Annotated in this window: 55 protein-coding genes and 1 pseudogene (2 of these 56 only partly in view); 19 read left to right on the top strand and 37 right to left on the bottom strand. The window is 69.9% G+C overall.

Annotated elements, in window-relative coordinates; all coding sequences use genetic code 11:
* Nucleotides 1-26, bottom strand: the beginning of a protein-coding gene (locus ABZV40_RS21505) for a DUF4190 domain-containing protein (protein WP_355444091.1). Its footprint begins 712 nt before the window's first position; 26 of the gene's 738 nt are visible here — the first part of the coding sequence; its start codon is at nucleotides 24-26; its stop codon lies off the left edge, out of view.
* A gap of 184 nt (nucleotides 27-210) precedes the next feature.
* On the opposite strand from ABZV40_RS21505, the gene ABZV40_RS21500 reads away from it, so the two are divergent.
* The gene (locus ABZV40_RS21500; RefSeq protein ID WP_355444088.1) at nucleotides 211-1,011 is read left to right on the top strand and encodes a serine protease; all 801 of its coding nucleotides are present in this window, start codon (nucleotides 211-213) and stop codon (nucleotides 1,009-1,011) included.
* A 52-nt stretch (nucleotides 1,012-1,063) separates the two neighbouring features.
* Here the strand turns inward: ABZV40_RS21500 and ABZV40_RS21495 are convergent, their stop codons facing one another.
* From ABZV40_RS21495 to ABZV40_RS21460, 8 genes are all read right to left on the bottom strand, one after another.
* Nucleotides 1,064-1,864, bottom strand: coding sequence for an alpha/beta hydrolase (locus ABZV40_RS21495; protein ID WP_355444085.1), 801 nt, complete (start codon nucleotides 1,862-1,864; stop codon nucleotides 1,064-1,066).
* A gap of 113 nt (nucleotides 1,865-1,977) precedes the next feature.
* Entirely contained in the window at nucleotides 1,978-2,430 is a 453-nt protein-coding gene (locus tag ABZV40_RS21490) for a MarR family transcriptional regulator (RefSeq protein WP_355444082.1), read from the bottom strand.
* A gap of 103 nt (nucleotides 2,431-2,533) precedes the next feature.
* The gene (locus ABZV40_RS21485) at nucleotides 2,534-3,094 is read right to left on the bottom strand and encodes a nucleotidyltransferase family protein (protein WP_355444079.1); all 561 of its coding nucleotides are present in this window, start codon (nucleotides 3,092-3,094) and stop codon (nucleotides 2,534-2,536) included.
* Nucleotides 3,091-3,600, bottom strand: a complete 510-nt coding sequence (locus ABZV40_RS21480) for a regulatory protein RecX (protein ID WP_355444076.1) — start codon at nucleotides 3,598-3,600, stop codon at nucleotides 3,091-3,093. Before ABZV40_RS21480 ends, ABZV40_RS21485 begins: the two co-directional genes overlap by 4 nt.
* Nucleotides 3,601-3,613: 13 nt before the next feature.
* Nucleotides 3,614-4,660 (bottom strand): recombinase RecA, encoded by a 1,047-nt coding sequence (gene recA, locus ABZV40_RS21475; protein ID WP_355444073.1) that lies wholly within the window; start codon nucleotides 4,658-4,660, stop codon nucleotides 3,614-3,616.
* A gap of 146 nt (nucleotides 4,661-4,806) precedes the next feature.
* Nucleotides 4,807-5,001 (bottom strand): DUF3046 domain-containing protein, encoded by a 195-nt coding sequence (locus ABZV40_RS21470; protein WP_355444070.1) that lies wholly within the window; start codon nucleotides 4,999-5,001, stop codon nucleotides 4,807-4,809.
* Nucleotides 5,002-5,010: 9 nt separating this feature from the next.
* Nucleotides 5,011-6,261: an MFS transporter gene (locus ABZV40_RS21465; RefSeq protein ID WP_355444067.1), complete on the bottom strand. Its 1,251-nt coding sequence runs from the start codon at nucleotides 6,259-6,261 to the stop codon at nucleotides 5,011-5,013.
* 53 nt (nucleotides 6,262-6,314) lie between these two features.
* Nucleotides 6,315-8,159 (bottom strand): Hsp70 family protein, encoded by a 1,845-nt coding sequence (locus tag ABZV40_RS21460; RefSeq protein ID WP_355444064.1) that lies wholly within the window; start codon nucleotides 8,157-8,159, stop codon nucleotides 6,315-6,317.
* A gap of 111 nt (nucleotides 8,160-8,270) precedes the next feature.
* On the opposite strand from ABZV40_RS21460, the gene ABZV40_RS21455 reads away from it, so the two are divergent.
* Nucleotides 8,271-12,815, top strand: coding sequence for an ATP-dependent helicase (locus ABZV40_RS21455; RefSeq protein WP_355444061.1), 4,545 nt, complete (start codon nucleotides 8,271-8,273; stop codon nucleotides 12,813-12,815).
* Between the two features lie 183 nt (nucleotides 12,816-12,998).
* Here ABZV40_RS21455 and ABZV40_RS21450 read toward each other — a convergent pair.
* From ABZV40_RS21450 to ABZV40_RS21440, 3 genes and pseudogenes are all read right to left on the bottom strand, one after another.
* Nucleotides 12,999-13,190: pseudogene (locus ABZV40_RS21450) on the bottom strand (transposase); the annotation flags it as partial.
* Between the two features lie 195 nt (nucleotides 13,191-13,385).
* Nucleotides 13,386-14,375, bottom strand: a complete 990-nt coding sequence (locus ABZV40_RS21445; protein ID WP_355444058.1) for a 1-aminocyclopropane-1-carboxylate deaminase — start codon at nucleotides 14,373-14,375, stop codon at nucleotides 13,386-13,388.
* Nucleotides 14,372-15,004 carry a GntR family transcriptional regulator gene (locus ABZV40_RS21440; RefSeq protein WP_355444055.1) on the bottom strand — a complete coding sequence of 211 codons (633 nt, stop codon included), beginning with the start codon at nucleotides 15,002-15,004 and terminating at the stop codon, nucleotides 14,372-14,374. Before ABZV40_RS21440 ends, ABZV40_RS21445 begins: the two co-directional genes overlap by 4 nt.
* Before the next feature lie 151 nt (nucleotides 15,005-15,155).
* Here ABZV40_RS21440 and ABZV40_RS21435 point away from each other — a divergent pair, with 151 nt between their 5' ends.
* Entirely contained in the window at nucleotides 15,156-15,350 is a 195-nt protein-coding gene (locus tag ABZV40_RS21435; protein WP_355444052.1) for a hypothetical protein, read from the top strand.
* Nucleotides 15,351-15,362: 12 nt separating this feature from the next.
* Entirely contained in the window at nucleotides 15,363-16,070 is a 708-nt protein-coding gene (locus tag ABZV40_RS21430; protein ID WP_355444215.1) for an IS982 family transposase, read from the top strand.
* A gap of 18 nt (nucleotides 16,071-16,088) precedes the next feature.
* Here ABZV40_RS21430 and ABZV40_RS21425 read toward each other — a convergent pair whose 3' ends face one another.
* Nucleotides 16,089-16,652: a GNAT family N-acetyltransferase gene (locus ABZV40_RS21425; RefSeq protein ID WP_355444049.1), complete on the bottom strand. Its 564-nt coding sequence runs from the start codon at nucleotides 16,650-16,652 to the stop codon at nucleotides 16,089-16,091.
* Nucleotides 16,649-17,137 (bottom strand): YbaK/EbsC family protein, encoded by a 489-nt coding sequence (locus ABZV40_RS21420; protein ID WP_355444046.1) that lies wholly within the window; start codon nucleotides 17,135-17,137, stop codon nucleotides 16,649-16,651. Before ABZV40_RS21420 ends, ABZV40_RS21425 begins: the two co-directional genes overlap by 4 nt.
* A 203-nt stretch (nucleotides 17,138-17,340) precedes the next feature.
* Between ABZV40_RS21420 and ABZV40_RS21415 the strand changes: the two genes are divergently transcribed.
* Nucleotides 17,341-17,745, top strand: a complete 405-nt coding sequence (locus ABZV40_RS21415; RefSeq protein ID WP_355444043.1) for an SAV_6107 family HEPN domain-containing protein — start codon at nucleotides 17,341-17,343, stop codon at nucleotides 17,743-17,745.
* Entirely contained in the window at nucleotides 17,742-18,488 is a 747-nt protein-coding gene (locus ABZV40_RS21410; RefSeq protein WP_355444040.1) for a maleylpyruvate isomerase N-terminal domain-containing protein, read from the top strand. Before ABZV40_RS21415 ends, ABZV40_RS21410 begins: the two co-directional genes overlap by 4 nt.
* Here ABZV40_RS21410 and ABZV40_RS21405 read toward each other — a convergent pair.
* Nucleotides 18,465-20,030, bottom strand: coding sequence for an alkaline phosphatase D family protein (locus ABZV40_RS21405; RefSeq protein WP_355444037.1), 1,566 nt, complete (start codon nucleotides 20,028-20,030; stop codon nucleotides 18,465-18,467). The two genes, ABZV40_RS21410 and ABZV40_RS21405, sit on opposite strands and share 24 nt — an antisense overlap.
* Nucleotides 20,031-20,054: 24 nt before the next feature.
* On the opposite strand from ABZV40_RS21405, the gene ABZV40_RS21400 reads away from it, so the two are divergent.
* A complete protein-coding gene (locus ABZV40_RS21400; protein ID WP_355444034.1) occupies nucleotides 20,055-20,549 on the top strand; it encodes a VOC family protein in 495 nt (164 codons plus the stop codon).
* A gap of 52 nt (nucleotides 20,550-20,601) precedes the next feature.
* On the opposite strand, the gene ABZV40_RS21395 is transcribed toward ABZV40_RS21400, so the two are convergent.
* Complete coding sequence (locus ABZV40_RS21395; RefSeq protein WP_355444031.1) at nucleotides 20,602-22,254, bottom strand: DUF885 domain-containing protein; 1,653 nt, start codon at nucleotides 22,252-22,254, stop codon at nucleotides 20,602-20,604.
* A gap of 106 nt (nucleotides 22,255-22,360) precedes the next feature.
* On the opposite strand from ABZV40_RS21395, the gene ABZV40_RS21390 reads away from it, so the two are divergent.
* A complete protein-coding gene (locus tag ABZV40_RS21390) occupies nucleotides 22,361-23,014 on the top strand; it encodes a DUF3153 domain-containing protein (protein WP_355444028.1) in 654 nt (217 codons plus the stop codon).
* On the opposite strand, the gene metF is transcribed toward ABZV40_RS21390, so the two are convergent.
* Complete coding sequence (gene metF / locus ABZV40_RS21385; RefSeq protein ID WP_355444025.1) at nucleotides 23,011-23,892, bottom strand: methylenetetrahydrofolate reductase [NAD(P)H]; 882 nt, start codon at nucleotides 23,890-23,892, stop codon at nucleotides 23,011-23,013. The genes ABZV40_RS21390 and metF overlap by 4 nt on opposite strands.
* 155 nt (nucleotides 23,893-24,047) lie before the next feature.
* Between metF and ABZV40_RS21380 the strand changes: the two genes are divergently transcribed.
* From ABZV40_RS21380 to ABZV40_RS21370, 3 genes are all read left to right on the top strand, one after another.
* Nucleotides 24,048-25,064 carry a polyprenyl synthetase family protein gene (locus ABZV40_RS21380; protein ID WP_355444211.1) on the top strand — a complete coding sequence of 339 codons (1,017 nt, stop codon included), beginning with the start codon at nucleotides 24,048-24,050 and terminating at the stop codon, nucleotides 25,062-25,064.
* 104 nt (nucleotides 25,065-25,168) lie between these two features.
* Nucleotides 25,169-26,683 (top strand): polyprenol phosphomannose-dependent alpha 1,6 mannosyltransferase MptB, encoded by a 1,515-nt coding sequence (mptB, locus tag ABZV40_RS21375; RefSeq protein ID WP_355444022.1) that lies wholly within the window; start codon nucleotides 25,169-25,171, stop codon nucleotides 26,681-26,683.
* Entirely contained in the window at nucleotides 26,680-27,555 is an 876-nt protein-coding gene (locus ABZV40_RS21370) for a phytoene/squalene synthase family protein (protein ID WP_355444019.1), read from the top strand. Before mptB ends, ABZV40_RS21370 begins: the two co-directional genes overlap by 4 nt.
* Nucleotides 27,556-27,563: 8 nt before the next feature.
* Here the strand turns inward: ABZV40_RS21370 and ABZV40_RS21365 are convergent, their stop codons facing one another.
* Together ABZV40_RS21365 and ABZV40_RS21360 are read right to left on the bottom strand one after the other, a co-directional pair.
* A complete protein-coding gene (locus tag ABZV40_RS21365) occupies nucleotides 27,564-27,965 on the bottom strand; it encodes a hypothetical protein (protein WP_355444016.1) in 402 nt (133 codons plus the stop codon).
* 69 nt (nucleotides 27,966-28,034) lie between these two features.
* Nucleotides 28,035-28,400, bottom strand: coding sequence for an Rv2175c family DNA-binding protein (locus ABZV40_RS21360; RefSeq protein WP_355444013.1), 366 nt, complete (start codon nucleotides 28,398-28,400; stop codon nucleotides 28,035-28,037).
* Nucleotides 28,401-28,477: 77 nt separating this feature from the next.
* On the opposite strand from ABZV40_RS21360, the gene pknB reads away from it, so the two are divergent.
* Nucleotides 28,478-30,502, top strand: coding sequence for a Stk1 family PASTA domain-containing Ser/Thr kinase (gene pknB / locus ABZV40_RS21355; RefSeq protein WP_355444010.1), 2,025 nt, complete (start codon nucleotides 28,478-28,480; stop codon nucleotides 30,500-30,502).
* 81 nt (nucleotides 30,503-30,583) lie between these two features.
* Here the strand turns inward: pknB and ABZV40_RS21350 are convergent, their stop codons facing one another.
* On the bottom strand, nucleotides 30,584-31,972 hold the full coding sequence (locus ABZV40_RS21350) for a class II 3-deoxy-7-phosphoheptulonate synthase (protein WP_355444007.1): 1,389 nt from the start codon (nucleotides 31,970-31,972) through the stop codon (nucleotides 30,584-30,586).
* A 153-nt stretch (nucleotides 31,973-32,125) separates the two neighbouring features.
* Here ABZV40_RS21350 and ABZV40_RS21345 point away from each other — a divergent pair, with 153 nt between their 5' ends.
* Complete coding sequence (locus ABZV40_RS21345) at nucleotides 32,126-33,133, top strand: DUF2891 domain-containing protein (protein ID WP_355444004.1); 1,008 nt, start codon at nucleotides 32,126-32,128, stop codon at nucleotides 33,131-33,133.
* A 97-nt stretch (nucleotides 33,134-33,230) separates the two neighbouring features.
* On the opposite strand, the gene ABZV40_RS21340 is transcribed toward ABZV40_RS21345, so the two are convergent.
* The 3 genes from ABZV40_RS21340 to ABZV40_RS21330 form a co-directional block, all read right to left on the bottom strand.
* Entirely contained in the window at nucleotides 33,231-34,259 is a 1,029-nt protein-coding gene (locus tag ABZV40_RS21340; protein ID WP_355444001.1) for a 6-phosphofructokinase, read from the bottom strand.
* A gap of 76 nt (nucleotides 34,260-34,335) precedes the next feature.
* Nucleotides 34,336-34,848, bottom strand: a complete 513-nt coding sequence (locus ABZV40_RS21335) for a polyadenylate-specific 3'-exoribonuclease AS (RefSeq protein WP_355443998.1) — start codon at nucleotides 34,846-34,848, stop codon at nucleotides 34,336-34,338.
* A gap of 22 nt (nucleotides 34,849-34,870) precedes the next feature.
* Nucleotides 34,871-35,605 carry a lysophospholipid acyltransferase family protein gene (locus ABZV40_RS21330; protein ID WP_355444208.1) on the bottom strand — a complete coding sequence of 245 codons (735 nt, stop codon included), beginning with the start codon at nucleotides 35,603-35,605 and terminating at the stop codon, nucleotides 34,871-34,873.
* Between the two features lie 192 nt (nucleotides 35,606-35,797).
* On the opposite strand from ABZV40_RS21330, the gene ABZV40_RS21325 reads away from it, so the two are divergent.
* Nucleotides 35,798-36,253: a hypothetical protein gene (locus ABZV40_RS21325; protein ID WP_355443995.1), complete on the top strand. Its 456-nt coding sequence runs from the start codon at nucleotides 35,798-35,800 to the stop codon at nucleotides 36,251-36,253.
* 66 nt (nucleotides 36,254-36,319) lie between these two features.
* Nucleotides 36,320-36,451: a hypothetical protein gene (locus ABZV40_RS21320; RefSeq protein ID WP_355443991.1), complete on the top strand. Its 132-nt coding sequence runs from the start codon at nucleotides 36,320-36,322 to the stop codon at nucleotides 36,449-36,451.
* A gap of 107 nt (nucleotides 36,452-36,558) precedes the next feature.
* Here the strand turns inward: ABZV40_RS21320 and ABZV40_RS21315 are convergent, their stop codons facing one another.
* The 6 genes from ABZV40_RS21315 to ABZV40_RS21290 are packed head-to-tail and all read right to left on the bottom strand — an operon-like array spanning nucleotide 36,559 to nucleotide 40,793.
* A complete protein-coding gene (locus ABZV40_RS21315) occupies nucleotides 36,559-37,533 on the bottom strand; it encodes an ROK family glucokinase (protein ID WP_355443988.1) in 975 nt (324 codons plus the stop codon).
* Nucleotides 37,533-37,883, bottom strand: coding sequence for a hypothetical protein (locus ABZV40_RS21310; RefSeq protein WP_355443985.1), 351 nt, complete (start codon nucleotides 37,881-37,883; stop codon nucleotides 37,533-37,535). The genes ABZV40_RS21315 and ABZV40_RS21310 overlap by 1 nt, the downstream gene beginning before the upstream one ends.
* A gap of 25 nt (nucleotides 37,884-37,908) precedes the next feature.
* Entirely contained in the window at nucleotides 37,909-39,117 is a 1,209-nt protein-coding gene (locus tag ABZV40_RS21305) for an ArsA family ATPase (protein ID WP_355443982.1), read from the bottom strand.
* Nucleotides 39,114-39,554 (bottom strand): SRPBCC family protein, encoded by a 441-nt coding sequence (locus ABZV40_RS21300; RefSeq protein ID WP_355443979.1) that lies wholly within the window; start codon nucleotides 39,552-39,554, stop codon nucleotides 39,114-39,116. Before ABZV40_RS21300 ends, ABZV40_RS21305 begins: the two co-directional genes overlap by 4 nt.
* Nucleotides 39,555-39,577: 23 nt before the next feature.
* Entirely contained in the window at nucleotides 39,578-40,366 is a 789-nt protein-coding gene (locus ABZV40_RS21295; RefSeq protein ID WP_355443975.1) for a metallophosphoesterase, read from the bottom strand.
* Between the two features lie 46 nt (nucleotides 40,367-40,412).
* Entirely contained in the window at nucleotides 40,413-40,793 is a 381-nt protein-coding gene (locus ABZV40_RS21290) for a polyketide cyclase / dehydrase and lipid transport (protein ID WP_355443972.1), read from the bottom strand.
* 98 nt (nucleotides 40,794-40,891) lie between these two features.
* Between ABZV40_RS21290 and ABZV40_RS21285 the strand changes: the two genes are divergently transcribed.
* A complete protein-coding gene (locus ABZV40_RS21285; RefSeq protein WP_355443969.1) occupies nucleotides 40,892-42,688 on the top strand; it encodes a long-chain fatty acid--CoA ligase in 1,797 nt (598 codons plus the stop codon).
* Between the two features lie 245 nt (nucleotides 42,689-42,933).
* Nucleotides 42,934-45,792: a BTAD domain-containing putative transcriptional regulator gene (locus tag ABZV40_RS21280; protein WP_355443966.1), complete on the top strand. Its 2,859-nt coding sequence runs from the start codon at nucleotides 42,934-42,936 to the stop codon at nucleotides 45,790-45,792.
* A gap of 340 nt (nucleotides 45,793-46,132) precedes the next feature.
* Here ABZV40_RS21280 and ABZV40_RS21275 read toward each other — a convergent pair whose 3' ends face one another.
* The 4 genes from ABZV40_RS21275 to ABZV40_RS21260 are packed head-to-tail and all read right to left on the bottom strand — an operon-like array spanning nucleotide 46,133 to nucleotide 50,457.
* Nucleotides 46,133-47,242 carry a glycosyltransferase family 4 protein gene (locus tag ABZV40_RS21275; protein WP_355443963.1) on the bottom strand — a complete coding sequence of 370 codons (1,110 nt, stop codon included), beginning with the start codon at nucleotides 47,240-47,242 and terminating at the stop codon, nucleotides 46,133-46,135.
* A 10-nt stretch (nucleotides 47,243-47,252) separates the two neighbouring features.
* Nucleotides 47,253-48,020, bottom strand: coding sequence for a hypothetical protein (locus ABZV40_RS21270; protein WP_355443960.1), 768 nt, complete (start codon nucleotides 48,018-48,020; stop codon nucleotides 47,253-47,255).
* A gap of 10 nt (nucleotides 48,021-48,030) precedes the next feature.
* Entirely contained in the window at nucleotides 48,031-49,086 is a 1,056-nt protein-coding gene (locus ABZV40_RS21265) for an NlpC/P60 family protein (RefSeq protein ID WP_355443958.1), read from the bottom strand.
* A 27-nt stretch (nucleotides 49,087-49,113) separates the two neighbouring features.
* Complete coding sequence (locus ABZV40_RS21260; RefSeq protein WP_355444205.1) at nucleotides 49,114-50,457, bottom strand: NYN domain-containing protein; 1,344 nt, start codon at nucleotides 50,455-50,457, stop codon at nucleotides 49,114-49,116.
* Nucleotides 50,458-50,640: 183 nt separating this feature from the next.
* Here ABZV40_RS21260 and ABZV40_RS21255 point away from each other — a divergent pair, with 183 nt between their 5' ends.
* On the top strand, nucleotides 50,641-52,341 hold the full coding sequence (locus tag ABZV40_RS21255; RefSeq protein ID WP_355443955.1) for a DEDD exonuclease domain-containing protein: 1,701 nt from the start codon (nucleotides 50,641-50,643) through the stop codon (nucleotides 52,339-52,341).
* A gap of 4 nt (nucleotides 52,342-52,345) precedes the next feature.
* Here ABZV40_RS21255 and ABZV40_RS21250 read toward each other — a convergent pair whose 3' ends face one another.
* Complete coding sequence (locus ABZV40_RS21250) at nucleotides 52,346-53,059, bottom strand: aquaporin (RefSeq protein ID WP_355443952.1); 714 nt, start codon at nucleotides 53,057-53,059, stop codon at nucleotides 52,346-52,348.
* Nucleotides 53,060-53,189: 130 nt separating this feature from the next.
* Between ABZV40_RS21250 and ABZV40_RS21245 the strand changes: the two genes are divergently transcribed.
* Nucleotides 53,190-53,477 (top strand): Lrp/AsnC ligand binding domain-containing protein, encoded by a 288-nt coding sequence (locus ABZV40_RS21245; protein WP_045309335.1) that lies wholly within the window; start codon nucleotides 53,190-53,192, stop codon nucleotides 53,475-53,477.
* Between the two features lie 107 nt (nucleotides 53,478-53,584).
* Here ABZV40_RS21245 and ABZV40_RS21240 read toward each other — a convergent pair whose 3' ends face one another.
* The 3 genes in view from ABZV40_RS21240 to ABZV40_RS21230 are tightly spaced (each overlapping or abutting the next) and all read right to left on the bottom strand, a layout consistent with a single transcriptional unit that may run on beyond the window.
* Nucleotides 53,585-55,249: a cytochrome bc complex cytochrome b subunit gene (locus ABZV40_RS21240; RefSeq protein ID WP_355443948.1), complete on the bottom strand. Its 1,665-nt coding sequence runs from the start codon at nucleotides 55,247-55,249 to the stop codon at nucleotides 53,585-53,587.
* Nucleotides 55,246-56,370, bottom strand: a complete 1,125-nt coding sequence (locus ABZV40_RS21235; protein WP_355443945.1) for a ubiquinol-cytochrome c reductase iron-sulfur subunit — start codon at nucleotides 56,368-56,370, stop codon at nucleotides 55,246-55,248. Before ABZV40_RS21235 ends, ABZV40_RS21240 begins: the two co-directional genes overlap by 4 nt.
* Nucleotides 56,367-56,471: the final stretch of a c-type cytochrome gene (locus ABZV40_RS21230; protein WP_355443942.1), read on the bottom strand. The gene runs 708 nt beyond the window's last position; the window shows 105 of its 813 coding nt (coding positions 709-813); the start codon falls outside the window, past its right edge; the stop codon is at nucleotides 56,367-56,369. The genes ABZV40_RS21235 and ABZV40_RS21230 overlap by 4 nt, the downstream gene beginning before the upstream one ends.

The following is a 56,471-nucleotide window of genomic DNA, read 5'->3' as shown; positions in this document are numbered from 1 at the left end:
TAGGCAGATTGCGTCGGAAGGGTCATCAGGGCTCCTGGCGGTTGCGAGTGTGATCACCACGTCGACAGGCCCGCTTCGCTTGTTAGCGCACCACCGCATCGTCACTCGATCGAGTTACGGCCGGCTCGTCAGCAGACTTCCGAAGGTAGCGAGACGACTACGATCCGTACAGGCTTGGCGCTGGACGCCATCCCTGAAAGGACCCTGCACATGGCACGACGACTCGTCGGATCCCTGCTCGCGGCGATCGCCGCACTCGGTGTGACGACGGCACCCGCACAGGCCGCCGTCGACTTCGCCGGCACCGTGGGCCTCAGCAACTGCTCCGGCTCACTGGTCCGCCTGCCCAGCTCGACGGACGCGGACAAGGCACTCGTCCTCACGAACGGGCACTGCTTCGAGCTCATGAAGGCCGGCCAGACGGTGGTCAACCGGCCCGAGAGGCGCTGGGTGCAGCTGCTCACCGGTTCCGGCTCGAACCTCGTGAGGCTCAACACGACCAAGCTCGTCTACGCGACGATGACCGGCACCGACGCCGCGTTCTACCAGCTCGACCAGACGTACGGGCAGATCCAGCAGCAGTACGGCACCCGTGCGCTGGAGCTGTCGGCCACGCATCCCGTGGCCAAGACGGAGATCCGCGTCGTCTCCGGCTACTGGAAGAAGATCTACTCCTGCCAGGTCGACGGTTTCGTGTACCAGCTCAAGGAAGCCGACTGGACCTGGCGCGACTCGCTGCGCTACACCTCGTCGTGCAACACCATCGGCGGCACCTCGGGTTCGCCGATCGTCGACAACGCCAGCGGCAAGGTCGTCGGCATCAACAACACCGGCAACGAGAGCGGCGGCCGCTGCACGATGAACAACCCGTGCGAGGTCGACGCGGCCGGCAAGGTCACCGTCCGCAAGGGCATCAACTACGGCCAGCAGACGTTCGACTTCGTCTCCTGCTTCGGTCCCGGCACGACGCTGAACCTGTCGCTGCCGGGCTGCAAGGTCTCCAAGCCCTGAGAACACCGCGAAAGCCGGGGCGCCCCTGCCGCGCCCCGGCTTTCCGCTCCTGCTAACGCGCCGCGCGCACGATCAGTTCGGCCACGACGTCCGGCTGAGACACGGCCACCGAGTGCGAGGCGGTCGGGGCCTCGACGACGGCGCGGGCGTGAGCGCGCTCGGCCATCCACCTCTGGGCCGCGACCGGGATGTTCTTGTCCTTGCCCGCCACCACGAAGTACGACGGGATCTGACGCCACGCGGGCTCGCCGGCCTTCTCGGTCAGCGCGCTGTCGTTGACCGGCCGCTGGGTCGCCGCCGCGAGTGTCGCGTCCTTGCGGGGCACGTCTGCCGCGAACTGCTGCCAGTACTTGTCCTGCCGGATCACCAGGTCGTTGGTGCCGTCACCGAGGTCGATGGTCTGCAGCGTGTCGCCGAGAGTGCTGCCGGGGAACTTGTTCGACAGCTCCAGCGCGCTCTCGCCGTTCTCCGGCGCGAACGCCGCGATGTAGACGAGCGCCTTCACGTTCGGATTGCCCAGCGCGGCCGCAGACTCGACCATGCCGCCGTACGAGTGCCCGGCGAGCACGATCGGCCCGTCGATCGAGGCCAGCACCTTGCGCAGGTAGTTCGCGTCGTAGGTGAGCCCGCGCAACGGGTTCGCGACCGCGACGACCGGGAAACCCTTGCGCTGCAGGCGTTCCACGACATCGTTCCAACTGGACGCATCGGCGAACGCACCGTGCACCAGCACGATGGTCGGCTTCTTGGCACCGGACTTCTCGGCGCCGTCCGCGGCGTCGGCACCCGACGGAACAGCAGCAGCCAGCGCCAGCAGGGCCCCAAGAACGGCGAACACCTTACGAACTCGCATTGCTCTCTCACTCTCTCGTCAGACACCGCTGTGGAATTGCATCGTGCTCGATTAGATCGTGCACGATGTAAGTTAACCGACGAGATACCTCGCATGCGATGTAATTCAGCTCACTAGCGCTCGGCGCCGTGCTTGACCCGGCGCAACGCCTTGCGGAGAACAGCGATCTCGTCGTCGGTCATGCCCAGCGCCTCACTGAGCTTGCTGGTCATCTCGCTACCGATCCACTGCAGCTCACGGCCTTTGCCGGTGAGCTGGACGAGCACGGACCGCTCGTCGTCGGGATGCGTGACGCGCACCAGCAGCCCGCTCTTCTCCAGCCGCTTGATCAACGGCGAGAGGGTGCTGTACTCGAGGTCGAGCTCCTGGACGAGCTCCCGGATCGGCCGCGAGTCGCGCTCCCACAGCAGCAGCATCACCAGGAACTGCGGGTAGGTGATGCCGGCCTTGTCCAGGATCGGGCGGTAGAAGCCCGTGACCGCCCGCGACGTCGTGTACAGGTCGAAGCAAAGCAGGTCGGAGACCGTGGGGGTGACGTCGGACGGCGCGTCGGGAGTGGTGCTCACGCGGTTCAGGCTACTCGGGGCGAACCGGCCAAGCGGCGAAGTCGGTTACGTTGCGCTGATGGGCGGTTCGGGCCAGGGCAGCACGGTGAGCTCCGGCCAGTGTTCACGCCAGCGCTGAGCTTTGGTCTCGTAGACGCTGCGGGGAGCCAGCACCGGGTTTGGGGCGGACGACGAGGTTGAACACGTCGGAAAGCCCGTGCGGCGCGTAGACGCGCCACCTTCCGTCACCGCCGAGACGGATGCCGAGACAGCAGGTCGTGGCTGCGAACGAGTCGATGGCGGCTTCGGTGGACGTGTGAGGCGCGCAAGGAACCCCGAAGTGGTCCTCGTACCACAGGTGCACGCGTGCCTCGTTGCGGATCTCGACGTCCACCGGCAGGTCGTGGAAGACCCGTTCACCTGCCTGGATGACCTCGTCCTCGGCATCCCACCCGAGATCGGAGTCGTCGAAGTAGAACAGGTCGTAGTCCCTGATGCCGGCTGTCGGCGGTCGGCCGGTGACCACGTTCCACACGGTCTGGAACACGCACCCCGCGGTCAGGTACCACCCCGGAAGGTCCAGCTTCGCGGCGCGAGCCAGCACCTCCACGAGCACCTCGTTGCGGGAGAGCGCCGCGCGCAACGCGTCGACCTGGTCGCCGACCCGAGCAGCGTGCCGCCTCACGACCAGGTTTCGTCCAGGGCTGACGCCTCGTCGCCGGCCGCGCGGAGCTCGTCGCGGACCACGCGGTAGGCGAGGCCTTCCGCGTAACCCTTGCGGGCCAGGGCGCCCACGAGGCGGCGGATCTTGGTCGTCTCGTCCGCGCCGGACAGGGTGCGGAGGCGTTTGCGGACCAGTTCACGGGCCCGTTCCTCCTCCGCCTCGCCGTCCACCGCGGCCACGGCCTCGGCCACCACCTCGTCGGCCACGCCCTTGCGGCGCAGCTCCATGGCCAGGGCTCGGCGGCCCAGGCCGTTGTAGGTGTGCCGCGAGCGGACCCACATCTCGGCGAACTGGGCGTCGTCGATCAGGCCCGCGCGGTCGAACTTGCCCAGCACGACCTCGGCCGCGGCGGCGCTGATTCCCTTGCGCAGCAACGCGTCGTGGAGCTCCTGCCGGGATCGGGCGCGAGCGGTGAGCAGCGCGTAGCAGATGTCGCGCGCTTTGCGCTGCTCCTCAGCCTCATCCAATCTCGCTTACCTCTTAGAACTCGACCGGCGCGGCGGGGGCCGACTCCTCGGCGTCGAGGGTGGCGCCGATGCCGAGCTTGTCCTTGATGCGCTTCTCGATCTCGTTGGCGATGTCCGGGTTGTCGCGCAGGAACTTCCGCGCGTTCTCCTTGCCCTGGCCGAGCTGGTCGCCCTCGTAGGTGTACCAGGCACCGGACTTGCGCAGGATGCCCTGGTCGACGCCCATGTCGATGAGCGAGCCCTCGCGCGAGACGCCCTGGCCGTAGAGGATGTCGAACTCGGCCTGCTTGAACGGCGGCGCGACCTTGTTCTTCACGACCTTGACCCTGGTGCGGTTGCCGACGGGCTCGCCGCCGTCCTTCAGGGTCTCGATGCGGCGGACGTCCAGACGCACGGAGGCGTAGAACTTCAGCGCCTTACCACCGGTCGTGGTCTCCGGGGAGCCGAACATCACGCCGATCTTCTCGCGCAGCTGGTTGATGAAGATCGCGGTGGTGCCGGACGCGTTGAGCGCACCGGTGATCTTGCGCAGCGCCTGGCTCATCAGGCGGGCCTGCAGACCGACGTGGTTGTCGCCCATCTCGCCCTCGATCTCGGCGCGCGGCACGAGCGCGGCTACCGAGTCGATGACCAGGATGTCGAGCGCGCCGGAGCGGACCAGCATGTCCGCGATCTCGAGCGCCTGCTCACCGGTGTCGGGCTGGGACACCAGCAGCGCGTCGGTGTCGACGCCCAGCTTCTTCGCGTACTCGGGGTCGAGCGCGTGCTCCGCGTCGATGAACGCCGCGATGCCGCCCGCCTTCTGGGCGTTCGCGACGGCGTGCAGCGCCACGGTCGTCTTACCGGAGGACTCCGGGCCGTAGATCTCGACGACGCGGCCCTTGGGCAGACCACCGATGCCCAGCGCCACGTCCAGCGCGATCGCGCCGGTCGGGATGACTTCGATCGGGGCGCGGCCCTCCTCGCCGAGGCGCATCACGGAGCCCTTGCCGAACTGCTTGTCGATCTGCGCCAGGGCCAGCTCGAGCGCCTTGTCCCGGTCGGGTGCTGCGGGTGCCATCTTCGGTCCACCTTTTGTCGTCTGCCGTTGCTTCGTCATGTTGGACCTGACGCTACTGGCGGGGTCTGACAATTTTGCGAAGCCGGGGTCGGGGCCACTGTAGCCGAACACGTGTTCGAGCACACGCGACACTCCGAACGGCCAGCTCAGCGACGATTTTCGGGAACTTCGAACGCGTCGCAGACCGCGAGCCAGACCTCTTTGGCACCGATGCCCGCCTCCAGCGCCTGGTCGGCGGTGCGGCCGCCGAGCGACGACAGCACGTGGTCACGGGCGATCATCTCGGCCCTGACCCCGCCGAACTCCCCTGCCATGAGTTTGCGGAACATGGTGATGCGCACCGGGAAACCCTAACGAACGGGCCTGCGCAGCGATGCGAAGAGGCACACGACGAGCAACGGCAGCGCGGTGAAGCCGACGATGAGCCCGAGCGCCGCGTACGACCACGCCGTCACGACGATGCCGGACACGGCGCCGCCGACGGCGCCACCGACGTTCATCACCAGATCGGACAGCCCCTGCGCCGCGGGCCGGTCCTCGACACGCACGGACTCGGTGAGCAGTGCGGACCCCGACACCAGCCCCGCCGACCAGCCGAACCCGAGCAGCACCAGTCCCGCGGCGAGCTGCGGAGCGTCGTGCGACGGCGCCATTCCCGCGATCCCGGACGCCGCCACCACCAGCGACGCGCCGATCGCGAGCACCGGCACGCGTCCGAGCCGGTCGGCCATCCACCCGAACAACGGGCTCGCGGCGTACATCGCCGCCACGTGCAGGCTGATCACGACGCCGACCACGCGCAACGACGACCCGGCGTGGTTCATGTGCACCGGCGTCATCGACATCAGCCCGACCATCGCGGTGTGGCACAACATCACTCCAACGAGTGCAAGTCGCGCCATCGGCCCGAGCGATCCCCAGATCTTCAGACCGCCTGGCGCGCCACCGCCGGCGCAGTGCGGGGATTCAACCGGTCGAGTGCTTCTCACGACGACCAGCGGGTCCGGCCGCAGCCCGAACTGGATCACCAGCACCGCCACGCCGAGCACCGCGGCCGCCAGCAGGAACGGCCCCGCCCCCACCGGCAGGCCCAGCAGGGCCGCGAGACGTCCGGCGGGATCGGCGAGGTTGGGGCCGATGATCGCGCCGATCATCGCCGCCCACACCACGCGGGAGAGCTCGCGCGCACGACGTTGCGGATCCGCCAGATCTGTTGCGGCGTAACGAGCCGCATAGTTCGCGCTGGATGCCCCTCCGAACAGAAGGAGTCCTACCAACAACAACTGCCACAACCCGGCACTCACGGCGACGGCGGCGATCACCGCACCCAGCGCGCCCATGCCGTAGCCGAGGATCAACGCCGGTCGGCGCCCACGCCGTTGCGCCAGCCGGGCACCGGGCAGCGCCAGCAACGCGGCACCGGCGACAGCCGCGGTCTGCGCAAGCCCGCCCACGGCGTCGGACCCGGACAGCGACGCGGCGATCAACGTGCTGATCGCGAGGCCGATCGTCACCGCGGCCGCCCCCAGGACCTGGGTGCCGGTCAGCACGCGGACGACCTTGCGCTGCACACCTTCGACCTGCGGCGCGACGGTCACCATGATCGCGATCGTGGCACGCTCGGCCGCGCGCCGACAGGGCCATCAGGGGGCGCTTATTCCCCCGGTTGCACGGACTTCTCGAAGAAGTCGGCGATTTCGTCCGGCTTGAGCTCGTCGGCGTTCTCCTCGGCGTTCTTGGTGAGGATGCCGAACATGGGCCGTCCCTTGGCCGTGAACACCAGCACGCCGGTGCCGCTCGACGTGGCCGCGCGGTAGTTGCCCTCCAGGCCGTTGCCGGTCCAGTCGGCCTCGACGCGGTCGGTCTGGAACGACTTCACGATCGCCTCGGCGTTGTTCTCGGCGCCGGTGACGCTGTCGGTGAGGATGTACTGGACCGCGTAGCCGTCGCGGATCGTGCAGCTCACGACGGTGCCCTTGATCTCCTCCATGCCGGTGATCTGCGCGGAGTCGGCCTTCTCGCAGCCGCCGCCGTCCGGCACGTGGCCCGCGAGCTGGCGCAGGCACCTGGTGAAGCCCTGGCCGTCCCGGGCGGTGTCGTCCTTGCACTCGTCGGCGCTCGGCAGGTCCGGGCCGGAGAACGCGAACACCGCGCCGATCACCACGGCCAGCGCCACCACCGCGCCGCCGATGCCGAGGAGGACCTTCTTGTTGTCCTTCTTCGGGGGCTGCTGCGGGAAGTTCATCGGGTAGCTGCCGCTGACCGCCGGGTTCACCGGGTACGGCCCGGTCACCGGGTAGGTGCCGCTCGCCGAGTACGGCCCGCTCACGTTCGGGTTCGGGTACGGGCCGCTGACCACCGGGTTCGGGCCGCTGACGTTCGGGTTGACCGGGTGCGGGCCGCTGACGGCGGGGCTGACCGGCGCCGTCACGACCGTGGGCGGTTCGACGTACTTGGGCTTGTCGTCCTCGGGCTTCAGCGTGATCGTCGCCCGGTCCACGACCTGGGCACCGGACGCGACGATCGTCTCCGGGTGGTCGGGGTTGGTCGGCACGATGCCGACCTTCTCCGCGATGACCTGCGCGACCAGCGGCATCCGGCAGGAACCGCCGACGAGGTAGACGTGCTCGGGCGTGACACCCGCCTTGTGCACGGTGCTGACCAGGAGCTCGGCGCTGCGGATCAGGCTCGGCCGGACCAGCGCCTCCAGCTCGGCGCGCGTCACGACGACCTTCTCGAACGGCTCCGGCATCAGCACCTCGACCTGAGGCAGCTCGGAGAGGTCCTCCTTGGCCAGGCGCAGCTCCTCGCGCAGGCCGAGGCGGGCGCGGTGGTCGTCCACGGTGACCGGGCGCAGCAACCGCTGCCAGCCGGCCGGGTCCTTGTGGGAGACGGTGCGGCCGATGTGCTCCAGCAGCGCCTGGTCCACGTCGAGACCGCCGACGTCGCTGAGGCTGCCGTCGGCGAGGATGCGGTGCTGGGCGTCGAGCACGGAGACGTCGAACGTGTCGGCGCCGAAGTCGTAGACGGCGAGCGGGCGGCCACCGCCGAGCGAGGCCACCGCGATGGCCTCGGGCACCGGGACCAGCTCGCCGGTCATGCCCGCGAGCCTGGCCGACGACAGCAGCTTGTTGCGCCTGGTCGGGCCCCATTCGGCGGGGTGCGTCAGGCGGATCTCGCCGAGCTGCGCGCCGTCGAGCAACGGCGTCACGGCCTCCATCACGCGCGCGTAGATGGCCGCGAGCGCGTCGTTGACCGGCAGGGTCGTCTCGCCGAGCTTGATCGTCGCCTCGTCGATGTGGCGCTTCGGGTTGGGCTCGTAGCGCGACGGGTCCTGACGCGAGCGCCGCTCCGCTTCCCGGCCGACGTGCAGGGTGCCGTCCTCGTCGAGGTAGACGGACGAGGGCATGGTGGGCCCTCCGTCCAGATCCACCACACCGTGGTCGGACAGCACCGCAACCGTATTGGCGGTGCCCAGGTCGACGGACAGGACGCGCACCGTGCTCCCCTCGCAGGACGTACTGCGGGTGATCGTGCCACAGCGGGCTTCGCCAGGTGCTCGGACCTGCGCAATCAGAAATTGTCAGACCCGGTTGTCATGATGGTCGGCATGGACGTGACAAAGGCTTTCTCACCGGCGACCAGGCAGTGGTTCGCCGGGGCCTTCGCCGCGCCCACCCAGGCGCAGACGGGGGCGTGGGCAGCCGCGGCGGCGGGCGAGCACGCGCTGGTCATCGCCCCGACGGGCTCGGGCAAGACGCTGGCCGCGTTCCTGTGGGCGCTCGACCGGCTGGCTTCCTCCCCCGCCCCGGCGGAGCCGAAACGACGCTGCCGGGTTCTTTACGTCTCGCCGTTGAAAGCGCTCGCGGTGGACGTCGAGCGAAATCTGCGCGCGCCTTTGGCCGGTATTCGGCAGGCGGCGCACCGGCTGGGCCTCGCCGAGCCGTCGATCACCGTGGGCATGCGGACCGGCGACACGTCACCGGAGGAACGGCGGGCGTTCGGGCGCACTCCCCCGGACGTGCTGGTGACGACGCCGGAGTCGTTGTTCCTGCTGCTGACCTCGTCGGCGCGGGAGTCGTTGCGCGGCGTGGAGACGGTGATCGTCGACGAGGTGCACGCGGTGGCGGGCACCAAACGCGGCGCGCACCTGGCGTTGTCACTCGAAAGGCTGGACGCGCTGCTCGACCGGCCGGCGCAGCGGATCGGGCTGTCGGCGACGGTGCGGCCGGTCGAGGAGATCAGCACGTTCCTGGCCGGCGGGCGGCCGGTGTCGGTGGTGCAGCCGAAGACCCCCAAGACCATCCAGGTCGAGGTGGAGGTGCCGGTCGAGGACATGGCGCTGCTCGGCCAGCCGACGGGCGAGGTGTCCGGATCGGCTGCGGGAGCCGAGCAGCGCACCTCCATCTGGCCTTCGGTCGAGGCACGGGTGCTCGAACTGGTGCGGGCACATCGATCGACGATCGTGTTCGCGAACTCGCGGCGGCTCGCGGAACGGCTGACCGCGCGGCTGAACGAGCTCGCGGAGGAAGCGACCGAGCTGGAGTCGTTCCCGGCCGAGGCCATCGGTCAGTCGGGGCTCACGGTCCAGAAGACCGCTTCCGTGGCCCGTGCGCACCACGGGTCGATGTCACGCGAACAGCGCACGGCCGTGGAAGAGGACCTGAAGTCCGGACGGCTGCCGTGCGTGGTGGCGACGTCGTCGTTGGAGCTCGGCATCGACATGGGCTCGGTCGACCTGGTCGTGCAGGTGGAGGCGCCGCCGTCGGTCGCTTCCGGTCTGCAGCGCGTCGGCCGCGCCGGGCACCAGGTGGGCGCGGTGTCGCGGGGCGTGATGTTCCCGAAGTTCCGCGGCGACCTGGTGTCGTGCGCGGTAGTGGCGGAACGGATGCAGAACGGCGCGATCGAGGCCGTGAAGTTCCCGCGCAATCCCCTGGATGTCCTGGCGCAGCACATCGTCGCGATGGTGGCGATGGAGACGTGGACGGTCGAGGACCTGACGGCGCTGGTGCGGCGGGCGGCACCGTTCGCGGGGCTGCCGGACTCGGCGCTGCACGCGGTGCTCGACATGCTGTCGGGCCGGTACCCGTCCGAGGAGTTCGGTGAGCTGCGGCCGCGGATCACCTGGGACCGGGTGAACTCCGAGCTGCGCGGGCGGCCCGGCTCGCAACGGCTCGCGGTCACGTCCGGTGGCACGATCCCCGACCGCGGGCTGTTCGCGGTGATGACGCCGCCGTCGGAGAACGGTCCCGGCTCGCGTGTCGGCGAGCTGGACGAGGAGATGGTCTACGAGTCACGGGTCGGCGACACGTTCCTGCTGGGGACGTCGTCGTGGCGGGTCGAGGACATCACACACGATCGAGTGATCGTCGTGCCCGCTCCCGGCCAGCCGGCGCGGATGCCGTTCTGGAAGGGCGACGCGCCGGGCCGCCCGCTGGAGCTCGGCCGGGCGATGGGCAAGTTCCTCCGCGAAGTGTCCACGATGGACGATTCGGCCGCTCGCGAACGGGCTGCCTCCGCGGGGCTGGACGAGTGGGCGACGGACAACCTGCTGGCGTACCTGGGCGAGCAGCGGGAGGCGACGCGGCACGTCCCCAACGACAGGACCGTGCTGGTGGAACGGTTCCGCGACGAACTGGGCGACTGGCGGCTCGTCGTGCACTCCCCGTTCGGCGCCCAGGTGAACGCGCCGTGGGCGTTGGCGATCGCGGCACGGCTGCGCGAACGCCGTGGCGTCGAGGTGCAGGCGGCGCACTCCGACGACGGCATCGTGCTGCGGTTGCCGGACGCCCTGGACCACGAGGGCGTGGAGGTGACGGCGGGCGCCGAGGACGTGCTGCTCGACCCGGACGAGGTCGAGCAGATCGTGGTGGCCGAGGTGGGTGGTTCGGCGTTGTTCGCGGCCCGGTTCCGCGAGTGCGCGGCGCGGTCGCTGCTGCTCCCCCGCCGTGACCCGAAACGCCGCACGCCGTTGTGGCAGCAGCGGCAGCGCTCGGCCCAGCTGTTGTCGGTGGCGGCGAAGTACGAGCGGTTCCCGGTGGTCCTGGAGGCGATGCGCGAGTGCCTGCAGGACGTCTACGACGTGCCGGGCCTGCGCGAGCTGATGGCGGACGTCCGCGCGCGCCGGGTGCGTGTGGTCGAGGTGGAGACGCCGTCGCCGTCGCCGTTCGCGCGCAGCCTGCTCTTCGGTTACGTGGGCATGTTCCTCTACGAGCTGGACGCTCCTCTGGCGGAACGCCGCGCGGCGGCGTTGTCGCTCGACTCGACGCTGCTCGCGGAACTGCTCGGCTCCGAGGCGATCCGGGAGCTGCTGGACCCGGAGGTCGTGGCCGAGGTCGAACGCGGCCTGCAGCGGCTGAGCGAGGACCGCCGCCCGCGGCACGCCGAGGACACCGCGGACCTGTTGCGGTTCCTGGGAGATCTCTCCGACGCGGAGGCTGTCGAACGCGGTGTGCCCCGCGAGTGGCTGGACGAGCTGGTGGCTCAGCGCCGCGCGATCCGCGTCCGGATCGCCGGTGAGGAACGCACGATCGCGATCGAGGACGCGGGCCGGGTCCGGGACGCGCTGGGCGTCGCGCTCCCGGTCGGTGTTCCGGAGGCGTTCACCGAACCGGTGGCGGATCCGCTGGGCGACCTGCTGAGCCGCTACGCCCGCACCCACGGGCCGTTCGCCGCCGCGGAGCCCGCCACGCGGTTCGGTCTGGGAGTGGCCGTGGTGACGGGTGTCCTGGACCGGTTGGCTGGCACGGGCCGGCTGGTCCGCGGCGAGCTGCGACCCGGCGGCACCCACACCGAGTACTGCGACGCGGACGTGCTGCGCCGCCTGCGCCGTGCCTCGCTGGCACGGCTGCGGTCCGAGGTGGAACCGGTCGAACCCGCGGCGCTGGGCCGGTTCCTGCCGTCGTGGCACGGACTGGGCCGTCGGCTGCGTTCGGCACCGACGGTCGACGACGTGTTCTCCGTGGTGGAACAGCTCGCCGGAGCACCACTTCCGGCCAGCGCGCTGGAGTCCCTGCTGCTGCCGTCCCGGCTGCCCGGCTACTACCCGGCGTTGCTGGACGAGCTGACGGCGTCCGGCGAGGTGACGTGGACGGGGTGTGGCGCACTGGCCGGTGGCGACGGCTGGATCGCCGTGGCACCAACGGATGTGGCGGATCTGCTGCTGCCCGACCTGGTGCCGGAGTCGATTCCCGAGTCGCCGCTGCACACGGCGGTCCTGGAGGCGCTGTCCGGTGGCGCCCTGTTCTTCCGTCAGGTCGTCGACCACATCTCGCTGTCCGTGCAATGCACGGACGCGGAAGTCGTCGGCGCGCTGTGGGATCTGGTGTGGGCGGGCTTGATCACCAACGACACGCTGTCTCCCCTGCGCGCCTTGGTGTCCGGTGGCGGTGCGGCTCACAAGCCTCGCCGCAGCGCTCCACGCGGACGCTACGCCCGGCTGCGCGCGGCCCGTCCGGACCTGCCTTCCCGCACGGGTCCGCCGACCGCGGCGGGCCGGTGGTCGCTGGCGGTGAAACCGGCGGAAGATCCGACCCGCCGGGCGCACGCCCGAGCCGAGGCCTTTCTGGAACGCCACGGCGTGCTGACCCGCGGCGCCCTCGACACCGAACGCGTGACAGGCGGGTTCAGCGGCGTCTACAAGGTGCTGCGCGCGATGGAGGAATCCGGCCAGGTGATCCGCGGCTACGTCGTCGAGGGGCTGGGTGCCGCCCAGTTCGCGGCGCGGGGTGCGGTGGACCGCCTGCGGGCGTTGTCGCGCCCGCCCGGCCAACCAGCGCAGGCCGACCAGTCGGCGGTCGTCCTCGCCGCGGCCGACCCGGCCCAGCCCTACGGTGCCGCGCTGCCGTGGCCGGATCCGTTGGGAGAAGGCAAACATCGCCCGGCGCGCAAGGCCGGAGCGCTGGCGGTGCTGGTCGACGGCAGTCCGGCGCTGTACGTCGAGCGGGGCGGCAAGTCCCTGCTGTCGTTCACCGACGACGACCCGACGCTGCGCGTCGCCGCGAACGCGTTGAGCCGGGCGGTCCGCGACGGCTGGCTGGGACAGTTGGCCGTGCAGCGAGCCGACGGCGAGGTCGCGCTGACCTCGCACCTCGCTTCCGTCCTGCAGGAGGCGGGCTTCCGTGCCACACCGAAAGGCCTTCGACTACGCGCCTGACCCAGCCTCCTCATTCCTCTCTGCGCACCGGCGCTCGGTGTCGCCGGTGCGCACTCGCCGGGGTCCTCGACCGCGTTCCGGTCCGCACGCCCGCGCTCCGCATATATGCGGGAGGAGCGAACCCGGCGAATCAGGACAAGAGTCACCCGATCGAGTGACGCTCGGCAAGACGAGGGCGAGGGATCAGTTCAGAACGAGTTTGCGCAGGCAGACGATCGAGCAGGTGAGGCTGAACACGACCTGACGGACGTCGGCTCGCCGTTCGGTGCGGAAGTTTAGTCGTCGGAAACCTTTGCGCCGGGCGAAGGTTCGTTCGACTGGCCAGCGGACCGTGCCGAGGCCGGAGCCGTGGTCGACGCCGCGGCGGGCGATGACGGATGCGATGTGCCCGCCGGTGAGCAGGACGCCGGTGGCGTCGGTGATCAGGTGGTGCTCGGAGCCGGGTCCGCATGGCGGAGCCGGGTCCGCATGGCGGAGCCGGGTCCGCATGGCGGAAACACCTCAGGCACACCGTGATCTTGGAAGGCCTTGTCCGCAGCAAAGCCGACATGCCGACCCATCTGGGTCTGATCACTGAGCAGGGAAGAGCGAGCTGTAGGCGTTAAGCGCGGGCTGGCCGCCGAGATGCGCGTAGAGCACCGTCGAGTCGCGGTCGATCTCACCTGAGGACACCAGGTGGATGAGACCTGCCAGCGACTTCCCCTCGTAGACGGGGTCGGTGATCATGCCTTCGAGACCGGCGCCGAGCCGCATGGCCTCCACAGTGGACTCATCGGCGATGCCGTAGGTGCCGGCGTGGAAGCGGTCGTCGAGGAGGACGTCCCCGTCGGAGATCGTGACCTCGCGGAGCTTGGCGGTGTTGTGCGCGATGCGGGTGATCTGGTCGAGCGTCTCAGCGGGCTTGGCCGAGGCGTCGATGCCCAGCACGCGGCGGTTGGGGTCGCCGGCGAAACCGGCGACCATGCCCGCCTGGGTGCTGCCGGTGACGGAGCAGACGATGACGGTGTCGAAGAAGACGCCGAGCTGTGCTTCCTGCTGGCGGACCTCGTCCGCCCAGTTCGCGAAGCCCAGGCCGCCCAGCGGGTGGTCGGAGGCTCCGGCCGGGATCGGGTAGGGCTTGCCGCCGGACGCGCGGACCTCCTCGATCGCCTGTTCCCAGGCGGGTTTGACGCCGATGCCGAACTCGGCGTCCACCAGGCGGATGTCGGCTCCCATCATGCGGCTGAGCAGGATGTTGCCCACCCGGTCACTGCCGACGTCGGTCCAGTCGACCCAGCTTTCCTGCACCAGCACGGCTTTCAGGCCCGCACGCGCCGCGGCCGCCGCCACCTGTCGCGTGTGGTTGGACTGGATGCCGCCGATCGACACCAGCGTGTCGCAGCCCGTGGCGAGCGCGTCGGCGACGAGGTACTCGAGCTTGCGCGTCTTGTTGCCGCCGTAGGCGAGGCCGGAGTTGCAGTCCTCGCGCTTCGCCCACACCGCGGCACCACCGAGGTGTGCGGTCAGGCGGTCCAGGCGGTGGACCGGCGACGGACCGAAGAGGAGCGGGAATCTGTTCACAGTTCCTCCTTGAGGGTGCCCCAGTTCTCGTCGACCAGGCGGGAGGCGAGCGCGTGGTCGCCCTGCTCGCAGGCTTCGATGATCTGCTGGTGCTGGGTGACGGAATGGCGGGCGCCCGGCGAGGAGAAGCGGCTGTGCTCGGCCCGGCGTACCAGCGGCGTGTAGCGGTCGATGGTCGCGGTGATCGCGAAGTTGTCGCAGCGGTGGACGGCCACCGCGTGGAACTCGTCGTCGGCGGCCAGGGCGGCGGCAGCATTGTTGGCGTCGAGTGCCTTCTTGAACGCCTTGTTCGCGGCGCGCATCGCGGCGATGTCCTCGGCCGGCATCGTCCTCTGCACCGCGATGCCCACGGCGAGGGAGTGCATCGACTGCACGACGACGAGAGCGTCGAGCACCGGCTCCGGTTCCAGCGCGGTCACGCGCGTGTACGCGTGCGGCTTGGTCTCGACGAGACCCTCGTCGGTCAGCGTGGCGAGCGCCTCGCGCACCGGAGTGCGGGAGAGGCCGAGCTTCTCCGCCAGCTCGACGTCCTTGATGGCCGTGCCCGGTTCCAGGTCGCCCCGCACGATCGCCGACCTGATCTCGGCGGCGGCCCGCTCCTTCAGTGACCCATATCCAATATATTGCATATCAGTGAGCGTAGGGCGGCGACCCGGTGATCGCAACAAAGAGGCCCCCGAGCGGTTGCTCGGGGGCTGAAGTGGATGCGGGCGGGCTAGATGAGTAAGCCCAAGGGGTAGGCACCTGGAGACATGAGGCGAGGGTGTCGATGTACGGGTTGTGACGACCGACATAGACATCCTCGCGACCGCACTCTACGTCAGAACCGACGATCTGCTCAGAGCACAACCCTGGTTGGCACCGTGGCGGCCGAAGGTCGGCATCGTGCCCAGCCTGACTGATGCCGAGCTGGTCACCCTGGCCGTGATGCAGGCACTGCTGGGCCACACCTCCGAGGCCCGCTGGCTGCGCTAAGCCCACGCTCATCTGGGACACCTGTTTCGGTACCTGCCTCAGCAATCGGGCTACAACAAGCGGCTGCGCCACGCCGCTGAACTGATCAAGAACGTCATCCGGGTCCTCGCCACGGACACCACGCTGTGGACCGACGACCTGTGGGTGATCGACTCGCCCCCAGTGGAATGCGGCCGCTCACGGGAGACCACGAAGCGCTCGGATCTGGCCGGCTGGGCGCAGTACGGGTACTGCGCCTCGCACTCCCGCTACTTCTGGGGACTGCGGCTGCACCTGGTCTGCACCCTGGGCGGCCTGCCGGTCGCCTTCGCCCTGACCGGCGCCAAGGCCGACGAACGCCAGACCCTGCTCGAGATCTTCACCGCCGACCCCACGCCGGTACACAACCGCCCAGGTCAGACCCTGATCGCCGACAAGAACTACTACGGCAAGGCCTTCGAACGCGACCTGATCGAAGCAGGGGTCGAGCTACTGCGCCCTACCCGCAAGAACGAGCCCGAGCGGCCTGGCGCGCGACTGTTCAAGCCGCTGCGCCAGACCATCGAGTCGATCAACCAGACCTTCAAAGCACAGCTCGACCTCGAACGGCACGGCGGACGCACCCCTGCCGGAGCGATAGTCCGTGTCCTGCAACGTGTTCTGGCATTGACCGCCGCGATCTGGCACAACGACAAGACAGAGCAGCCGGTCATGCGGTCGTTAACCGCCTACGATCACTGACCCCTTGGACTTACTCATCTAGACGATCGGCAGGGTGCGACCGAGCACCGCGAACGGGCGCGGGTCGCCGGTGAACTGGTAGTGCCGCAACACGTCCTGGAAGCCGACGCGCCGGTAGAGCTTCCACGCCTTGCTCGGCCCTTCCGGCGTGGACAGCAGCACGCGGGACGACCGCACACCCTCCATGAGGTGACGCAACAGGTCCTCGCCGAGGCCACGGCCCTGGGCGCGCGGCAGCACGTGGAGCTCGGTCAGCTCGAAGTAGTCGGTGAGCCAGTCGTCGACGACGGAAGGCGAAGCGACGGTCATCAGGCCGCGCCGCACCTGCTCGTGCCACCACTGCCCGGCGGCACCGCGGTAGCCGTAGCCGATGCCGACGAGCTCGTCCCGCTCTCCCAGCGCCACGACACAACGCCAGTCCTCGCGCATCATGTGCGCGAGCCACATCGGGGCGCGTTGCTCGACCGTGCCGGGCGGGTAGTTCATCGCGGTCACGTACAGCGCGAGCGCTTCACCGAGCCGGACGTTCAGCTCGGACGCGGACATCTCGACGATGCGCTCCAGGCGCGGCGACGCCGTCATGCCGACACCACCGCCACACGGCCGCCCGTCAGCGCCACCAGGTCCGCGAAGGTCGTGGGGTACACCGCGTGCGGATGACCGGCGGCTGCCCAGATCTCCTCGTAACCGGACAACGCCTCGTCCACCAGGGTCTCGATCGGCGCGGGATGCCCGACCGGCGACACACCGCCGATCACCTGCCCCGTGTGCTCACGCACGAACTCCGGGTCGGCGCGCTTCACCGCGTCCGCGCCGACGAGTGCGGCCACCAGCGACGTGTCCGCCCGGTGCGCCCCCGAGGTCAGCACCAGCAGCGGGGTCGCCACGCCGTCACGCACCGCGGCGAACAACAGGCTGTTCGCGATCGCTCCGACCTGCACGCCCACCGCCTCGGCCGCGGCCGCCGCAGTCCTCACGGCGTCCGGCAGCACGACGATGCGTTCGGCGGTGGCGACCGGCAGAGCTTCCGCGACCTTGCGGATTCCGGGGTGTTCGAGCGCGCTCACATCACCATCAGACCACGACTGGCCACTACGTGGTGGGGCGGGTTGAGGAATCCATCGACCGGGAGCTACGCTGACAGTGACTCGAACATGTGTTCGAGTCTCACCATGCCTCGGAGGTGGGGTGGGGGAAGCACCCCACCTCCGAGAGCCGCCGGCTTCCCCTCGGCGGAGACGTCGTTCACCGACGCCACGAGGAGGCCGAGATGACTGCCATCGACTTCCCCATCCCGTTACCGCCCGCTTCTGCGCTCGCGCTGCTGCAGCAGGCTCGCGACTCGCTCGCCGAGTCCGAACGCACGCCCGAGCCGTCGGAGCGGTTCGCCACCGCCTACCTCGCCGCGCTGCGTGCTGCCGCCGCGGTGCTCGCGTTGCGCGGACGGCCCCATCGCGGACGTTCGAAGCCGACCAGCGCGTGGGTGCTGCTCGCCTCGATCGCGCCGGAAATGCGTGAGTGGGCCACGTTCTTCGCGTCGTGGTCGTCCACGCGGGCCGCTGTGCTCGCGGGCATCACACGGCATGTCAACGCGCGCACAGCTGACGACCTGGTGCGTCAGACCGACCAGTTCGTGACGCTCGTGGACCGCGTCATGAGCGAGGCCAAGCAGTGAACGCACTGGAAGTGCTGCGGCGTGAGGCGGAACTGCTCGCCATGTCCGCGATCGGCCAGCCACCGCACAAGGGCGTGCCCGCTTGTCCCGGGCTGAATCTCGGCGAGACCGTCCGGCACGTGGGCAGCGGTTACCGCAGGGCACTGGAGTGGATCAGGCTCGGCCGCGAGCCGGAAACCGGGGAATGGCAGGACTTCCCTTCGGACGGGGAAGACCCGCTGGAGTTCATGAGGACGGGCGCGGAGGCCGTGCTCGCCGAGCTGGAGGCGCATGAGGAGGACGAACCGTGCGCGACGTGGTGGCCGGCACAGCAGAACTACGGGTTCTGGCGGCGGCGGCTCGCGCACGAGACCACGTTGCACCGCATGGACGTCCAGGGCGCCGCGGGAATGGAGGTCGGCGCGGTCACCGACGAGGTCGCGGTCGACGGCGTCGACGAGGTGCTGACGTTGTGGCTGGGGCACAAGCTGGACGTGCTCGGGGTGCGCGGTTCGCGGGAGAGCCTGGTCGCCATCCAGGTCGAGGACGACGTGTGGCTCACCCGTTGCGGTCCGCGCGGCGCGTCGGCGTGGCGCGTGGTGAACCCGGAGGACGCGCACGCCGCCGACGCGCAGGTGTCGGCGAGCCCGATGACGATGTACCGCTGGCTGTGGGGAAGGCTGCCCGACCGGATGGTCACGGCCTTCGGCGACGACGACGCGATCGCGCAGCTGTGGGCGCTACTGCGGCTCGCGACCAAGTAGGACGTTCGCGGTTTCCGCGCCCGTTGCCGACAACAGCCGGTAACGGGCGCGGCGGCCGTCGAACTCCAGCAGCGCCACGGAGTTGCCGAAGTGCGGCCCGCTGGTCTTGCGCCACCGCATCAGGTCCTTCGGCACGCCGGCCAGCGTTGCGAGACCGCGGAACACCCATGACGCGGCGCGGGACCACGACAGCCGGAAGGCGGGCTCGAACACCTTCGGCGGCTCGTTGTGCACCGGCGAGCACACGAGCTGCGTCACCGTCGCCTTGGTGGGCGTGGGGAACTCGGCTTCGGCGACGTAGCTGTGGTGGACGTCGCCGGAGAGGACGCACACCGTTGCGGCACCGTTGTTCGCGGCCTTCTCGATCATGCGGGTGAGCCGGTCGAACGACTCGCGGAACGCCGGCCAGTGTTCGAGGTCGGCCGCCTGCCGGATCTTCTCGGCGGCCCTGCCCTGCCAGCCGGGTTTGCGCGCGCCGATCTCGTTGAGGGACTGGAAGTGGCTGAGCGCGTGCGGCATCAGCCACGGCAGCGACGAGCCGATCAGCAGGTGGTCGTAGTCGCCCTGTGCGTTGCGTTCGAGCCAGTCGAACTCCTCGTCGCTGACCATCTGCCGCTTGCCGTCACCGAGGATGCGGCCGCAACGCGTGTCGACCATGAGCAGTCGGGAGCGGCCGAAGTCGCGGCGGAAGCTCCACCACGTGGACTTGCGGCCCCGCGTCTCCCGGTCCGCCTCCTCGGCGAACTCCTCCAGCAGCGGCAGGACGTCCGTGCCCTGCGCCTTCACCTTGGCGTACAAGGGATCCCTCGCGAGCTCCTCCGGACCGAGGTTGCCGAGGTGCTGGTACACCCAGTAGGACGCGATGGCGCCGCGGATCCTGTTGCGCCACCACGGTTTCGCGGCCATCTCCTGCCGCCACACCGCGGAGGTGTTCCAGTCGTCGCGCACGTCGTGGTCGTCGAAGATCATCGACGACGGCACGACCGACAGCAGCCAGCGGATCTCCGGGTCGCCCCAGGTCTCGTGGTAGAGGTGGGCGTACTCGGCGAAGTGCACGACCTCGCCGTCGGGCTCCTCCGTGCCGTGACGGCGTTCGCGCAGCCACTGCTTGGTGGCGTCGGTCGGTTCGTCGGCGTAGACCTGGTCTCCCAACAGGATCAGCGCCTGCGGCCACTCCTGCTCCGGCATGCTCATGAGCCGTTGCGCGAAGGCGTCGAGGGCATCGGGCCCGACCGGCCGGCTCGGTGCGGCGCGGCACGAGCCGAACGCGATCCTGGTGACCTCACCGGTGCGAATCACAGGTTTCGGGAACGTGCTGCCAGGTTCCGGCCAGACGACCTCCCCGTCGAGCCTCACGTCGTACTCGGTGCGCGGCCCCAGGTTCTCCAGCCGCACGAGGGCGAAGTGCTGGCCGCCCGCCTGGAACGTCCTCGCCGTGTGCCCCGCGACCGTGACGTCGCAGGACGCGTCCGTCTCGACCCACACGGTCGCGGACGTCCCGTGCACATGCCTGAGGAGCGGTCCGAGCACCAGCTTCGCCACCCGCGAGACAGTACCCTCGCACGGGTGGAAATCACGTTCGACGCAGCAGATCCCCCCGCTCTGGCCGCGTTCTGGTCCGAGTTCGCCGGCGACGAGATCGAGCTGACGTTCGTGTGGAGCGACGCCCCGAAGATCGAGAAGAACCGGGTGCACATCGACCTGGCCTCGACCTCGCTCGAACACCAGGCGGACATCGTGGCGCGCGCTCTGAAGCTGGGCGCCGAGCACGCCGACATCGGGCAGCGCGACGTGCCGTGGGTCGTGTTGCGCGATCCGCAGGGCAACGAGTTCTGCGTCCTGGAACCCCGGCCCGAGTACACCGGCGCGATCGCGGCCGTCGTCGTCGACTCGCCGGACCCGCTGGCCTCGGCTCAGGCGACCGGCCACCCGGTGGTGCGCAGCGGTGACGGGTGGGCTTCCGTGCGGCCGGAGCCCGGTCCGTGGCTCGAGTTCGTGCGGACCGACGACTCCGACCCGATCACCAACCGCGTGCGCGTGCGGTGGGCCGATCCGAGCTGACCCCGATATCCAATATCCGATATATCAGTTGTGCGAGGCGGGTTTGCCCAGGTCAGAGAGCGGCCAGCCGTTCCCGCAAGGTGTCGAGACCCATCGAGCCCATCTCCAGCGCGTCCTTGTGGAAGCGCTTGAGGTCGAAGTCGGCGCCCTTGCGGGCACGGGCGTCCTCGCGGGCGGCGAGCCAGAGCCGTTCGCCGATCTTGTAGGCCGGTGCCTGGCCCGGCCAGCCGAGGTAGCGGTCGATCTCGTCGCGGGCGGCCGCGGGTTCCTGCAGCGTCCTGGTGAGCATGAACTCCAGGCCCAGCTCCGGGGTCCAGCGCTCACCGGGGTGGAAACCGGTGCCCGCCGGGATCTCCAGCTCCAGGTGCATGCCGATGTCGACGATCACGCGGGCCGCGCGGAACAGGTGCGCGTCGAGCATGCCGAGCAGGTCGCCGTCGTCGTCGAGGTAGCCGAGCTCGCGCATGAGGCGTTCCGAGTAGAGCGCCCAGCCCTCGCCGTGCCCGGAGACCCAGCACAGCAGGCGCTGGAAGTCGTTGAGCGTCTCCGACTGGTACACCGCCGTCGCGCACTGGAGGTGATGGCCCGGCACGCCCTCGTGGTAGACGGTCGACGTCTCGCGCCACGTCGGGAACACCGTCTTGCCCTCGGCGATCGACCACCACATGCGGCCGGGACGGGAGAAGTCGGCGGTCGGCGGCGTGTAGTAGGCGCCGACGCCACCGCCGGGCGGCGCGATCCTGCACTCGAGGTTCATCAGCGCGTCCGGCAGGTCGAAGTGCACGTCGCGCAGGTCGAGCAGGGCCTTGTCGGACAGCTCCTGCATCCACGCCTGCAGGCCGTCCTGGCCGTGGACCTGGTAGCGCGGGTGCTCGTCGAGGTAGGCGGCGGTCTCCGCCAGGGAGGCGCCCGGCTTCAGGCGGCCCGCGACCTGCTTCATCTCGGCCTCGATGCCGAGGAACTCCTCCCAGCCCCACGCGTAGGCCTCGGCCAGGTCGAGCCGCGACCCCGTGAAGTAGCGCGAACCGAGGCGGTACCGCTCCTCGCCGACGGCGTCCTTCTCGGGTGCCTGCGGGGCGAGCGTCGTGCGCAGGAAGGAGGCGAACTCGGCGTACGCGGACGAAGCGGCGGCGGCACCGGCGTCCAGCGACGAGCGCAGCGCGCCCTCCGCCCCGGACGAGGCGACGAACGAGGTGAAGAACGTCGAGGCCCAGACGTCGCACTGCGCGGCGACCTTGGTCACCTGGCGCAGCGCGGAAACCTGACCACGGGAAGCGGCGTGCGAGAGAGACGCGCGGAGACCGCCCAGAGCGGCGGGCACGGCGGCAAGACGGCGCCCGATCGTCGCCCAGTCGTCCGGCGTGCCGGTCGGCATCTGGTCGAAGATGTCGCGCACCGACTGGATCGGGCTCGCGATCACGTTCAACGACGACTCGGTGTGGCCGGCCTCGTAGAGCTCGTGCTCCAGACCCGTTCGTTCCAGGAAAACGGCACGCGCCGCCTCTTCCGAGGAGGACGCGGGCGTCGCCGCGGCGACGTCGGCGAGCGCGCGGACGGCGAGTTCGTCCCGTGCCGCGTGGCCCTCCGGCGAGAAGTCCGTCAGCTGGTCCTCGGCTCCGGCGAAGCCCAGGTTGGTCGCGGCGATGGGGTCGAGCGCCACGTAGTCGCTGACGTACTTGTTGCTGATGTCGTGCACCGATGCCATGGCGCGAGACGCTACCTGGCGGCTGTCGACACCAAAAGGTAGTTAGTCAAGCTCACGACCAAAGGAGGGACTGCGTCGTTTGGACCGCCCTGGCAGGATGTCCGCCGTGCGTCGATCCCGGGCACTTCTGGTGCCGGTCTTCCTGCTGCTCACCCTGTTCTCGTTGAGCGGTTGCGTTCGCGTGTACGCGGCCATGGCCGTGTCGGACGACGACCGCATCTCGGGTGAGATCGTCGCGGCCACGCCGCCCACGCAGGACAACGACCCCGGCCCCCAGCTGAAGGTGCCGCCGGAGCTCGCGAGCCGGGTCACCACCAAGCCGTACCGGGTGGAGTCGTACTCGGGCACGCAGCTGTTCTTCAACGGCCTGTCGTTCGAGGAGATGCGCACGCTCTCGTCGTCCACCAGCTCCTCGAACAGCCGGTACAGCCTGAACTTCCGCCGGTCGGGTGATCTTGTCACGCTCTCGGGGTCGGTCGACCTCACCCAGGTGCCCGTGGAACGCGCGGACATCCAGGTGAAGGTCAGCTTCCCCGGCAAGATCGTGAACACCAACGGCCGCGAGGAGGAGAACAACACGATCGCGTGGTCTCCGAAGCCCGGTCAGGCGTCGATGCTCCAGGCCACCGTGCAGTACGCGGGCGAGGACTCCGACTCGTTCCTCGGCTGGGCACTGCTCGTCGCCGGGCTCACCGGCGGTGCGGCGCTGATCGTCGTCGTGCTCGCCCTCATCGCGCACAAGCGCAACGTGATGACTTAGGCCCTGGCCACCAAACCCAGGCGCCCCAACACTTCCCGCGTCGCCTTCGACCGGTTCATCGTGTAGAAGTGCAGCGCGGGCACGCCCTCGTCGAGCAGCCGCCGGCACATCTCGGTCGCGATGTCGATGCCCGTCGCGCGGAAGCCCGCGACGTCGTCGGCATAAGGCTCCAGCCTGCGCGAGATCTCCGGCGGCAGGTCGGCGCCGGACAGCTCCACGATCTTGGCCAGGCCGCGCGGTGACAGCATCGGCATGATCCCCGGCAGGATCGCCGCGGAACAGCCCGCGGCCGCCACCCTGTCGCGCAGCCGCAGGAACGGCTCCGGCGCGTGGAACAGCTGCGCCACCGCGTAGTCCGCGCCCGCGTTCAGCTTGCGCAGCAGGAACTTCAGGTCCGTGTCGAGGTCGGCAGAGCGCGGGTGCCCGTACGGGAACGCGGCCACGCCCACGCAGAAGTCGCCGAGCTCGCGGACGAGCCGCACCAGCTCGTCGGCGTAGTTGAGGCCCTCCGGGTGCGCGACCCACTCGCCCATCGGGTCGCCGGGAGGGTCGCCGCGCAGCGCGAGGATGTTGCGCACGCCGATCGCCGCGTACCAGCCGATCACGTTGCGCAGCTCCGCCACCGAGTGGTCCACGGCGGTCAGGTGCGCGACCGGCAACAGCGTCGTCTCCTGCGCGATCCGCCCGGTGGCGCGGATCGTGCGGTCGCGCCGCGACCCTCCGGCGCCGTACGTGATCGACACGAACGCCGGGTCGAGACCCTCCAGCTCGCGGACCGCCTTCCAGAGGACCTTCTCGTCCTCGGCGTCCCGCGGTGGCAGGAACTCGACCGAGAACTTGGGAGACTGCCCCTGCAGCCGATCCACCACGGACGTCATGGGTACAACCCTAATGGCACTTCCGCCTGGTGGGACATCAGCTCATCATGTGGACGCGGGCCCCGGCATGCGCGTGGCCCGGGACACAGCGGACCATGGAGGACGTGTCCCACCACCCCATCGACGTTGCGTTGCCCCAGAACGTCGAAGAAGCGTTGACCACGTACCTGGCCTCCCGGCGCGCGTCCGGAGAGGCGATGGACCCCAGCTTCGCGAGCGCGGTGGACGCGCTTTCGGACTTCGTGCTGGGCGGCGGCAAGCGCATCCGCCCGACGTACGCGTGGTGGGGATGGCGCGCGGCGGGCGGCGATCCCGACGGTGAGCTCGCCGACGAGGTGCTCACGGCGGTCAGCTCGCTGGAGCTCATCCAGGCGTGCGCGTTGATCCACGACGACCTGATGGACGCCTCCTCGGTGCGCCGGGGCAAGCCGACGGTGCACATCGCGTTCGGCGCGCGGCACCGCGAGCAGGGCTGGCTCGGGTCGTCGGAGCGGTTCGGCATGTCGGCGGCCGTCCTGATCGGCGACATCGCGCTGGCGTGGGCGGACGACATGCTGTTCGCCGCCGGGCTGCCGGCCGAGGTGCTGCGGCGGATGAGCGAGCCGTGGCGGGACATGCGCACCGAGATGCTCGCCGGCCAGTACCTCGACGTGCTGACGCAGGCGCGGGGCGACTCCTCGGCGGACGCGGCACTGAGGATCGACCGGCTCAAGACCGCCGCGTACACCGTCGAACGACCGTTGCACATGGGTGCGGCGATGGCGGGCGGCTCGCCGGAGCTGATCGCGGGGCTGCGGTCGTTCGGTGCCGACATCGGCGTCGCGTTCCAGCTGCGCGACGACCTGCTCGGCGTCTTCGGCGACCCGGAGGTGACCGGCAAACCCGCCGGTGACGACCTCGCCGAGGGCAAGCGGACGCTGCTGGTGGCACTGGGCATGCAGTTCGGCGCCGATATATTGGATACCGCACTCGGCAAGCCCGACCTCGACCTCGACACCGTCGAGGAGGTCCGCCGCGCACTCGTGAAGGTCGGCGCCGTCGACGCCGTCGAGGAGCGCATCGAGGAGCTCACGAAGAGCGCGCTGGCCGCCCTCGACGCGGCTCCCGTGGCCGAGCCGGCCGCCACCAAACTGGCCGACCTCGCGATCAGCTCCACGAGGCGGGCCTTCTGAAGTCGATCACGACTCACGCGACTGGTCGCTTGATTAACTCCTCGTGACCAGTCTGGGCCGTTGCTTGCTGACGCTTCCGCGCGTTGTGCAACGATGTTCGGGCGATGGCAGCAACTCCGTCCCTCCCCCGCACGAGCTCCGAGGTGTCTCCGCTGGAGCCCTCACCAGTCGTGCGCACGAACACCTACGCCATCCCCATCCGCACGACCATGCTCGGCCTGCTGGGCGTCGCACTGGTCGCGCTCGGCGGCATGGGCGCGGGCGCGATCCTGGAGCGCGACCCGCTGCTCGCCCAGGTCGGCCTGAGCTGGCTGCGCTACGGCCACGGCCGCGACCTCGCGAGCATGGTGCTGTACCTGGGCCTCGGCCTGGTCATCTGGGCGTGGATCCGGCTCGGCAGGCTCGTGCGGTGGGGCGAGATCGGCGACTTCGCGGTGCTGGTCGCGGTGACGGTCTGGACGTTGCCGCTGCTCTTCGCACCGCCGCTGTTCAGCAAGGACATCTACAGCTACCTGGCGCAGGGCCAGCTCGCGCTGAGCGGCTACGACCCGTACGAGGTCGGGCCCGCCGTGCTGCAGAGCACGCTGAGCGAGAACGTCAGCTGGGTGTGGCAGCACACGCCCGCGCCGTACGGACCGCTGTTCATCCTCGTCGCCAAGGCGATCGTGTGGATCACCGGCGCCAGCGTGATCCTCGGCGTCGTCGCGATGCGCTTCTCGCTCGCCGGCGGACTGGTGCTGCTGTGCTGGGCGCTGCCGGGCCTGAGCCGGCACCTGGGCGGCCGGTCGGCGATCGCGCTGTGGCTGGTGGCGGCGAACCCGTTGCTGCTGATCCACCTGGTCGGTGGCGCGCACAACGACCTGCTGATGATCGGCCTGATGGCCGCGGGCGTGCTGTTGGTGCTCGACCGCAGGCACGTGCTCGGTTTCGTGCTGCTCGGGCTCGCTTTCTCGGTGAAGGCGACGGCGGTCGTCATCCTGCCGTTCCTGATCTGGATCTGGGCCGCGCGCCTGGACGGCGACCGGCGCGCCCAGTTCCGCAAGGCGCTGCTGCCGGGCGCGGCGGCGTTCCTCGGGGCGTTCGTGGCGTGCACGCTGGTCGCCGGGGTGAGCCTCGGCTGGATCCCCGCGCTGCGCAGCTCGTCGATGATCATCAACTGGCTGTCGATCCCGAGCGCGGTCGGCGACTTCGTGCGCATGGTCGTGAACTGGTTCGTCTACGTCGACGGCGGCATCTTCATCGGCGTGGCGCGGGCGCTCGGGTCGGTCCTGCTGATCTGGATCGCCTGGACGCAGTGGTGGGCGGCCCGAGACGGCGACGTCCGCGACAGCATCCGGCGTGGCGCGCTGACGATGCTCGCGGTCGCGCTGCTGTCCCCCGCGACGCTGCCGTGGTACTTCAGCTGGCCGCTGGCGCTCGCCGCCGGGTTCATGTGGACCACGGGCGCACTGGTGACGGTGTCACTCGCCTCGGTCTTCCTGCTGCTGGTGACGTTCCCGAACGGCGACACGGCGCTGTACTCGTGGGGCTACCTGTTCTTCGCGCTCGTCGTGTCGGTGCTCGCGGCGCGGTCGTTGGTGAAGCCGGACCCGTTCGGCCTGTCCACCCGCTACGAATGAGCTCCAACACATCGGACATCGGCGCCGCGTACGCCGCGTGCCGCCGGGTGAACGCGCGATACGGCAAGACCTTCTTCCTGGCCACGACGCTGCTGCGCCCTGAACAGCGCCCCGCGGTGCACGCGTTGTACGCCTTCGCGCGGTGGGCCGACGAGATCGTCGACGCCGCGGGAGTCGACGACCGCGAAGGCGAGCTGAACCGGCTGGAGCGGCTGCTCGACAAGCAGCCGTCGAACCCGGTCCTGCACGCGCTGGCGGACACCATGCGCCGCTACGACATCGACCGGTCGCTCTTCACGGACTTCCTCGCGGCGATGCGGATGGACCTCGACGTCACCGAGTACGCCGACCTCGACGCGCTCGGCGTCTACATGCACGGTTCGGCGGAGGTCATCGGCCTGCAGATGCTGCCCGTGCTCGGCACCGTCGTGCCCCGCGCGGAGGCCGAACCGTACGCGGCCCGGCTCGGTGTGGCGTTCCAGCTGACGAACTTCCTGCGCGACGTCGGCGAGGACCTGGACCGCGGCCGCGTGTACCTGCCGCAGGACGTCCTCGGCGCGCACGGCGTCGACCGCGACCTTTTGCAATGGGTTCGACGCCATCGTCGTGCAAACGTCCGCGTGCAAAGGGCGCTCGACGAGCTCGTCGCCCACTCATATGCGATATATCAGTCGGCCCGGCCAGGCATTTCGATGCTGTCGCCGTCGTCGCGGCCCTGTGTGCAGACGGCATACACGCTGTATCGCGACATCCTCGGCCTCATCGGCTGCGAGGTGCTGTGGCGGCGGGTCGCGGTACCGAACTCCCGACGTCTCGCGGTGGCAGTGCCCGGCGTCGGCCGGGCACTGCTCGCGCGTGCGATGACCAGATGAAGCCGGCGTCAGATGACGACGACCCCGACGATGTTGGACGTCGCGGAGGCGTAGACGCTGGTGCCCGGGAAGTAGAGGCGCAGGTCGGCGGAAGCGTCGATGGTCAGCTTCGCGGTGAACGTCGAGTTCGGCGTGCAGGACCTGGTGTAGATGTTCGTCCACGTCGAGGCGCCGACCTTGACCTGCGCGAACACGTCGAGACCCAGGGTGAGCTGACGCTCGCCGCCCTCGGCGCCGAGCTTGCCCTTGATCTGGAGCTGGTTGCCCTTCTTCAGCTTGACCTTGGCGCCACCGGCGTCGAGTTCGAGCGTCGTCGGCTTGGCCTGCACGGCCGGAGCCGCACTGGCGGCGACCGGCGAGAGGAGCAGCCCGACCGCGGTGAGGCCGGCCAGCAGAGTCTTGGTGATCATGGGAACCAGTTCAGGGGTTCCGGACGTCCCACGCCTGCGGAGACGCCCGGAACCGCCACATCGTGTGAACTAGAAGCCCATGGCTTGCGCGCGTCGCTTTACCTCACGCCCACGGTCACCGCGCAATGCTTCGATCGGAGTGCCAGGGAGGCTGGAGTCCTCCGTGAAGAGCCAGCGCAGGATCTCGTCCGTGGAGAAGCCCTGGTCGCGCAGCACCGTGATCGTGCCGGGCAGACCTTTCACCACGGTTCCGGCGGCGAGGAACGCTTCGGGAACGACGAGAACGCCGTCCCGCCGCTCGGCGAGCAGTTGCCCGTCGCGCAGCAGTTGGTGGACCCGGGTGACCGGAAGTCCCATTCGGTCGGCCACCTCGGGAAGAGGAAGAACCTCCAGGTCGGCAGCCAGTACATCCGCAGCGGCAGGAATCGCACTCACGGGGGTCACGATGCCATAACCGAACTGTGAACGCCCTTCCGCCAACCGGGTCATCCTGAGCTTTACCATCTCGCACTGTGGAGAGGTCGGTTTCGAACGTGATGGGTGGACTGCTCGAGCAGCGCTACCGGGTGGACGCCGTGCTCGCGCGCGGTGGCATGTCCACCGTCTATCGAGGTCGCGACACCCGCCTCGATCGCGATGTGGCCGTCAAGGTGATGGATCCGCACCTGACGGCGGACCCCGCGTTCGTCGCGAGGTTCGAGCGCGAGGCGCGCGCGGCAGCCCAGTTGCATCACCCGGCCGTGGTGTCCGTGCACGACCAGGGCGTCGACGGTGACCAGGTGTACCTGGTGATGGAGCTGATCGACGGCGGAAACCTCCGTGACCTGCTGAACCAGCGCGGCAAGCTGCCTCCCGCCGTTGCGTTGAGCATTCTCGGCCCCGTGCTGTCCGCGTTGGGCGCCGCCCACCGCGCCGGACTGGTGCACCGTGACGTGAAGCCGGAGAACGTGCTGATCGGACCGGGTGGCCAGGTCAAGGTCGCGGACTTCGGACTGGCCCGCGCGATCGCCGAGAACGGCGTCACGAGCGACAGCGAGATCCTCGGGACTGTGGCGTACCTCTCACCTGAACAGGTGGAGACGGGGGCCGCGGACGCGCGCAGTGACGTCTATTCGGCTGGAATCGTGCTCTACGAGATGCTGGCGGGCCAGGCACCGTATCGCGGCGATACGCCGATCTCGGTGGCCTACCAGCACGTGAACTCGGACGTCCCGTCGGTCCCGGAGATCCCGCTGGCGCTCGACACGCTGGTGCGCAAGGCGACGCGGCGTGACCCGTCGCTGCGCCCGGCGAACGCGGACGCCTTCCTCGCCGAGCTGGAACGGGTGGGCTCGGAGCTGGGCCTCACGCCGCAACCGGTGCCCGTTCCCGGCACCGCGCCCGAGAACGACAAGACCGTGATCATGCGACCGGTCCCGGTCGCGGTCGGCGCCACTCCCCCGTCGGTCGCCGAGGCGACCCGGCCGGTGCAGCCGGTTCAGCCCATGCAGTCCGCGATGACTACCATCCACACGGGCCCGCCGACGCCACCTCCCGGCATCTCCGCCACGCGCACGATGGCGAGGCCGGAGCCGGCACGTCGCCGCCCTCCCCAGACCCGTGCCAAGAAGCCGAAGGTCGATCCCGTCGAGGCGGAGCGCAAGCGCCGCAAGAGGCTCTTCATCATCTGGGGATCCGTCGTCGCGGTGCTGGCGCTGATCGTCGGCCTGTTCGCCTGGTACCTCGGCGCGGGCCGCTGGACGGTGATGCCGGCGGTGGTCGGGCAGTCCGAGCAGAACGCGTCGCAGCTGGTGCGGGCCGCGGACCTGACGGCGCTGATCGAGAAGGTTCCGTCGAACGACGTGCCGAACGGCCAGGTCATCAGCACCGATCCCGCCGCGGGCACGGAGCTGCGCAAGAGCCAGTCCGTGAAGGTCGTCGTGTCACGCGGCAAGCCCGTGGTGCCGTTCGTCAACGTCGGTGTCGAGGTCGAGGCCGCGACCAAGGAGATCGAGGCAGCGGGCCTGAAGGCGGTCAAGGACCCGGCCAAGGACGCGTTCCACGACACGGTGCCGATCGGCAAGGTCGTGGCGCTGGACCCGCGGCCCGGTACGGCGTTGAACATCGGCAGCCCGGTGACCCTGGTGCTGAGCAAGGGACCCGCGCCGCGCAGGCCGGTGCCGAACGTGGCGGGCAAGTCGAAGGACGACGCGTTCGCCGAGCTGCAGCGCGCCGGTCTGGAGCCGGTCGAGGCGGGCGGTCAGGACGCCGCGAACGGCGACGACGCACGCGCGGTGCGCACGGACCCGCCTGCGGGCACCGTGCTGGACCCGACGGCGAACAAGCGGGTCACCGTGTTCTTCCAGGACAACTCGGAGGTCGAGGTCCCCGAGGTGACCCGGCTGAAGGTGCGTGAGGCCAAGGAGGAGCTCGAACGGGCCGGTCTGAAGGTGAAGGTCGAGTTCAACCGGAGCAACAACGCGACCGTGGTGAACCAGTCGATCCCGCCGCGCACGAAAGTGCGCCGCGGCACCGAGATCACGATCTTCGGCCTCTGACCCCGCACGGGGAGCAAAGCGAAGGGCCCCGCGTTCTCGACGCGGGGCCCTTCGTTCTTCAGCTCGTCTTCAGCGAACCCGCTACGAGCGCAGCATCTCGGCGACGAGGAACGCGAGCTCCAGCGACTGCTGCGTGTTCAGGCGCGGGTCGCACGCCGTCTCGTAGCGGCCGGCGAGGTCGTCGTCGGAGATCTCCTGCGCGCCACCGAGGCACTCGGTGACGTCCTCACCCGTGAGCTCGATGTGGATGCCACCGGGGTGCGTGCCGAGCCGGCGGTGCACCTCGAAGAAGCCCTGCACCTCGTCGACGATCCGGTCGAAGTGCCGGGTCTTGTAGCCGGTGCTCGACTCGTGGGTGTTGCCGTGCATCGGGTCGCACTGCCAGATGACCTTGTGGCCGGACGCCTCGACCTTCTCGACGATCGCCGGCAGCACGTCGCGCACCTTCTGGTTGCCCATGCGCGAGATCAGCGTCAACCGACCCGGTTCGTTGCGAGGGTCCAGCCGCTCGACGTACTCCACCGCCATCTCCGGCGACGTCGTCGGGCCGATCTTGAGGCCGATCGGGTTCGCGAGCATCTCCGCGAACGCGATGTGCGCGCCGTCGAGCTGACGGGTGCGCTCACCGATCCACACGAAGTGCGACGACAGGTCGTACAACCGCGGCTGCTCACCGGTGGTGTCCAGGCGCAGCAGCGCGCGTTCGTAGTCCAGGAGCAGCGCCTCGTGCGAGGCGAAGATCTCCGTGCCGTGCAACGACTGGTCGGTGACACCGCACGCGGACATGAACTTGAGGCCGCGGTCGATCTCACTGGCCAGCGCCTCGTAGCGCTCGCCCGCGGGCGAGGTGCGCACGAAGTCGCGGTTCCAGTCGTGCACCCGGTGCAGGTCCGCGAGACCCGCGCCGGTCAGCGCGCGCAGCAGGTTCATCGCGGCACCGGCGTTGGCGTAGGCGCGGATCATCCGGCTCGGGTCCGGGATGCGGGCCTCTGGCGTCGCGACCAGGGAGTTGATGATGTCGCCGCGGTAGGACGGCAGGCCGAGCGCGTCGATGTTCGACGACCGCGGCTTGGCGTACTGCCCGGCGATGCGGCCGACCTTCACCACCGGAAGGCTCGCGCCGTAGGTCAGAACCACGGCCATTTGCAGCAGGGTCCGGATGTTCGCGCGGATGTGCGGCTCGGTGTTGTCCGCGAACGTCTCCGCGCAGTCACCGCCCTGCAGAAGAAACGCCTCACCGTTCGCGACCTGCGCCAGTTGCGTGTGCAGCCGGTCGATCTCGGCGGGCACGGTGATCGGCGGCACGCTCTCCAGCACGGCCCGCACACGACGCACCTGTTCGGCGTCGGGCCACTCCGGCTGCTGGGCGGCGGGACGCGACAGTGCGTCGTCCAGGCGCTTGCGCATCTCGGGAGGCAGCGGCGGAAGCTCGGGAAGCGTGTCGATGGGCACGTCCACGGTCCAGTTCACGCTGCTCATCCTAGTTGTCCCACACTGAGAGACCGGGCCGGGCCTGTCAGCAGTTGGACGGGTGCCGGACTGCGCGTCATTCGACGGTGAGGTCCGTTACGCGTCAACTATCAACACCTGCCCTGTTGAGACGACACATTGCATGATGTGGCCATGAACGCCACCCGATTGGATGACAGCACCGCGACCCGGCTGCTGGCCATCGCGATCGACAACATCCAGCGCGACCACCCGGTGCATTGGTCGCACGTCATCGACGGCGACGACCGGCTGGTCCCGCAGCGGGTGCTGCACCCCGTGTTCGCCGGGTCGTTCGACTGGCACTCGTGCGTGCACCAGACGTGGCTGGCGGTGCGGCTGCTGCGGCTGCGCCCGTCGCTGCCGGGGGCCGGCCTGGCCCGTGACACGTTGGACAAGCTGATCACGCACGAGAACTGCGCCGTCGAGGCCGCGTTCTTCGCCTCGCCGGCGGGACGGCACTGGGAGCGGCCGTACGGGTGGGCGTGGTTGTTGCTGCTCGACGCGGAGCTGCGGACCTCGGGCCTGCCGTGGTCGTTGGCGCCGATCGCGGACGTCCTGCGCGACCGGTGGCTCGAGTGGATCTCGGCGGCACGGCTCCCGGTGCGCACCGGGACGCACGGCAACACCGCGTTCGCGACCGCGCTGGTGTTCGACGCCGCACAGGTGAACGGCGACTTCGAGCTGGCCTCCGCGTGCGTCGACGCGGCGCTGCGGTGGCACCGCGAGGAGTTCGCGTACGGCGGCTTCGAGCCGGACGCCGCCGACTTCCTGTCCCCCGCGCTGACGACGGCCGACCTGATGCGCCGGGCTCTCGACACCTCGGAGTTCGGGGCGTGGTTCGACGCGTACCTGCCGGAGCTCGACACGGAACGGTGGCGCGTTCTGCGCGAACCCTTCCCGGTCGACGCCCCCGACGACCCCTACGGATCGCACCTGGCCGGGCTCACGTTGTCCCGCGCCTGGAACTGGGAGGCCATCGCGGACGCCCTCCCCGCCGGGCACCGGTACGCCGAGCTGGCCCGCACCGCCTCCGCCGCCCACCGCGAGGCCGGGTGGACCTACGTGTTCGGCGGCCACGGCTACATGGCCGACCACTGGCTGGGCACGTTCGCCGCCTACCTCGACGTGAAGGCCTTCTGACCAGCGCAAACTCACCCTTATGCAAAAAACGTTTGCGGACGTCCGCAAACGTTTTTTGCATAACCGATATATCGGATATTGGATATCGGACCGGCGATCAGGCGCCGAAGAAGACCTCGGCCTCTTCGTAGCGCTCCGCCGGAACGGTCTTGAGCTCGGCCGTCGCCTCGGACAGCTTCACGCGCACGATGTCCGTGCCGCGCAGCGCGACCATGGTGCCGAAGTCGCCGGCCGCGACGGCGTCGACCGCGTGCAGGCCGAAGCGGGTCGCGAGGACGCGGTCGTACGCGGTCGGCGTACCACCGCGCTGGATGTGACCGAGGATGGCCGCGCGGGACTCCTTGCCGGTGCGGTCCGCGATCTCCTCCGCGAGCCACTGGCCGACACCGCCGAGGCGGACGTGACCGAAGGCGTCGCGCTCACCGGAGTGCAGCACCTCGGCGCCGCCCTCGGGGATCGCACCCTCGGCGACGACGATGATCGGCGCGAACTCGCTCTCGAAGCGCCGCTCGACCCACTCGACGACCTTGTCGACGCTGAACGGGCGCTCGGGCACGAGGATGACGTTCGCGCCACCGGCGAGACCGGAGTGCAGCGCGATCCAGCCCGCGTGCCGGCCCATGACCTCGACGACGAGCGCACGGTGGTGCGACTCGGCCGTGGTGCGCAGGCGGTCGATGGCCTCGGTCGCGATGTGCACGGCCGTGTCGAAGCCGAACGTGTAGTCCGTGGCGCCGAGGTCGTTGTCGATCGTCTTCGGCACACCGACGACGCCGATGCCGTCATCGGTGAGGCGCTTGGCGACACCGAGGGTGTCCTCGCCACCGATCGCGATGATGGCGTCGATGTTGTTGGCCGCGATGGTCTCGCGGATGCGGTCGACACCACCCTCGACCTTGTAGGGGTTCGTGCGCGACGAGCCCAGGATCGTGCCACCGCGGGTGAGGATCTCCTCGACGTCCGCGAGGTCGATCTCCTTGGTCAGGTTCTCGATCGGACCCTGCCAGCCGTTGCGGAACCCGACGATCTCCCAGCCGTGTGCCTTGATGCCCTTGCGGACCACGGCCCGGATCACGGCGTTCAGACCGGGGCAGTCACCACCGCCAGTGAGCACACCGATGCGCATCTGCTTGCCCAATCTCTCGTGTTCTGTGTCACTCAGACTTTCACGAGCTGTATCGGTGCAGCAACGCGGGTCTCACTTACCGGACGGGAAAGCCGATTTTGCGCCGGTGTTCCTCGATCACCTTCCACCGCGCGAGGTTGTGGCGCGCGTCGGCGAGGGCGTCGTGCGCGTCGGCCGGAGGCGCGGGCAGCCGGGGGCGGCCGACGTCGTCCCAGCGCTGCCGCAGGTCGCGCGTGAACCGGGGCAAAGCGCGCGGCAACGCCGGCATGGCGCCCCACAGCTGCGCCAGCGCGACGTGGTCGTAGGCGGCGAACCACGCCCACAGTTCGATCTCGTCACGGGCGGCGTTGCGGGCGCCGAGGAAGTCGAGCAGGTCCTCGCGGATGCGTTCACGGCTGCGCCACGCCTTGTCGGCGGGCGACGGCAGCTGGTTGAGGACGTTCTGCCGCACCCACGGGCCGGCCCGCTCAGGGTCGAACTCGGTCGACACGGCGTAGAACTCGCGGCCTTCCTCGTCGACCACACCGATCGACACGAGGTCGATCGTCACCCCGTCCTCGATGAACTCACAGTCGTAGAAGAACCGCACCGCGACACCCTAGGGGGTGCGGTCAGCTCGCCTTCGTCTCGGGCACCCGGTCGGCGGTCTTGCCCTGCTCGGGGCCCTTCGTGGCCTCTTCCTTCGCCTTGGCCGCGTAGACGTCGACGTACTCCTGGCCGGACAGCTCCATCAGCGAGTACATGATCTCGTCGGTGATCGACCGCAGCACGAACCGGTCACTCGACAGCCCCTCGTAGCGGGAGAAGTCGAGCGGCTTGCCGATCTTGATGCGGATCGGGTACGGCTTCCACATCTTCGAGCCGATCGGGTTCGCCTTGTCCGTGCCGAACATCGCCACCGGGATCACCGGCGCGCCCGACTCCAGCGCGATCCACGCGACACCGACCTTGCCCTTGTACAGGCGGCCGTCCGGCGACCGCGTGCCCTCGGGGTAGATGCCCAGCAGCTTGCCCTCGCGCACGATCCGCACGCCCGTGTCGAGCGCGCCCTGGGCGGCCGAGGCGCTGGACCGGTCGATCGGCACCTGGCCGACGCCGGAGAAGAACCACTTCTGCAACGTGCCCTTGAGCCCGGTGCCGGTGAAGTACTCGATCTTCGCGGGGAAGGTCACCCGCCGCGACAACATCAACGGCAGGAAGAAGGAGTCGGAGACGGCGAGGTGGTTGCTCGCCAGGATCGCGCCACCTTCCTTCGGGATGTTCTCGGCACCCTCGATGATCTTCGGCTGGAAGAACAGCCGGAGAATCGGCCCCAGGAGGACGTGCTTCATCAACCAGTACAGCACCGTGGGAAGCGCCTCCCTAGACACCGCGAACCTTGATCCCGGCGATCAGCCTACGGAGCCGACCGCTTCTCACACAACGAGTCCCGAAGCAGAGCGTCACGCCAGGACTGCGCCGACTGCCGTAACCCGCAACACATCCCGCCCGTGCAACGATGAGGGGTCATAGGGTTGCGGCACACGGAGAGGCTCTGGATGAACGCCCGGCGCGACTCGACCGACGGCCCCGAGAACGTCGACGAGCTCTTTGCCGAGATCGTCGCGGGTCTCGAACGGGACGGGGTCGGCAAGGACTGGCTCGACCTCGACGAGGCGAGCCCGGAAGACCTCAGGACGCTCGACGACTCGGCCGGCGAACCCGCCCCCGACCTCGAAGACGAGCCCGAACGGCGCGGCCGCGACGACGAGGACCACTACATTCCGCCTGAGCCGCCGCCGTTCCCGGTGCTGCGCGCCTCGACCATCGCCGCGCTCGGACTCTTCGTGCTCGGCATCGTCCTCCTGGTCGCCCCCGGCCTCTTCGGCCTCGAGGCGCGCATCGGCACGCCGCTGTCGCTCGTCTCGCTCTGCGCGGGCGTCGGCTGGCTGATCCTGCGCATGCGCAACACCCCGCCGCCCGACTCGGGATGGGACGACGGCGCTCAGGTGTGACGCGTCACGTCCCGGTTGGTAACACCGTGATAACGGCCACTCAAACCTTCAGATAACGATTCGGGCATGCCTACCGTGTCCGGCATGGACCAGATGCAGCACCTGATGATGGCCCGCGCCCTGGCGACCCTGAGCAAGAAGGACGCCGAGCGCGCCAAGCGCCGCCGCCCGCGCATCCTGCGCCTCCTCGGCCGCTAGCCCGGGCGTTCCGCCCGGCAGCTCAGCTCCGGACAGTGCCGTCCCGGAGATTTCAGACGAACGTTCGGATCGGTGATCCAGCCGGGGTATCTGGCCGACGCCGCGAGTCAGGAGCGGCGTGAGCTGTTCTTCGCCATGGACGCGGTCATCTCCCGCGCCAGGGTCGCGGCGCCCACGATGCCGGCGTCGTCGCCCAGCTGCGCCGTGCGGATCCGGGCCAGCGGACGGTGACCCGCGCCGGTGACCACGGAGGCGTAGCGCTCGCGGGCGTCGTCGAGGAACAGCGGTGCGGACTCCGACACGCCTCCCCCGATGACGATCACCTCGGGGTCGTAGACGTCCGCCACCAGGGCGAGGCCCTCGCCGAGCCAGCGGGCCAGGTCCGACATCGCGCGCTTGGCCAGCGGGTCGCCGTCACGGGCGGCGCCGGCGACACGGCGGCCGGTCACGGCACGGGAGTCGCCAGCGGCCTCACGGGCCAGGACGGTGGAGACGCCGGGGTGCTTGGCCAGGAGCTCGACCGCGGTGGCCGACAGGGCCGTGCCGCTGCAGTAGCGCTCCCAGCAGCCGTTCTTGCCGCACGGGCACGGACGGCCGTCGGGGACGACGCGCAGGTGACCCAGTTCGGGAGCCACGCCGTGGGCGCCCCGGAAGACCTCGCCGTCGAGCAGCAGTGCCGCGCCGATGCCGGTGCCGATGGCCACCAACACGGCCGTGTGTGCGCCACGAGCAGCACCGAACCGATGCTCGGCCAGGGCGGCGGCGTTCGCGTCGTGTTCCAGGACGACCGGCATGCCCAGGCGGTCGCTCATGCGGTCCGCCACGTCGGCCTGTCGCCACGCCAGGTGCGGCGCGAAACGGACCGTGCGGCGGTCGGAGGCGATGAAGCCCGCCACGGCCAGACCGACGGCGTTCACCGCGTGCCGGTCCGCCACCTCCTCCACGGCGGCGACGATCGCGTCTTCGAGAGCCCGCTCGCCGGCGGGCGTTGGGGCGCGTGAGGTGTCCAGCACCGAGCCGCGCGCGTCCACGACACCCGCGCGCACGCTGGTGCCACCGATGTCCACTCCGACGGTGAGCACTAGTCGGTCTTCCTGACGACCTTGATGTGCTGCACCCGCTGACCAGGTTCAGCCGGTTCAGCACCTGACGGCGGTGGAGGCGTGGGCGGGGCACCGGGCTCGCGCAGGGCCGCGCGCAGCACCGCCACCAGGCCCGCGGCGTGTTCGGCGGCCTTCGCGGCGAGCTCGGAGCGGTCGCCGCGCAGCAGCGCCACGCCGTTGCACAGAGGGCACCAGCCGCACGTCTCGGGCGTGTGCGAGCCGTCGCCCGCCTCCGCCACCCGCTGCAGCCACGGCTGCATGCGCTCGGCGGCCGCATCGATGAGCAGCCGCAGCTCCTCGGCGAGCTTGCCGGTGTTGTCCTGGGTCATCCCAAACTCCTGATCAGCGCCGCACTCAGCGCCACAGCGACGGGTCCGGGCGGAACCCCACGGTCACGCCACCCGAGTCCATCTCCGCACCGGTCACGATGCAGCGCTTCAGCAACGATGGCAGCGCCACGAGCCGACGCCGGCCGTCGATGGTCAACGCGAGGTCGTCGCCCACGCGCGCGAGATCCAGTTCCGTGTCGTCGGACAGCGGCAACGCGATCCGCAGCGAGTATCGGGCGTCGAGACCACGTCCGCTGCCCGACACCTCCAGCAACGACTCCGCAACGGCAGCACCGGGCAACGGGTCCTCGGAGCCGTAGAGCTGCGCGGCGACCTCCAGCAACGCCGGCACGCCGACGGGCTCGGAAGCACGGTGGTCGACCGTGCGGATGTCCCCGATCCCGGTCAGCTCGGCCAGCACGGCGTCCTGCTCGTGCCGGCGCGTGCGCAGCCACGTGGCGGCCGCACCGCGCGCGGAACCGGGCGAGGGCACCAGCCGGTTCGCGATCACGCTGTCGACGCGGATTCCCTGCAGCGCCAACGCGGTCAGCGTGCGCCGCGTCTCGGCGGCGACCACCCGTTCCGGCGTCAGCACCAGCCGCACCGAGCACGACGACGGGTCCGACAGCATCGTCCGCAAGGAGTCCAGCCGCTCCGCGAGCCGGCTCAACGCGTCCGCCGTCGCGTCCCACTTCTCGACGGTCCCGGTCCCCGCGACCCCGGCCAGCAGCCCGCGCACCACCCGCCGGTGCGTCGGGAACAGCCGCTCCAGGTAGCCCGCGAACGCCTCGGGCAACGACAGCAGCCGCAACGTCTCCGCCGTCGGCCCGCAGTCGACGACCACGACCTCCCACGGGCCGCTGGACGCCAGCCGCCGCACCTCCGCCAGCGCGAGGAGGTCCTCGACGCCCGGCAGCACGGTCAGCTCCTCGGCGTCGAGCTCGTCGACGCCGGCGCCCGCCAGCACGGTCCGCAGGTGGCCGCGCAGCTCGCCCCAGGCCTCGTCGACGAGACCGCGAGGGTCGATCTGGCACGCGAAAAGGCCGTCCGCTGTGTCTACTTCGGACGGTGTGGCGCCCAGACGGACGTCGAGGGCGTCGCCCAGCGAGTGCGCGGGATCGGTCGACACCACGAGCGCCTTGCGGCCGTTCGCCGCCAGCGAGGCCGCCGTCGCCGCGGCCAGCGTCGTCTTGCCGACCCCGCCCTTGCCGGTGAAGAGCAGGACCCGGCTCAAGCCGCCTTCTCCGCGCGCTTCTTGAGCTCCTTGAGCGCGGTGTCGAGGATCAGCTTCTCGGCCTTGCGGCGGAACAGCCCGATCATCGGGATCACCAGCTGCACCGACAGCGTGTAGGTGACCTTGGTCCCGGTACCGGACGGCTCGAGCACGTAGCTGCCGTGCTGCGACTTCTGCATGGTGCCCTTGACGAGGTCCCACTGCACCGAGAGACCGTCGGCGGCCCAGTCGTACTTCAGGACGTACTCGTCCTTGACGGGACCCTGGTCGATCGCGAACCGGACCTGCTCGGCGCGGCCGTCCTCGCGCGCGTCGAGGACCTCCACTTCTTTCATCCCGTTCGCCCAGTCCGGGTACGACGGGAAGTCCGCGATGATCGCCATGATCTTCTCAGGCGGTGCGTCGATGACGATGGACTGAGTGGACTCGTCGGCCATGTGTGAGGAGGTTACTCGCGTCTTTACCAATTGAGGACGTGAGGCTTGCCGCTGCGCTGGAAGTGCCCGACGTTGACGCACTCGGTGTAGCCGATCCGCACGCGCCGGGCCAACGGCTGGTGCACGTGGCCGAACACGGACCAGCGCGGACGTTCCCGCACGATCTTCTCCAGCGCGGGCCGCGATCCCCATTCGGGACGGCGCGCCACGACGTCGTAGGTCAGATCCGGGACAGCGGGCGGGATGTGCGTGCACAGGACGTCGACCGGGCCCATCCGCGTGAGCGCGGCCGCCATGTCCTCCTCCGTTCGGAGGTACGGGTGCCACGGCGCGTTGGGGTTGCGCACGAGTCCGGGCACCATCAGCCCACCGCCCGCGAACCCGAACTTCAGCCCGCCGATCTCCACCGCGTCGCCGTCGAGGACGTGCACGCCGTCGCGGGCGAACTGGGGCCACAGCTGCGGACTGTCCACATTGCCCGGTGTCGCGTACGTCGGCGCGGACATCGCGGCGAACAGCGCGTGGTACTGCTCCAGCACCGCCTCTTCCACCACCGAGCGGGCATCGGCGAGACCGTCCCAGAGAGACCGGATGTAGCCCGCGGTGTCCGCGCGTTTGGTGCCGCGTCTCAACTCGGCGAAGATCCCCACCTTCTCGGGCCCGAAAACGCGCCCGAGGATGCCCTTCGAATGGTCGTGGTAGTCGACGAAGTCGATGAGGTCGCCGAGCACGACGAGCGCGTCCGCCCCGTCACCGGCGCGCGCGAGCGCCTCCGCGTTGCCGTGCACATCCGAAACCACGTGAACCCGCACGGCTCTCAACCTAGTTCACCGGGAGCGAGACGCACGTCAAGCAAGATCACCCGTGCGGCGGGCAGCCGGCGGGACGACCGTCCTCCAGAGTCAGCTTGAGGCCCAGGGCAACGGACTTCGCGGCGAGCTGACGGCGTTGCACCTCACGAAGCGCGGCGCGCGGAGTGAACGAGCCGGCGGGTGGATCAGCGCGGAGGAAGTAGTGCAACAGGGTGCCGTCGAGCATCGGCTCGAGCCAGACCTCCATCGTGCCGACGAGCGCGCCGCCGACGGTCCAGCGCAGTCCCTCGTCGCCGCGGTCGGCGTAGACGTCGAGTTCGAGGTCCGGCCAGAACGCCCGCCACGACGACGGCGCGGCGAAGGCGGCGGCGACCACGCTGGGTGGTACCGCGAGGAATGTCTCGTCGACGACGTCCACACTGGCCATGGGGTCAAAAGGTAACGGAAGGGCGTCCCGACCTTTGTATCGCTGGAATCACACGCTAAGTTTCCCCACCAGTAACAAATCACCGTACGGAGGTTGACGTGCGCGAGTTCAGCGTCCCCGCCACGGCCGCAGTGGCTCCGGAGGAGAACCTCACCGACATGGTGTGGGCCAACGCGGAGCGCTTCGGCAACGCCGTCAGCTTCCGCCGCCAGGTCGACGGCACCTGGGTCGACATCACGGCGCGTGATTTCGCCGCACAGGTCATGGCGGTCGCCAAGGGCCTGATCGCCGCGGGCATCGAGCACGGCGACCGCGTCGGCCTGGTCTCCAAGACCCGTTACGAGTGGCAGCTGCTCGACTTCGCCATCTGGGCGGCCGGCGCCATCACCGTGCCGATCTACGAGACGTCGTCGGCGGACCAGATCGAGTGGATCCTGTCCGACTCCGGCGCGAAGGCGGTGTTCGTCGAGACGCCCACGCACCGCGCGGCCGTCGACGAGGTCGTCGGCAAGCTGCCCGAGCTGCGCCACGTGTGGCAGATCGAGGGCTCGGCCGCCGCGGTCGACGAGCTCACCGCGCTGGGTGCCGAGATCGCCGACGACCAGGTGCACGAGCGCCGCAAGCAGGTGAAGGCGGACGAGACGGCGACGCTCGTCTACACGTCCGGCACCACGGGCCGCCCCAAGGGCTGCACGCTGACGCACCGCAACCTGCTGTCCGAGGTGCGCTCGGCGCTGACGCGGTTCCCGGAGATCCTCACCGCGGGCAACTCGCTGCTGGAGTTCCTGCCGCTGGCCCACATCCTGGCGCGCGCTCTGGCGCTGGCGTGCGTGTACTCGCGCGCGACGCTGGGCCACACCGGCGACGTGAAGAACCTCGTCGCGGACCTCGGCCAGTTCCGGCCGACGTTCGTCGTCGCGGTGCCGCGCGTGTTCGAGAAGGTCTACAACGGCGCCAAGCAGAAAGCGCACGCCGGCGGCAAGGGCAAGATCTTCGACGCGGCCGAGGCGACCGCCGTCGAGTACTCGTCCGCGCTCGACAACGGCGGTCCCGGCCTGGTGCTGCGGCTCAAGCACGCGGTGTTCGACAAGCTGGTGTTCGCGAAGCTGCGCGGTGCCCTGGGCGGCCGCGCGATCGCGGCGGTGTCCGGTGGCGCTCCGCTGGGCGACCGGCTGTCGCACTTCTTCCGCGGCGCGGGCATCCCGGTGTACGAGGGCTACGGCCTCACCGAGACGTCGGCGGCGGCGTGCGTGACGTTCCGCGGCCAGGAGAAGGTCGGCACGGTCGGCCTGCCGGTGCCCGGCACGTCGATCCGCATCGCCGACGACGGCGAGATCCTCATCAAGGGCGACATCGTCTTCACCGGCTACTGGAACAACGAGGCCGCCACCAAGGAGGCGCTGGAGGACGGCTGGTTCCACACCGGTGACATCGGCGAGCTCGACAGCGAGGGCTTCCTGAAGATCACGGGCCGCAAGAAGGAGATCATCGTCACCGCCGGCGGCAAGAACGTCTCCCCCGCTCAGCTCGAGGACCGCATCCGGGCGCACCCCCTGGTGTCGCAGTGCATGGTCGTCGGCGACAAGCAGCCGTTCATCGGCGCGCTGATCACGATCGACCCCGAGTTCTTCCCGTCGTGGAAGGAGTCGCACGGCAAGCCCGCCTCGGCCGAGGTCGCGGACCTGATCGAGGACCCGGAGCTGCTGGCCGAGATCCAGGCCGTGGTGGACGAGGCGAACAAGTCGGTGTCGAAGGCGGAGGCGATCCGCAAGTTCCGCGTGCTGCCGGTGGACTTCACCGAGGCGGGCGGCGAGATGACGCCGTCGCTGAAGCTGAAGCGCTCTGTCGTGGCGACGACGTACGCGTCGGACATCGACGCCATCTACGCGAAGTAGGGTCCAATGCGCGAAAGGCCCAGGAGCTCCAGAGTGAGCTCCTGGGCCTTTCGACCCCCAGCGATCGTGATCCGCGGATCTCCGCGGAACCCGAGAAGTTTGTTGCCCCGGCCCCCCGACCGGGACATGAAGAAGATTGCCGTATGGCGCTGACGTATCGCTGACGCGCCGATGTCACTCGGCGACAGCGCGCGAATAGGCTGTCCGGCAGACGGGGGTCGTCCGGCGCTCGCGAGGGGTGGGTAATGGCTTCGGGTCCGCAGTTCCGGCTGCTCGGCCCGTTGGAAGTGCGCCTGGGCGACTCCTCCGTGGTGCTGCGGGCGGGCAAGCACCGGGCGTTGCTCGCGGCGTTGCTGCTGCGGCCGAACCGCGTCGTGCCCGTGACGGAACTGGTCGAACGTGTGTGGGGGGACACACCGCCCGCGCGCACGCGTGGAACGCTGCAGACGTACGTGATGCGGCTGCGGGCGGCGCTGGGTGACCCGTCGCTGATCCAGACCGCTGCCGACGGGTACCGGATGCGGGTCGACCCGCTGGCCGTGGACGTGCACCGGTTCGTGGACGCGGCTGCTCGCGGACGGGCGGCTGCCGGGGCAGACGACCTGGTCACGGCGCGGAAAGCGTTTGCCGAGGCGTTGGAGCTGTGGCGCGGCCCGGTGCTGTCCGACGTGCCTTCGGAGACGCTGTACGCGGAGCACGCGCCGCGGCTGACCGAGCTGCTGATGACGGTGCACGAACAGCGGATCGACGTCGAGCTCGCGCTGGGCAACCACGCGGACCTGGTGCCGGAGCTGTTCGCGCTGACGCGGGACCACCCGTTGCGCGAGCGGTTCTGGGGGCAGCTGATGCTCGCGCTGTACCGGAGCAGCCGGCAGGCGGAGGCGCTGGAGGCGTTCCGGCAGCTCGACCGGACGCTGGACGAGCAGCTGGGCATCGACCCGTCCGCCGAGCTCCGGTCGCTGCACCAGGCGATCCTGGTGGGGGAGCCGTCGCTGGCCGCGCCGGTCGTCGCGCGGGAGCCGGAACGGGCGCCGGCGTCGCCGATGCGGCTGCCGGACGACATCGCCGACTTCGTCGGGCGTGCCTCGCACGTCGAGCGGATCTCCGGGCTGATCACCGGTTCGGTGCCGATCGTGACGCTGGCGGGGCCGCCCGGTGTGGGCAAGACGACCTTGGCCGTGCACGTGGCGCACCTGCTGCGCGACCGGTTCCCGGACGGGCAGCTGTACGTCGACCTGCGCGGGTACTCGCTGGGGCCGCCCGCGGACGGAATGGACGTGCTGTCGCGGTTCCTGCGGGCGCTCGGGGTGCCGCCGGACGAGATCCCGCCGGACGCCGACGAGCAGAGCACGATGCTGCGCTCGCTGCTGTCGGGCCGCCGGATGCTGCTGGTGCTGGACAACGCGTCCGCGCCGGACCAGGTGCGGCCGTTGCTGCCGGGGACGGCGTCGTGCCGGGTGATCGTGACGTCGCGGGACGACCTGCGCGGCCTGATCGCCATGAACGGCGCGCGGACCGTGCCGGTGAACGTGTTCTCCCCCGCCGAGTCCGCGCTGCTGCTGTCCGAGCTGCTGGGGCCGGGTGATCACGCGGAGCTGGCCGACCGGTGCGGGCACCTGCCGCTGGCGTTGCGGGTGGCGGCGGCCTACCTGGCCGGACGCGACGACGTGACGATCTCGGGCTCGCCGATCGAACTCGCCTACGCGGCCCTGCCTCCCGCGCCGCAGCGGTTGTTCCGGCTGCTCTCGCTCGTGCCGGGACCGGACTTCACGCCCGAGGCGGCCTCCGCGCTGGCCGACGTGGACGCCGAGGGCCTGCTGACGGTGCTGGCGATCGCGAACCTCGTGGTGCCGGTGGTGCCGGGCCGCTACCGGTTCCACGACGAGCTGCTGCGCTACGCGGCGACCTTGCGCGAGGAGTCGGACAGCCCGTCCGAACAGCAGCTGGCCTGGACCGCGCTGCTGAACCACTACCTGCGCGGCGTCGAACGCTGCGCCGAGCTGCTCTACCCCGGCATCGTGCGGCTGCCGTCGTCCGCCTCTGGCCCGGCACCCCGGATCACGAACTCGGCGGAGGCGCTGGCGTGGCTCGACGCGGAACGCCCGAACCTGATCGCCGCCATCCGGCACGCCGCGGAGCACGGCCCGGCCCCGATGGCGTGGCAGCTGGCCGACGCGCTGCGCGGCTACCTGTGGATCGGTCAGCACGTCGGCGAGTGGCTCGCGACGGCCCGCCACGGCCTGCAGGCCGCCCAAGCGTCCGCACACCGCCCGGCAGAGGCCGCGATGCACGCCAACCTCGGCACCCTCTACCTGCGGCTGGGCGAGTACGCGCTGTCGGTGGAACACCACAACCACGCCATCGAGCTCTACCGCGCCCTGGGCGACAAGGACGCCGAGGCGAGCGTGCTGAACAACCTCAGCCTCGTCCACCGCCGCTCCGGCCAGCTGACCGAGGCGAAGGAGGCCCTGGTCCGCTGCCTGGAGATGCTGCGCTCGGCCGACAGCGTCAGCACCGGCCTGTACAACCTCGGCCAGCTCGCGGTGGAGCTGGGCGAGATCGACGACGCCGTCGACCACTTCTCCCAGGCACTGGCACTCGCCCCCAACGCCGACAGCCACACCTACCTCGGCATGGCGCTGCGCCTGCAGGGACGGTTCGCCGAGGCCCGCGCCCATCTCGAACGCGCCCTGGAAATCGGCAACGTCCCCGCCGGCGACGCCGAAGCCCTGGAGAACCTCGCCGCGGTGGAACTCGCCTCCGGCGACGCCGAGGCCGCGTTGTCCTTGGCCTCGCGCGCCCTCTCACAGGTCGCCGACGGCGGCGACCCGCAGGTGGCGACCTCCGTGCGGATCACACTCGGCGAGATCCACCGCGCGCTGACCGACTTCGCCGCCGCGGCCGACCTCTTCGACCAGGCCCTCGCGACGGCCCGCCGAATCGGCTACGCCTCCGGCGAGGTCCGCGCGTTGATCGGCCTGGCCGTGGTGTTGCACGACCTCGACCGGCATTCCGACGCCCGGTCCGCAGCTGACCAAGCCGCCCGCCGCAGCGCCGAACTGGGTCTGCGCGCTTTGGAAACCCGCGCCCGCGAACTCATCTGATCCCACCAATATCCAATATATTGGCTACCGATATGTCATATACCAGGTTCTGATGACAACGTTGTCATATCCGCAGCTCAGCACAATCGTCGACGCGTCCCGGTATCCGGTACATCGTATATCGGAGGCTCGGCCGACTCCGATCCGTCACCGGCGACATCCAGTGAGCGATGACCGATATATCGGATATCACCACGGTCGACCGGCACACGGCCTGCAGGCAGCAGCCGCGGTTCGACAGACGCACAACTGATATATCGCATATCGCATGCTGGATATCGGTACCACCACCCCACGCTTGGTGCAGAGTGATATATCGGATATGACGTATTGGATATCGTCAGCCGATGAGGCCTTCGAGGCGGTGCGCGAGCTGGTCCCACCGCCAGTGGTCGCTCACCCATTCCCGACCGGCGCGGCCCATCTTGGCCGCCATCTCGGGATCGGCGAGCAGTGCGGCGACCCGCTCGGCGACGTTCTCGACGTCAAGGCCGTCGACGACGTTGCCGGTGATGCCGTCGCGCACCGTCTCCGGCGCACCACCGGACCGCCCGGCGATCACGGGCAGTCCGGTCGCCGAGGCCTCCAGGTAGACGATGCCGAGCCCCTCGACGTCGAGGCCGCGGCCACGAGTGCGGCACGGCATCGCGAAGACGTCGCCGGCGTTGTAGTGCGCGGGCAGTTCCTCCCACGGCACCGAGCCGGTCAGCACGACGTCGCCGGGCTTCGCATCGGCGGCCATCTTCTCCAGCGTCCCCCGGTACGGCCCGCCGCCGACGATCAGCAACGCCGCGTCCGGCACCTTGCGCTGGATCAGCGGCAACGCGCGGATCAGCACGTCCTGTCCCTTGCGCGGCACCAGGCGCGACACGCACACGATGACCGGCCGGTCGCCCAGCCCGTACCGGCGGCGCATCTCGGCGCGTGCGGCCGGGTCCGGGCGGTAGAGGTCGGTGTCCACACCGGACGGAAGGTGTTCCAGAGCGGCCATCGGCCCGAAGGCCGCGGCGAACCGCGAGCGGGTGTAGCGGCTGACGTAGGTCACGACGTCCACACCGGACCCGATGGCCCGCAGCGCCTGCCGCGCCACCGGTAGCATCGACCAGCCGACCTCGTGTCCGTGCGTGCACGCCACCGCGCGGCTCAACCCCAGCGACGGCGCGAGCAACGCCAGCGGGGCCGCCGCACCGAACCACGCGGCCTCGCACGACTCGGCGCGGGCGATGTCGCGAGCGCGCCGGAGGACACCGGGCGTCGGCAGCATCAGTGAGGTGGGATGCCGCACCACGGGGAACGGCTGCGCGGCGTCGAACACGGCCGCGCCCTTCCACTTCGGCGCGTACACGACGAGCGAGTCGGCGGGCAGCCGTGTGGCCAAAGCGTGCAGGTAGGACTGGATGCCACCGGGGCGGGGCGGGAAGTCGTTGGTCACCAGCAAGGTTCGGCGCACGGCACCAACGCTATCCGATGCTCGACCGCAGGAACTCGCGCCAGCCCGCGATGTCCACCGCACGCGCGTCCACAGCGGACATGGACGCGTGCTGCAGGAAGAAGTCGACGACGCCCCGCTCCCCCAGCCGCGACTCCAGGTAGACCATGATCGAGTACGCCTGCTGGTAGGACAGATCACGTCCGGCACCGCTGAAGTCGGACGGCAGTGCCGAGACGTCGGACCTCAGCAACGGCGCGGCCTGACGGAGCGACAACCCCAGCCCGTGGAACGCCACCCAGTCCGCGAACCCCTCCACCAGCCACAGCGGCGCCGAGTCGGAAGTCAGGTCGCGCGTCGCCACGTGCGTGATCTCGTGCCGCAGCAGCACGCGCAGCTCCAACGGAGTCAACGCCGCCGCACGCGTCCGATTGAGCACCACGCGCTGCCCGGAACCGTCACGGATCGCGATCCCGGCCATGTCCGCGAACGCGGGACCGACCAACGACACCAGTTCGGAGTCCGTCGCCGGAATGACGACATCGACCCGGCGAGCCCAGCCAATATCCAATATATCGGCTACACCTGTCACCGACTCGTCCACGAGCCCAGACACCCGCCCAGCCAGCTCGCCGTCACAAGAACTGCTGGTCACCGTGCCCGACGCCACCGTCAGCACAGCCTCTTTGCAATGGGATGTTTCCGTCGGTGGCAACTCAACGGGCCGCATTGCAACGCTGAGGCCCAGCAGGAACGTCAGGGCGACCGTGACGGCCAGCAACGTCCTGAGGTGCTTCACCGGCGCAACGCTAGCCCTCGATGCGCCGAATCACCGCGATGGGCCCGATGGCGTCGATCGGCGCGATCTTCACGGGCTGTCCCTCTGTGGAGGCGTGCACGGCCCTCGCATTGTCGACCGCCATCGCGACGTGCGACCGGCTCGAGTAGTAGATGATCAGGTCGCCCGCACGGACGTCGGCACGCGACACCGCGCGCCCGACGGCAGCCTGTCCGCCCGAGGTGCGGGGAATCGCGTAGCCGGCGGCCGCGTAGGCCTTCATCGTCAGACCGGCGCAGTCCCACCGGTCGGGCCCGGCCGCGCCGTACTGGTAGTCGTCGCCGCGATGCGCGAGTGCGAACTCCAGCGCGATGCCGGCCGTCCCCGCGGGCACGCTGATCCGCGACCGGTCTCCCGGATCCCGCAGCCGGTTCACGACCGGCGCAGGCAGTCGCGTCAGCGCCGACCGCACCTCACCGATCTGCACCTGCAGCGCACGACTGCGCTCGTCGAGGTCGCTCTTCAACCGCTCGGCCGCCGAGGTGGCCTCCGCGGCACGGGACCGCGCGTTCTCCGCCGCCTGGTGCGCCTGACGCGCCTTCTCCACCGCGCCGGACAGCCTGGCCAGCGAGTCGGCCTTGTCGGAGGCCAGCACCCGCATCATCTCCAGGCGGTTCAGGAAGTCCTGCTGCGAGTCGGCCACGAGCAGCGCCGACAGCTGGTTGAACCGCGCGCCCTCGAACGACGCCTGGGTGATCAGGTCGACCTGGCCGCGGAAGTCGTCCTCGTCGGACTTCGCCTGGCGCTCGATCTGCTGCGCCGCCGCCGCGTCCGCGGTGGCGCGTTCCAGCTCGGCCCGCCGCAGGACGAGGTCCTCCTGCGCGCGCAGGACTTCCTCGTTGAGCTTCGTCGCCTGCGCTGTCAGATCGGCGTACGCGCGCGCCGGATCAGCCGGCTGCGCGGCGAACGACACGGCCGGAAGAACCGAGAAGAACAGGGCGGTAACCAGAACACCGCGGGTCAGCTTGCGCGACATCACGTCGCCGATCCCCTTCGCGAGAACAAGACCGTCAAGATCGACCCTCAAGATCGACGGCGTCAGGCTACCGGGTGATCAAACGCGGCCGAGACGGGCCAGCAACACAGCGGACGGCACCGGATGCGCACCACGTCGGCGCACCGAGTCGGCGACCGCGCGGTCCGACGTCACCACCACCACAGGACGTCCCTCGGGCTCTGCGGTGACCAGCGCACGGATCACGTCATCGGCCAGAACACCGGGGTCGCTGAAAAGCACACGCACGCCCCGTGGCGCCGCCGCGGGCACGGCCACCACCCCGGCGCCGTCGAACACCAACGTCACTTCAGCACCAGTGCGCGCCGCCAGCACGGCCAGCTGGTGCACGAGCCGATCACGCTGATCGGACAACGACAGTTCCGGATAACCGGTCTTCGTGACGTTGTAGCCGTCCACCACCAGGTGCACCGCGGGCAACGCCAGCAGCCGGTCCAGCGCCGCGGGATCCTCCACGCGGCCAACGGCTCCCTGCGACGCACTCGCGCCCCGCACGAGGTCGGCGGGACGCGGCCCGGTGCCGCCCAGCGCCAGCTCGCGGCGCAACCCCGTCACGGCACCGTCGAGCGTGTCCACGAGCAGTGCGAGCCGCACCTCGTCCGCCTGCCGGGCCTCGCGCGCCGACTGACGGGCCACCTCGGCGTCCGCGATCGCCCGCTGCGCCTTCCCGCGCTCGGTCTCCGCGCGTTCCCGTTCCCGGTCGCGCTCGGCGGTGAGGCGCTTGACCTCGTCGGCCGTGCGTTCCCGGATCTTGTCGACCTCGGCGGCGGCGGCCTCGGCGGCGTCCTTGGCCTCGCGCAGCTTCACGCCCTGTTCGCGCAACCGCTTGCGCAGGCGTTCCAGCTCGATCTCGGCGTCGGCGCGGACGCGTTCGGCGGCACCGTCGAGCTGACTGCGTTCGACCTTCAGCCGCTCCAGCTCGCTCTCCAGCCGTTCCGCCCGCGCCACCGCGGCGTCCCGCTCGGCCCGCAACGTCGCATCACCGACCCGGCGCGACACCAGTTCCACGTAGTGCAGCGCGACCTCGTCACCGGTCAGCACCGCCGCCGCGGCCGCGGTGACCGGGTCCGGCGAGGTCACCTCCAGCGTCGACGGCCGGTTCTTGCGCAGCCACTCCACGACGGCGGTGCGGAAGTTCGCCGAGTCGCGCAGACCCGCGACGACCTGCGCACCGCCCAGCCGGGCGCGTTTGGTGGGAGCGAACTTCGCCACCGGGCGCAGGTGCTGCGGCACGTCGACCTTCGCCATCTCGCCCAGCGCGTCGGCACCGAGCTCCGCCAGCCTCACCCGCAACGGCTCCGGCAGGGCCGACCAGTCCACAGTGGAGTCGTCTGTGGACTCGCCCGCCTCCTCGGCAGGCTGGTCGAGCTCGGGCTCGGGCATCGGGTCTGGCACCCCAACAGGCTAGAGCCCCCGCACTTGAGCGGAGCACGGACGTGTCCGCCCTGTGGAACAACGATCTGGAAAAGATCACCGAATCACCACTCCAACGGAGCAACCGCAGGTCAACGCCCTGCCGGTGATCGACGCCGAAAATTGTCAGACCCCGTCGCTAACGTCCACGCCGTGACCGGTCAACTGTCCTTCGACGAGCTCGGCACGCCCCTGCGCGACACGACGTTCGTCGTCTTCGACCTGGAGACGACGGGTGGAAGTGCCGAGGAGGACGCCGTCACCGAGATCGGCGCGGTGAAGGTGCGCGGCGGTGAGGTGCTCGGCGAGTTCGCGACGCTCGTCGATCCGGAACGCGGCATCCCCGTGCAGGTGGCGCAGCTGACCGGCATCACGCAGCTGATGGTCACCGGCGCGCCGACGCTGCAGACGGTGCTACCGGCGTTTCTCGAGTTCGCGGCCGGAGCGGTGCTGGTGGCGCACAACTCCGGTTTCGACATCAGCTTTCTCAAGGCGGCCTGCGAACGCCACGGCTACCGCTGGCCGAAACCGCCGGTGGTGTGCACGGTGAAGCTGGCGAGGCGCGTGCTGAGCCGCGACGAGGCACCGTCGTGCCGCCTGTCCGCGCTGGCCGACCTCTTCCACACCGCGACCAGACCGACGCACCGCGCGCTGGCCGACGCCCGCACGACCGTCGAGGTGCTGCACGCGTTGCTGGAACGCGTCGGCAACGTCGGCGTGCACTCCCTCGAAGAACTGCTGGCGTACCTGCCGGAGGTGACACCGGAACAGCGCCGCAAGCGCTCCCTGGCCGCGCACCTGCCGTCCAAACCGGGCGTGTACCTCTTCCGCGGCCCCAAGGAAGAGGTGCTCTACGTCGGCACGGCCTCGGACCTGCGCCGCCGCGTCCGGCAGTACTTCACGGCCAGCGAGGGCAGACGCAGGCTGCGCGAGATGGTGGCCCTCGCCGTGCGCGTGGACGCCGTCGAATGCGCACACCCGCTGGAGGCCGAGGTGCGCGAGCTGCGGCTGTTGCGCGCGCACCGCCCCGCCTACAACCGCAGGTCCAAGAACCCGCATCACGCGTGGTGGCTGGTCCTGACCGATGAACCGTTCCCACGACTGTCGCTGGTCAGGAGCCCGCGCGACGGCGCCTTGGGCCCGTTCCGCACGCGCCAGGCGGCCGAGTCGGTGGCCGACGCCCTGCTCGACGCCGTCCCGCTGCGCTCCTGCACCATCAAGATCCCGGCGACGAACCAACGCGCCTCCCCGTGCGCGCTGGCCGAGCTGGGCCGCTGCCAAGCTCCGTGCGCGGGGCGCCAGACCGTGGAGGAGTACTCCCCCGCCGTCGTGGCGGTGCGAGACCTCGTCGTCGGCCGGAGCGCCGACCCGTTACGCACGCTCATCGCTCAGCTGAGCGGCCTGGCGTCGGCCGAACGCTTCGAGGAGGCGGCCCGGCGCCGCGACCGCCTGGCCGGCCTCGTCCGCTCGCTGGACCGCGCCCAACGCCTGGCCGCCCTCGCCGCCCTGCCCCAGCTCGTGGCCGCCCGGCCGGACCGCGAGGGCGGCTGGGAGTTCTCGGTCGTCCGCTACGGCCGGCTCGCCTCGGCCGGAGTCGCGCGCCGCGGCACCCGTCCGATGCCGGTGGTCGACGCCCTCGTCGCGGCCGCGGAAACGGTCGTGCCGACGGCCGGTCCCCTGCGCGGCGCGCCGCCGGAGGAAACCGGCGTGGTGCTCCGCTGGCTCGACCAACCGGGCACCCGCCTCGTGTACGCGGACGAGCCCTGGTCGTCCCCCGCCGGCGCCGCCGCGGCCTGGCTGCCGTGGGCCGAGCAAGCCGCCGGCGCCCGTCCCCTGCAGGACCGCTGGAGCTGAGCGATCAGCGGGCGCTCATCGCTTCCGTGCGGCGGGACGTGGATGTCACCAAGGCGTGGAGGCCGGCTGCCAGGACGCCGCCGAACACCGGGGCGACCAGGTACACCGGCAGCTGGCTCCAGGCCGGGTCGCCGCCCGTGAAGGTGAGCACGACGTCGGGGCCGAACGTGCGGGCGAGGTTCACCGAGGCGCCCGCGACGGGGCCGAAGGCGAGGATCTGGGTGGCGAGGGCCAGGCCGATGCCGACGCCGTGGAAGCCGCGCGGGGCGTTCGGGTTCACGGCGAGTGCGAACACGGCGCTCACGAGGATGAACGCGCCCAGCGCCTCGGCCACGACGGCCTGGGTCACGCTGACACCGGAACCGAACGCGGTCGCGCCCAGGCCCGCCTCGACGGCTTTGGCGCCGTGCACGACGTGGGCGAGCGAAGCCGCCAGGACACCGCCGAGCAGTTGCGCGCCGACGTAACCCGGCACCTCGCGCCACGGGAGGCGGCCGGACACGGCGAGGGAGACGGTGACGGTCGGGTTGAAGTGCGCGCCGGAGATGGCGCCGAACGCGTAGATACCGACCATCAACGCGAGGCCGTGGGCCAGCGCGACGATGAGGAGGCCGGAGGGTTCGTTGCCTGCGGCGACGACGGACACCGCGGCGGAGATTCCGAACAGGCAGAGGATGGTCGTTCCGGCCACCTCGGCAATCAGCTTGCGTGCGAACACGGGTTCACCTCGACAAAAAGGGGGGAATGAGGGACCCACGGTCGCAGCGACGTCCTCACGTCAGCGATAAGCCGGTAGGGCAGACTACGAGTGCTTTAGTTACCCGTGCTGAGACCCAGAGGAGGACAGCGTGGTCACCGCCATCGTGCTGATCCAGGCCGCCGCCGAACGCATTCCCGAGGCGGCGCAGGAGATCGCCGACATCGACGGAGTCACCGAGGTGTACTCCTGCGCAGGTGACGTGGACCTGATCGCGCTCGTGCGGGTGAGCAAGCACGAGGATCTGGCCGCCCTGGTGCCCGGCAAGATCAGCAAGGTCGCGGGCGTGCTGAACACCGACACGCACATCGCGTTCCGCAGCTACTCGAAGCGAGACGACGAGGCGGCCTTCGCCATCGGCCTGGATGACGCCCAGTAGTCACAGCCACGCCACGAACGGCGCAGCGCCCCAATCATTCGGCGCAACTGACGTAACGAAAAGCCCCCGTGAAGGTTCACGGGGGCTTTTCACAGTTTCAGAACAGGTCAGGCCTTCGGGTCGGCCGGCTTGCCCGCGAGCTCGCCCGCCTTGTCCTCGGCGCTGATCTCCTCGGAGACGTGCGCCTTCTTGCGCGCGTTCTCCAGGGCCACGGTCTCCTCGACCGGGTCCGGCGACCAGGTGCTGCCGGCGACCGGGTGACCGGCCGAGCCGAGCTTGTTCATCTTCTTCGGCACCGACGCGCCCTGGTAGGCGAGCGGGATCGGGTGGCCGTGGTCGTCCACCGGGCCGAGCGGCTGGTGGATCTCGATGAACTCACCGTGCGGCAGGCGCTTGATGATGCCGGTCTCGACACCGTGCTCGAGCACCTCGCGGTCGCCGCGCTGCAGGCCGATGCAGACGCGGTAGGCGATGAAGTACGCGATCGGCGGCAGGATCAGCATGCCGATGCGGCCCATCCACGTCGTCAGGTTCAACGAGATGTTGAACTTGTACGCGAAGATGTCGTTGCCGCCCATGAGCAGCAGGACCATGAAGTACGTGATCGCCATCCAGCCGAGCGCGGTGCGGACGGGCACGTCACGCGGGCGCTGCAGCAGGTTGTGGTGCGCGTAGTCCTTGGTCATCCTGCGCTCGATCCACGGGTAGACCGCCGCGATGCCGGTCAGCAGCGGCAGACCGAGGATGAACGGCAGGAACGGCGCCGGGATCGTGTAGTTGCCCAGGTAGAACTCCCACGCGGGCCAGATGCGGACCAGGCCGTCGGTCCAGCCCATGTACCAGTCCGGCTGCGAGCCGGCGGAGACCTGCGCGGGGTTGTACGGGCCGAAGTTCCAGATCGGGTTGATCTGGAAGACGCCGCCCATGATCGCGATGACACCGACGACGATGGCGAAGAAGCCACCGCCCTTGGCTGCGAACACCGGCATGATGCGGACGCCGACGACGTTGGTCTCCTTGCGGCCCACGCCCGGGAACTGCGTGTGCTTCTGGTACCAGACCAGCGCGAGGTGCGCCGCGATCAGGCCGAGGATGATCGCCGGGATCAGCAGGATGTGCGCGGTGTAGAGCATCGGGATGATGTTCGTACCGGGGAACTCCCCGCCGAACATCAGCCAGTTCAGCCACGTGCCGATGACCGGGAACGAGATCAGCAGCGCCGCCATGACGCGCAGGCCGGTGCCGGAGAGCAGGTCGTCGGGCAGCGAGTAGCCGAGGAAGCCCTCGATCGCGCCGAGCATGAACAGCACGATGCCGATGACCCAGTTGATCTCACGCGGCTTGCGGAACGCGCCGGTGAAGAAGATCCGGAACATGTGCACGACGATCGCGGCCATGAACAGCAGCGCCGCCCAGTGGTGCACCTGGCGGACGAACAGGCCACCCCGGACCTCGAACGAGATGTTCAGCGTCGAGGCGAACGCGCGCGACATCTCGATGCCGCGGAGGTTCTCGAACGCGCCGTTGTAGGTGACCTCGGTCATCGACGGGTCGAAGAACAACGCCAGGTACGTACCCGACAGCAGCAGCACGATGAAGCTGTAGAGCGCGATCTCACCGAGCAGGAACGACCAGTGCGTCGGGAAGACCTTGTTCAGCTGTTTGCGCAGGCCGGAGGCCGCGTGGAACCGTTCGTCGGCAGCGTTGGCCGCCGCTCCCGCGACGCGCGCGGCCGCGTTGGCCGGCTTCGTCGGCGTGGTGATGGCACTCATGACTTCCGCTCCCAGAACGCCGGACCCACAGCCTCGATGAAGTCGCTGCGGGCAACCAAGTATCCGTCTTCGTCCACAGTGATCGGAAGCTGAGGCAGAGGACGGGTCGCCGGGCCGAATCGCGGCTTGGCGTATTCGAAGACGTCGAACTGCGACTGGTGGCACGGGCAGAGCAGCAGACCGGTCTGCTGCTCGAACAGCGACGTCGGGCAGCCCAGGTGCGTGCAGATCTTCGAGTACGCGTACAGGTCGCCGTAGTTGAAGTCTTCCTGACCGGCGCGCTTGGTGATCGCCTGGTTCGGGCGCATGCGGATGAGCATGACCGGCGCGTCGGACCGCTTCAGGGCCGCGACCAGCGCCTCCTCGTTGCCGCGCTCCGACTCGCGGAACGGGAACACCGTCTCGAAGCCGCCCGGCTCGACGTCCTCGGGACGCACCAGGGAGACCTCGTGGAAGTTGCCGGTGTGGCGGCGGAGGTAGACCTTCTCGCCCTTCTCGGACTTCCAGCCGGTGTGCCACAGCGAGGCCTTGGTCTCGCTGTCCGAGTGCGGGTTCTTGATGAGCGCGCCCAGCGGGACGGCCGCGACACCCAGGCCCAGCACGCCGGCGCCGAGGCCGGCGGTGCGCTTGATCAGGCTGCGGCGGCCGATGCCGCTGCGCTCACCGGCGTCGGCGAGCTCGGCGACCAGCGTGGCGCGGTCGACCTCGGCCGACGCGCCGTCGTGACGCTGCTGCACCGCGAGCTCCTCGGGGAGGAACTTCTTGGTGTAGAGCAGCGCACCGACGCCCAGGCCGACCACCGACAGGCCCAGGAACAGGCCGATCAGCGGGTTGTAGAGCATGTGCAGCAGGTGGCCGTCGGTGTGCGGGGCCTCGTACTGCCACGGCCAGAACAGGAACACGCCGAGGAACGCGAGACCCGACAGCGCGGAGATCAGGAACCACAGCGCGACGACGCGCTGGGCGCGGCGCTCGGCGCGGGTGCCGGAGACCGGCCACTTCTCCTCGTAGTGGACGAGCTCGACGCCGTCCAGCTTGGTGCCGAGCCTGACGAGGTCGTCCCGGCTCATCTCCGCGAGCTCTGCCTCGCTGGGCAGCTCGGTCGGCTTGTCGCCGCTCATGCCTTGGCTCCGATCCAGAGGGTCACGCCGATGAGCGCGGCGATACCCACGATGAACGCGATCAATCCCTCGGACACGGGTCCGAACCCGCCCAGGGGGTT

This window comes from Lentzea sp. NPDC004782 (assembly GCF_040609115.1).
Classification (GTDB): domain Bacteria; phylum Actinomycetota; class Actinomycetes; order Mycobacteriales; family Pseudonocardiaceae; genus Lentzea.
The sequence above is the reverse complement of the archived record's forward strand: the minus strand, read 5'-3'. Positions and strand labels throughout refer to the sequence as shown.

Excerpts from the sequence above, each read along its gene's own strand:
- ABZV40_RS21500 (WP_355444088.1), top strand. The coding sequence starts at position 211 with ATGGCACGACGACTCGTCGGATCCCTGCTCGCGGCGATCGCCGCACTC.
- ABZV40_RS21495 (WP_355444085.1), bottom strand. The coding sequence starts at position 1,864 with ATGCGAGTTCGTAAGGTGTTCGCCGTTCTTGGGGCCCTGCTGGCGCTG.
- recA (WP_355444073.1), bottom strand. The coding sequence starts at position 4,660 with ATGGCACCCGCAGCACCCGACCGGGACAAGGCGCTCGAGCTGGCCCTG.
- ABZV40_RS21465 (WP_355444067.1), bottom strand. The coding sequence starts at position 6,261 with ATGGTGACCGTCGCGCCGCAGGTCGAAGGTGTGCAGCGCAAGGTCGTC.
- ABZV40_RS21455 (WP_355444061.1), top strand. The coding sequence starts at position 8,271 with ATGGACGTGACAAAGGCTTTCTCACCGGCGACCAGGCAGTGGTTCGCC.
- ABZV40_RS21440 (WP_355444055.1), bottom strand. The coding sequence starts at position 15,004 with ATGCAATATATTGGATATGGGTCACTGAAGGAGCGGGCCGCCGCCGAG.
- ABZV40_RS21425 (WP_355444049.1), bottom strand. The coding sequence starts at position 16,652 with ATGACGGCGTCGCCGCGCCTGGAGCGCATCGTCGAGATGTCCGCGTCC.
- ABZV40_RS21415 (WP_355444043.1), top strand. The coding sequence starts at position 17,341 with ATGACTGCCATCGACTTCCCCATCCCGTTACCGCCCGCTTCTGCGCTC.
- ABZV40_RS21395 (WP_355444031.1), bottom strand. The coding sequence starts at position 22,254 with ATGGCATCGGTGCACGACATCAGCAACAAGTACGTCAGCGACTACGTG.
- metF (WP_355444025.1), bottom strand. The coding sequence starts at position 23,892 with ATGACGTCCGTGGTGGATCGGCTGCAGGGGCAGTCTCCCAAGTTCTCG.
- mptB (WP_355444022.1), top strand. The coding sequence starts at position 25,169 with ATGGCAGCAACTCCGTCCCTCCCCCGCACGAGCTCCGAGGTGTCTCCG.
- ABZV40_RS21370 (WP_355444019.1), top strand. The coding sequence starts at position 26,680 with ATGAGCTCCAACACATCGGACATCGGCGCCGCGTACGCCGCGTGCCGC.
- ABZV40_RS21365 (WP_355444016.1), bottom strand. The coding sequence starts at position 27,965 with ATGATCACCAAGACTCTGCTGGCCGGCCTCACCGCGGTCGGGCTGCTC.
- ABZV40_RS21345 (WP_355444004.1), top strand. The coding sequence starts at position 32,126 with ATGAACGCCACCCGATTGGATGACAGCACCGCGACCCGGCTGCTGGCC.
- ABZV40_RS21340 (WP_355444001.1), bottom strand. The coding sequence starts at position 34,259 with ATGCGCATCGGTGTGCTCACTGGCGGTGGTGACTGCCCCGGTCTGAAC.
- ABZV40_RS21325 (WP_355443995.1), top strand. The coding sequence starts at position 35,798 with ATGAACGCCCGGCGCGACTCGACCGACGGCCCCGAGAACGTCGACGAG.
- ABZV40_RS21320 (WP_355443991.1), top strand. The coding sequence starts at position 36,320 with ATGCCTACCGTGTCCGGCATGGACCAGATGCAGCACCTGATGATGGCC.
- ABZV40_RS21310 (WP_355443985.1), bottom strand. The coding sequence starts at position 37,883 with ATGACCCAGGACAACACCGGCAAGCTCGCCGAGGAGCTGCGGCTGCTC.
- ABZV40_RS21300 (WP_355443979.1), bottom strand. The coding sequence starts at position 39,554 with ATGGCCGACGAGTCCACTCAGTCCATCGTCATCGACGCACCGCCTGAG.
- ABZV40_RS21290 (WP_355443972.1), bottom strand. The coding sequence starts at position 40,793 with ATGGCCAGTGTGGACGTCGTCGACGAGACATTCCTCGCGGTACCACCC.
- ABZV40_RS21280 (WP_355443966.1), top strand. The coding sequence starts at position 42,934 with ATGGCTTCGGGTCCGCAGTTCCGGCTGCTCGGCCCGTTGGAAGTGCGC.
- ABZV40_RS21260 (WP_355444205.1), bottom strand. The coding sequence starts at position 50,457 with ATGCCCGAGCCCGAGCTCGACCAGCCTGCCGAGGAGGCGGGCGAGTCC.
- ABZV40_RS21240 (WP_355443948.1), bottom strand. The coding sequence starts at position 55,249 with ATGAGTGCCATCACCACGCCGACGAAGCCGGCCAACGCGGCCGCGCGC.
- ABZV40_RS21235 (WP_355443945.1), bottom strand. The coding sequence starts at position 56,370 with ATGAGCGGCGACAAGCCGACCGAGCTGCCCAGCGAGGCAGAGCTCGCG.